Consider the following 57671-nt stretch of genomic DNA (forward strand, 5'->3'; position numbering starts at 1 on the left):
GCTCTGTTTCAAACTACGGGCCTGCCCGCGGCCGATCCCAGCTTTTTCAACACAATCGGGCGTTAGCCGCCATTGGCCGTTAAACGCTGGTATGCCGGCCAGCGTCAGAGTGTCCGCCAGCACACGGTTTTGACGGATAGCCGGACAATCTCGGCGGGTAACGGGTTTGCGGACACGTTCTGTTCGCTCCTAGCGTACGCAAAACTCACTTTCGTGTCGTGACCCCTAGAATGCCAAACAAAGCCCTCAGCGGGGTTGTATAGGGCAGGGCAAGGTTGGATGCGACAGCGATCATCACACCCTCTTCGCCGAACCGGCGCAGCGTACCTAGGGTGTCAGAATAGGGCGCGATCGTCTCTAATTCTCGTTGAGCATCGTCGGCTCGGCGTTTAGGTACGGCAGCCCAACCGGCGTCATAGTCTGCGAAGTCGATCGGCTGGATCATCGGTGAGGGCAGGGGCCATGCCTAGTTCCGTGCTTGTCGGATCAGCCGCTCGAACGGATGCCGCTTGCAGCCGGTATGCACCAGCGTCCCGAACGCATCGAATGCGATTGCGCGGGTAATCGGAGGGGGAGCGTAGAAGAGATCGGTAGCAGGGAGCAGCCGGGCGTACGGTGCGTCGCTGACGCTGCGCGCATTATAGCATCGGCACAATGCTGGAAACGGTCAGCCGTCCAGGGCGCTCCGGTGAAGATGTCGGCGCGGGCCTCGGGGATATCATGTCTCTCTACGTGCCTGATGCAGATGCGGCAATCATGAGGCGCCGCTATAACCTGTCCGGCGTCGTGACGTTTGTCACTTGGTCTACACGGATGGGCCGCGCAGTCACGTTGCTGCTCCTTGCAAGCGCAGTCAGCTTACGCGTGCGGGACAGCCCCGATAATCGAGCTCCAGAAGCCGCATGATCCTGTAGGGAGCATTCGCGCCGACAACGTCGGCGCGTCCAGGGTTTTCCGCGTGTTATTCGTTTGTAAGTACCGGCTGGTTGCTCATGGTGGCTTGACCCGGTCCTTAGACAAAGCGCGTCTGATAGTTACCCATATTAATAGAACCGGTTAGTGGTTCTGAACCATTTTGAGCTTCACGCTCCGAACGATCGATCGCTTCACCCAGCTTAGCAAGAATTTTGCCCAGCTGGCCATCGACGGTAATCTGCGCGAGCTCCCGACAGGACAACGTGTCCAGCATTGCAGCGGTTTGCACCGCATGATCAGCGTGATGCTGGACAACGTCATCCGGCAACGGCGCAGGACGCATCCAGCGGGGGAGATAGGATCGGACGCTGCCAGGCAGCAGAGGCCGATAGGCATTGGATGTCTGAACGTATCGCGGCCCCGGTCCCTCGGTCTTCACGCGATTGAAACGCCGCTGACGCACCAGAAAGCCGATCGCTTCGAGGATCACGAGCGCGCGGCCAACGGTTGCACGACCAAGCCCCGTCGCCTCGGCAAGATAATCGTAGGAAGGATATACACGGCCGCGGTTCAACCGCGCGAGCGTGAGAATTTCCTCAAAGACCCGGACGGCGCTGCCGGTCAGCTTCGCGATACCTCGCTCAACGGCCGTGAGCGTTCGCTCCCCCGATCGCGCATCACGGCGCAAACGTCTTGCAGCATCGAGGGTCTTACGCGCGACATGCAGCAAACGGTCGGTTTCACCCTTTGCCGGCACTGTCCAGAACGCCTCCTCGAAGCTGCCCGCCTCCAAGCTGTCGCGCAGCACAGGCGCGCCCGTCCGGTGCGGCGCACCCGATCGCCCCCCGGATCGCCCTGCCAAACGCTCATGCGTCAGCCGGCCAAACGCCTTAAGCGCGGCGTCGCCTATCGTTATAGTCCCCATCGTCCGTTCCCTTTTTAGGGTGGCGGAAACAGGCAAAAGTCAGCCGTGGCACGAAACGCGCATCCTTGAATTCAATCTGAAAAGCCCGTATTTAGGGATCGTTGTTGAGGCGATCGTTTGTGCTTGCCGGCACGAACCTAGTATGTGCTTTCGGGATGCCCGGCCTTTGTGCCGGGTTTCCTTTTATCCGCTCACAGCCATTCCTTCGTCATCGATGCCAGGGGCAAGATAGGGCAGGGTGCCGATCTGAGCGATGTGTGCATCCTGCACCAGCGTAGGCGCTGCGCACGATGCGACTCAGAAACGTCGGCACTTGTCCTCCCTTGCCAATGATCTTTACGACCACGTCCTCGCTCATCGGATCCGCAAGAAACCGGATTCGACGAACGATGACCGCCGTTAGGCCACCCTTGCGGTTTATGGGGACAGGGCAAAGCGCCAAGGTTCGTGCTTTTACACGGAAAACCCGGGAAATGTTCGTGCTATTACACGGAAAACTCTTGCCGGGTCCGGTAGCTTAGCCGGGCAGGCCGACGGGTATCGAGTTTGCGTTCGTGCTATTACACGGAAAACCTCGTGCTAGCATGCAAACGGATTACGCGTCCGTGTCGTCGTCTAGGATTTCGAGTTCTCTTTTGGGTCGAAAGCCGATGGTCGTGTGCAACCGTGGCCGACCACCACGTCCCGACGGAATTTTTGTTTCAGCCACATCGAGAGTATATTCGGGTAGACTATCCTGTTCGGACACGTCGCGAAGCTGCTTCTTGAAATATTCGAGGCCACGTCGGTCCGAAGCGCAGCCTACGCGCGCCGCAAGCTCGCCAATATCAAGTGTGAATCCGTCGTCCTTGCAGTTGAACTTGGCAAGTTCGTAGAGACGCCGCTCGATGGGACCAAGCTTGAAGAAGTCATGATGGTATGCAGCGATCCTCTGATCCGTCAGGATCGCACGATACAGCCAATCGCACACCATGACTTCGACCCATTTTACCCTGCGCTCGCCCGTCGATGTCTTGATGTACTTGATGTCAGCCTTGAGCAGCCAGGAAAAGGAGCTGTCCGACCCTTCGCCGCCGGTTTCGATATTGGTGATAATCTGCGTCCCTTGCAGCCTATTCAGTGAGGCCTTGAGCGACGTATAGGACCGTGCCGACGCGTTCGTACCGGTGACGCGGAAGAGATCATTGGCGGTAAACGTCATGATCCGGTCGGCTTTTTCGCCTTTTTCGGCCCGCTCCGCCATCAGACTGGCGATATAGAGCAGGATTTCCTTGTCATAGATCGTTGCGACGCCGGTCTTGCTCGGATTGATCTCGATCCGGGCTTCGCCCGATTCAAAGACCATCGGCGTCATATGGGCCTTTTTCGACAGGGCGAAGAACGGAAATTCAGCCACGGTCCGCTCGCCCTGCACATCGCCGTACAGCGGGCTATGCACCGAAAACAGATCGCCCTGAAAAACCGAAACGTCGCTCATGATCCCAAACTCGCCTTTATCAGCGATCAACCTGTGTCGGTGTCTCACGCTTGTCCAACGGAAAGGGGGTTTTCCGTGTGATAGCACGAACATTGGCTGGGTTGGATCGTGGCACTAGACATATGGACAGCCCGCCTCCGGGAAAACGCTCCGATTTCAGGAATATGGTACCGCGACTGGTTTCGCCGTTCGTGATTTTACGAGGAAAACGCCGAGCAACGGCAAGGACCATACGGTGTGAAGATACGGCTTCGTGCTATCACGCGGAAAACCCGAAACCCGCCCTATCACGCGACCGTTTTGCGAGCAGGCGACAAGCGTCTTTAAAATGTCTGCCACGGTTCAATTCGCGATAATTGATCCCTCGGCCAATGTACCGGCATATCGGACCCTAGAAGTCCACCTGTAGACACATCGACCCGCGGAGCTTCGATATCTATGGTTATCGGATCCTTAGAGGAACCGCTGACCTGCATGATCCTTGAAGAGATCCGCATTCCGTACATAGTCAGCAAGAACCTGCACCGATTTATGTCGGCTAACTTCCTGAAGTTTGAAGATCGTCGCGCCTTGCGATGCACCCTCGGTAAGAAATCCCGCGCGTAGGGAATGCCCCGCAAATTGTTTCGGATCATAGCCCGCAGCGGCAGCATGATGCTGGACCAGGCGAGCAATCGCACGATCCGACATGGCGGCAGGGGTAAGCGCATCGAGCCGCGACAGGCGTCGAAAAAGCGGTCCTTCAATATGGCCGGCCGCAGCCATCCAGGCGAGAAGGAGCGCCTTCGGTCGAATACGCGAGCCTTCAGGAATGGCGATAACGATGCCTTGCCGGGTCTGATCAGTCTTCGAATGGGCGATAGTCAGTCTAAGCCCCTCGGGTACGACCCCGACATTTTCGACCTGAAGCGCGACGATTTCGGACCGCCGCAACGCTGCGGCCATCCCGATCGCCAGGATCGCGCGATCGCGCAGGGCCCGCAGACCTTCACCGTCGATCGCGGCCAGCATGTTGCGAAGCGCAGCCGCATCTGCGGGACGTTTCTGTCGTTTGGCACCGCCGTGTTCCGCGCGAATGCCGGCGAGTACTTCAGCCAGACGACCCGCGGTCGGCATCGCAGTCGGTGCCGGATACCCGCCAGCGCGATGATGATGTCCGATGGCTGCCACCCGCCGGTTGATCGTCGACGGATTGAGCCCGGCGGTCGCTTGGTCGCTGGCAAAGACCGCAACGATGTCCGGTGTGGCCGGGAGCGATGGCAGACCATGCCGCGTGCACCAGGCGGTGAAGATCGTCCAATCGGAATCGTAAGCGCGTCGCGTTGCACCGGCGCGGGCCGCTTTCGCATACGCGGCCGCGCGCTCGATCTTTTCATGCAGGATCGTGGGCAACATCGGTTCATCCGAGACCACGGTAACGAACGGTGTTTGCGACGATTTGATGTCCGGATCGCACGGCATCGGTCCAGGAGTGCGGGAAGCGACCATACAAGAGCGTGTGCCACGCTCGATTTCGCCACGCTACCCTCCTGTCCGAGAATGATACTTATCGGACATAGGGGTCGTTTGGAAATGCTATAACTTTGGCCGCCCTGAAGAATGTAGACATGAAATCCAAATCGGCGACGCGACAGCGTTTCAAGTGAAAATTACTCAGGCGTGTACTGTTAGCTGCTTCATAAGAGACGGACAGCACGGTTATTTCCCACCCAAGCGCTTACCGCCGTGACCGCCCAAGCGCTGCTGCTTGCTCACTTGCGACTGCAAATGGTGATGTCGCGTTGGCGCGCGGGTCGTAATACCGATCGATCCGGTTGCGGATACGCGCTTGCACCCGGTTCTGAATGCGCCCGTCGATCCGCCCCATCGGCTCGATGCCAGTGTCAGCTTGCACCTGTTCACGGCTCTGACGTAGCCCAACCTGTCCAGCCCCCGATCGCGCGGTTTCTCCCTGGCGACTTTGAGAGGGAACAGGGGGGGCAACCAGGACTTCGTCGCGATCCTGTGCTACTACAGGGACAGCCCATCCAAACAGGGCGAGCAACAATATTTTTCGCATCCTCACGCCTATAGGCTGACTTGCGCCGTTCGCCTAGCCACGGATGGCTGCAGCCAGCCGGCAATGGAAAGACAGAGAATTTTAAGCGGACGCTACATGGTCAAGAAACCAGCGATAGGTTTCACGTACCCCATCGGCTAGAGAAACTGACGGCTTCCAGCCCATCGCTTCGATTCGGCTTGAATCCATTAACTTACGTATTGTGCCGTCGGGTTTAGTCGTGTCGAACACGATCTCACCACTAAATTTGGTCACCCGCGCCACCAATTTCGCCAACTCGGCGATGGTCACGTCCTTTCCGTAGCCGACGTTGATGTGGCTAAGCATAGGCATGGTATTAGCCTGGTAGCCCTCGAGCGGCAGGTCAAGGACAAACAATGATGCTTCAGCCATATCGTCAACGTGTAAAAACTCGCGGCGCGGCGTGCCCGTGCCCCAGATCGTCACTTGCTTTGCTCCCACCTCGACCGCCTCGTGAAAACGCCGGATCAGCGCCGGCATCACATGACTATTTTCAGGGTGAAAATTATCGCCAGGGCCATAGAGATTGGTCGGCATAACGCTGCGATAGTCGGTGCCGTGCTGACGATTGTAGCTTTCGCACAGCTTGATACCGGCGATCTTTGCAATCGCATAGGGCTCGTTTGTAGGCTCGAGATTTCCTGTCAACAATGCATCCTCGCGCATCGGTTGCGCGACCACGCGCGGGTAGATGCATGATGAGCCAAGAAACAGTAGCCGGCGAACCCCACTCGCGAACGCCTGATGGATGATATTGCATTCGATCATCAGGTTTTCGTAAATAAAGTCAGCGGGATAGATGCTATTAGCATGGATTCCTCCCACTTTTGCCGCGGCCAGCACAACACCATCTATCGGCTCAGCGCTAAAAAATTCGCGCACCGCCCATTGGTCAGTTAAATTGAGCTCGGAGCGGGTGCGCGTTACCACCTGGGCGCCACGTTCCGCCAGCTTGCGCGCAATCGCACTGCCAACCATGCCGCGGTGCCCGGCCACAAAGATTCGCTTACCCGCCAAGCCGTAGCGCTTACCAATCATGTCAGACACCCTTAGCGATTGGAGCGTCGCGCATCAAAACAAGATCAGCCTCCACCATCTCGCGTGCCAAATCGCGCGGGCTAGTCTCGTGTGTCCAACCCAGTTTTACCTTAGCCTTGGTCGGATCGCCGATTAACAACTCCACTTCGGTTGGACGAAAATAGCGCGGATCCACCTCAACCAAGCAGCGTCCGGTATCGCGGCAATAGCCCTTCTCGTTCTCACCTTCGCCTTCCCAGCGCAGCATGATGTTCACATCCTCGAACGCCCATTCAACAAAAGTGCGTACCCGCGTCGTTTCGCCAGTCGCCAGCACATAATCGTCCGGGGTGTCCTGCTGCATCATCATCCACATGCCACGGACATATTCGCGGGCGTGACCCCAGTCTCGCTGCGCATCGAGGTTGCCAAGCCACAATTTGTCCTGCCGCCCAAGTTTGATTGCAGCGGCGGCGCGGGTAATCTTACGGGTGACAAACGTCTCACCTCGCAACGGGCTTTCGTGGTTGAATAGGATACCGTTCGACGCATGCATTCCATAGGCTTCGCGGTAATTTACTACGATCCAATACCCGTAGAGCTTTGCTACGCCATAGGGGGACCGCGGGTAGAAGGGGGTGGTTTCTTTCTGTGGCACTTCCTGCACCAACCCATAAAGCTCCGAGGTAGATGCCTGATAAAAGCGCACCGTCTTTTCCAGACCCAGAATTCGAATTGCTTCGAGCAAACGCAACGTTCCAATCGCATCGGCGTTAGCGGTATATTCCGGGGTTTCAAAGCTCACCTGCACATGGCTTTGCGCCGCAAGATTGTAAATCTCAGTCGGCTGTACTTGCTGTACCAAGCGAATCAGGTTGGTCGAATCGGTCAGGTCGCCATAGTGCAGATGAAAGCGCGCATTCTGTTCGTGTGGATCCTGATATATGTTCTCGATGCGGCCTGTGTTGAAAGATGAAGACCGACGCTTGACACCGTGAACCTCATATCCCTTAGACAGCAGTAGTTCGGCTAGGTACGCACCGTCCTGTCCGGTGATACCGGTGATAAGCGCAACGTTCTTCGTCATAATGGCCCTTCAAGGTTCTGGCGCAGACAGGACGTTTCCGATCAGGTCTGCCATCTCGCCGCGTCGGTTAGCGTAAAATCATACGAATTCGCGAGCATTTTATATGCTGATAGAGTCAGACCTAGTTAGTTCGACTCAGGACCAGGCATTTCCGGCTCTCGATTATCACCTGCTGCTACGGGTCGCGTTCAGGCTCTAAAAAATATCCGTCATCCGCCGATCGGACGCAATCGAACGCGATCGATTTGACCGATTGTGCCCGTCATCTGGTCGGTTGCGCGTGCCATCAGGATTAGATGCTGGACTGCACAATCGGCCGGGACGCGGAAACGGCCTGAAAAGCGGCCATTATCTCGCGTTGATGCGGGTACCACCACACGGCCAAGTTCTCGGCCCTCTCCGCAATGCAGAACCCAGTAAGGCAGTGTCGCATCAGGCTGATCGATCCCAATGCTGTGTCCCTCGAGTATATAACTTCCAGGTGGAAGCCACTGCATCTGTTCGAGCAGCGGCCCGCTCAAGCTCGAAGGAACCGAGAAATCGAATATACCACCCCGCTCACCTCGTTGAATCGTTGCTACGATCCCACTGTCGCTGACCAGGTTCCAATCGAAGGCGGACGGTGTGGCACGATTGGCGACAAATTGTGAATCGCGCGACTGCCGACGATCAACGCCGGGGGTCACAGAAGAATAGTAACGCCAAGCATCGTCGACATGCCCTTCCGTTAGCAGCCGCGTGACCAATGCGGCGGTCGCGCCTTCCGACTGGACGATCTGGCGCTTCTGCAACGCTTCGAACAAGCGGGCAGTGGCACGGGCATCGGGACCGTTACCAGATACATAGGCAATGAACTGATCACCCCATGCCGGCCGCGCTGCTAACGTACGAACGAGCGCCGCACGGATGTTACCGTCTGTAATCGCGTTGATCAGTACTGGAAACAATAGATCTGGCGCAATTCGTGACGTTCGTAGTGCGATATCATAGTTGCGTAATGTGCCTGGGATATCGCCGCGCGCGACCGCGTCTTCAATCGCCCATATTCGCGTGCGCAGGTCACGCCGTGACAGCATTTCTGAATAGGTGAATATTTTCCGTGCGGTCGCGGTATCTCCGCGAATCTCCGCATCAATGACGAGCGTCGCAACTGCAGGTACTGCAGTGGGATCCTGTTGCAGCGCCTGTCTAGCCAAATCATCAGCACGACGACGTTCAGCAACGCTCGCCTCAGGACCGGATAGCTTTGCAGATAGGAGTGCCGTAATCCGTCCATCCCAGGGCGCCAGCAAATGAGCATGCTCAACCGCAGCAATACGCATCATATATGCAAGGGAATGTGAGACTGAGACGGTGCCTAGAACGGCAGCCGCAATGGCCAGCATAATGCGTGCACGCCATTCAGCGGCGGAACGCTGCACGCGCGCGCCACGACGAGACATCAGGCCTTGGCCTTAGACTTATCGCGGCCATAGCCATAGCCATATTCGTAACCGTATCCGTAATGCGCTTTGCTTGCCTCAAACTTTGTCACCACACTTCCAAAGATGTGGGCGTTCGCCGCGGCTAGCCGGGCGAGCGCTGCCTTGACCAGCGTTGAACGAATTCCATGCGATTCCACGGCATAGACCACGCCCTCAACTCGACTTGCGATGAGCGGCGCATCGGCCAAGCCCATGACTGGTGGGCTATCAATCACAACATGGTCAAACTGTTCGTACAGCCTCTCGATAAGCTGTGACAAACGATTGCCCGTCAACAGCTCAGCAGCATTAGGCGGAATCGGCCCTGCTGACATGGCAGTGAAACCCAGATCGGTTATTTGGAAGGTCAGCGACGCGATTTCATCCTGACCGGTAAGGAAGTTACTGAGGCCGCGGTCGTTATCGACTCTGCCCAAGTGATGCACCGACGGCGAGCGCATGTCACCATCGACTAGAATTACCCGTTTGCCGCTACGCGCTAGCATGGTGGCAAGCGCTAATGCGGTTGTCGATTTGCCCTCAGCCGGGCGGGTTGAGGTAACCGAGAACGATCGCGGCACACCATGTTCAGTTGTGAAGGCAAGATTAGTCTGCACCGCCAGATAAGCATCAACCAAATCTGACTTGCGATCAAGTAACGCTTCGCGCGGAGTGACGCCATCGACCTTGGGCACCGAACCCAACAGCGGTAGGCCGAGGCGGCGCTCAACCTCTGCCGGATCAGCTATCGCCTCGTCCATCTGCTCAAGTGCAAAAGCAAGCGCAGCGCCAAGCCCCAGCCCGACAAGCAACGCGATTACAATGTTAACAAGCAGGCGCGGGCTCGACGGCTTCTGCGGCACATCGGCTTGGTCTACGACTGACACATTGTTTACACCAACGCCGCCAGCTATGCCGATTTCCTTGAAGCGCTGGAGCAGCCCATCGTATAATGCTCGGTTTGTATCCACTTCCTGCTGAAAGATATTGTACTGGATCGAACGGCGTCGCAGATCGAGATAGTTGTTCTTTAATTGTTCGACCCGCGCCTGGAGCGCCCTCTCACGCTCGACAGAGCCACGATAATCGGTTTCGAGCGAACCCGACACGCGCCGCTCCTCGTTGCCGATACTTCGGTCGAGCTGGTCAATTTGCGACTTGAGCGCGCGGGCAGCGGGATATCCCGGTTCAAACTGGATCAATAGCTTTTGATAATCGGCTGCATATTCGGCGCGGCGCTGTCGCAGCGAATTTATTGCCTGATTGCGCAGTGCTTCCGACGAGGCGCCCGCACGACCACCTTCTCTGTAGCGTGACTCCGTGGCAATTCGCTCGGCGGTCGCTTGGGACAGAGCGGTGTTGAGCGAGGCGAGGTCATCGGCAACGATCGAACGCTCCGAGGTTGTTCCATCGGCATTCGACTGAGCGGGCAGATTGATGATCCGCTGCTGAGATGCGTAGCCTACTAACTGACGCTGGCTCTCATCGAGCCGCTCCTTCTGTTGAGCTAGCTGCCGCTGAAGCAAGTTCCGGCCATATGACGTCGCCTGGACTTTGCGCTCGAGGTTCGTCTGGATGAACGCATCAGACCACGTATTGGCGACCTTAGCCGAAAGCTCTGAATTGGGGCTGGTGAAACGGATATCGACGAGGCGTGACAAGCGGGTTGGGGCTATATTTAGGTTCTTCAGCAACGTTTCACCCGCAACGCGCTGGCGAATAGCCCTCCCTGACGCCGGATACCGACCGTTGATCTGCTGAAATGCCGGCTCCTTGCGCGAAACACCGAAGCGTTCGTAGAATGAGGGATCATCGACCAGACGCAACTGCGTAGCGACCCGCTCAGACAAAGAGCGCGATTGCAGGAGCCCATATTGCGTCTGATAAAATTCCTGATCAGCAACGCTCGTCTCGCGCTCTACCCCTTGAAAATTGGTAACCTGATTGGCTTCGCGGGAAATCTCTATGGTTGCGGTCGCTGTGAATTTGGGGGTCATCAATAACGTGATGATCAATCCCGCGACGACACAACCAACCGTGACGCCTAGGATGACGTACCGCCAGCGCATGGCAATTCGAATATACTGCCGGATCATAGAAACGTCGTTAGCCGTTGTCGCGGCGAGCGCATCACTGCGATAAGGAGTCGAAAAAGTTGGGGTCATGGACGGCCGACCTTATTGCACGATTGCGATTAGCGGAGCCGCCAAGATTGGAGACAGAGAAACGATATCGCGGAACAGGCGACGCTGCGGAGAATCACCAACAACAATCACGTCGTTTGCGAACACCGCCGGATCGTCATAGGCACCCTGTCGGATGGCCGCTACATTGTAGAGGCCAGCCATGCGCCGGTTACCGACGGTACGCAGGATGACGACATCTTCTTGGCGGGCGAACTCCGCCAACCCCTTGGCCGATGCGATCACCCGCATCAAGGTCATCTCGTTTGTGACCGGGTACAGCCCCGGTTCGATAACCTGCCCATCGATTGTAACGACCTGGCTGACTGAACTCTTGATGTTAACGGTTACGCCAGGGCTGCGAACATATTTTGCACGTAGCGCCGTTTCTATCACCGTCGCCAGTTCCTCAGCGGTCTTACCTCGAGCATCAATAGTGCCTGCCAGCGGCATGGCAATACGCCCACTGGCATCCACCTGCATCTCGCGACTAAGTTCGGGCACATTAAAGACGTCGACCTGGATGGTGTCGAGCGGTCCAATCAGCGCAGGCCGGTCTGCCGCGGTCAGGTCGCCCCGGCCCGGCGGGGGCAGCATGTTGCCTCCCTCGACAACCGTCAATCGTTCTGTGGAGGACAACGGGCGACTGCTCGCGCAACCAGATAGAGCCGCCGCTATTGCAAGGGCGATATAATGCTTACGCATGCGGTTTCGAATTTCCGGAGAAGCAGTGAAAAACATGGGGGCCTATAGTTGGCCTGCCGCAGCGGGTAAAGGCGTACGCGCAATTCTCGTTCGCGGCGTTCCAAGCCAAATGGCGGCGATGACGATAATCGTCATCATTATCGGGGTTCGAGCCGCATAATCGAACGCTGCCGCGACAAAAACTAGAGCAAGCATTGCCGAACCGAGCTTGGCGACATCCGCGCCTCCCCGCCACGCCCTGATACTGGCTACAACCCACCATATTAGTACGGCAACCAACAGAACCAACGCGCCAAAACCGCCATCGAGGGCCACCTCTAAAAAATCATTATGGGCATGGTTAAAATAGGTAAGCTTAAGCATCGCCAACGGCTCGTGAATTCGGAAGACCGGATCAAAACCGCCGAACCCCGAACCTACGGGAAAATAGGTACCGATCATCCTTAGGACCGTTGGCATATTACGTGTGCGCAAATCCTCCCCTGCTTCCATTTGGAACAATCGGTCGACGGATATGGCACGATCAGCGCCGATACTGAGTAGAACGAACAATCCGATGGTCAGGACACTTCCCATTACGATCACGGGAAACACCCAACGTGGCAGATGTCGCCGTTCGCGCTGAATGGCGTTTCGAACTAGCAGCAAAGCCATTACAATAGCTAACACGCCGATTAAAAGGCCTGCCCGCGACCCGCTAGCCAGAATGAGGAGCACAAACAGTACCACCAGTCCCACGGCGACAGGCACTCGCCAACTCAAGCGCTGCCGAACCTGAAATGCCCAGACTGGCGCTACCAAGCATCCGACTGCCAACAGCAGCGCAAAATGATTGCGGTTAGCGAAATTCCCGCTGACCTGTCCTGGAGAGTCGTTTACGAAAGGATTGTTGAACCCGGCGCCCGAGAATTGCAGCAGCCCGAGCAACGCAGTCGCCGCCGCCATTCCTAAAACTATGGCAGGCAGCCATGCAATTTCCCGCTCGTCAAGTCCGGCGACGAGCAGCAGTATCGCAAAAGGAACGACAAGCGATGCAGCGGCATTAACCGCCGCGCCGGGCACGATCGCGATCGGTCGCCACACCTCGGCCATGCCTATCGCTTTGGTTGCGTTGGCCAGTCCAAGTCGGCCTGGCATTACCTGCCATATAGCAGGTGGCAGAGGTATAAGCTGCACCAGCACCAGAACTAGCGCAGCCAAGATAATCCACAATGCCGGACTAACTTTCGACAGCGATGGGCGGGCCCCAAACAACGCGGTAACGACAATCGCGATCCACGCTGCGGTTCGTACTATTGCCTGCCCTAGCTCATCGGCCCGCGACGCACCGCCCGCCACCCAGATCGCCACGAGGAGGCCGAGTACCAGGATGGAGTTCAAGCTCATGCTGGGTCTGTAACTGGATCGTACGGATGCTAACATGCCGATTGCCTGTTGAAAAACTGCGCCTGTTGCGCACCAATCGGACGCAAGATAGCCCCCTTAGCGGATCGATACGTTTCGCATAAGCTTTAGCTTTAAGATCGACAGCGGGCATGCCCGAGCAACCTACCGTTACCCAGATATCCGCCGCCACTCAATTCCTTTTGGAACCTCATCCTTATGCCTGACCGAGACTACCATCTTACCTCCTTGCAGAGCATGTCGCGTCGTGACGTCCTACAGCGGGCGCCCATCGCTGCTGCAATGCTCGGCTTCCCGACGGTCGCCTGCGCTCAGGAATCGGCAAATGCCGGTCTGTTCATCGACATCGCGACGTTGCAATGGCCGGCAAGCGTGACGACGATCGTCACCGAAGGCTGGTCACGAAAGGGGATTGGTGGCGGGCGCTATGTCTTCGATTCACGGATTGATCGCACTTGGGTCCAACGCTATCCACGATCCTCGGCGATCAGCGCCGATGGCCGCGGGTTCCGTCTTTACCAGATCGGCGGCGACGTTAGGCAGTATGGTGCCATCGGGGACGGTCGCCAAGACGATACTGCGGCGATCAACGAAGCCTTGTCGCGCGGCGGCAGTGTCACGCTGCCGGGTCCGGCCACTTACCGCGTCACCGGGCGCCTTCTCGTGCCAATCGACGCAACTCAGCTCCAATTCGACGCATCGGTGACGCTCCATACGACCGCCTGGCGATATCGCGGTGGCCAGATCCCATTCGGCAACGCCATCCACATTACAGGCGACGATTGCGAGATCGTCGGCGCGGGGCCGACCTCGGTGATCCGCAACGAGAGCAGCGATGCGAACGGTATTGGCTTTCTGCATTGTGGCGGAGGACGGGTCGCTGGCCTATCACTTCAAGGTGGTAAGGACCAATTGTCGGCGATCACCGATGATACGTTTCAATCAGCCATATCGATTGTTAATGATCCTGCCAGCAATCGGCACGGTCGACCAAGCCGCACGGTCGTTGAGGACTGCACAATCAGCAACTGGATGCAATACGGCATTAACCTGTACGGCGCGCTGGCGCGTGATATCGTGATTCGCCGAAATGTTATTACGCACTCCGGCGTGACGGATGACAGAGAATCGGTCGGCGGGGGCATTGCCGTAACACGTGGTGTCGGCCCAGTCCTGATCGAGCGCAATGTTATCGCTAGCAACAAGGGATGCGGCGTCTTCATTAGTTCCGCGGGCGTTCAGATTACAGACATCGTCATCTTGGAAAACCAGATTGCTCACAACGGTCGCGAAGGCATTTGCTGTAGCGAAGAACGGCAGTTCGGCGCGATTTCTTCAGTCGGCCAGCGGGGCGTCACGATTCGCAAGAACCGAATAAACAATAATAGTGCCGCAGGGGTCCGTGCCGGAACCTATGATGGCGTGGGCTCAATCGTGGGTCTGTCGATTCTCGATAACGATGTTGCTCGCAATAGGGGGTCGGGCGTCCTGTTGCAGGCCAACACCGACGCGACCCAAAGCGTCGATGCGGTCGTTACCGACAACCGGTTTGTCGCTAACGGAGATTATGGCATCGCGATCGGGCTGAATCGCATTGGTTTGCGCTATGGCGGCAACCGCTTCGATCGCAATCGACAAGGCGATAGTGTCGACCATCGAGGCGGGACGGCGCATCGCTTAATTGAACCCTGATCTTCATCGAATCATTTTCGTGACTGTTCCCCGCCCCCCGGGTTCTTTAAGGGGGCGATCATGACGACGACACAATTGCCTTTCCTCCCCTATGCACTCCCCGATATCGGTGAGGCCGAACAAGCCGCCGTTGGCAAGGCGATGGCTAGCGGGTGGGTCACCACTGGTCCTAATGCCCGGGCATTTGAACAGGAATTTTCGACCTACCTTGGCGGTGACGTCACTGCGCTGGCGGTTAGTTCGGCGACCGCGGGATTGCATCTTGCGGTCGAAGCGATAGGCATCGGCCCGGGCGACGAGGTGATCGTTCCCACGCTCACCTTTACTGCCACCGCTGAGGTTGTGCGCTACATGGGCGCTGATCCAGTCGTTGCTGACATTGATCCAGCAACGCTCAACATAGACCCCGCCGACATTGAGCGCCGCATCACTGAGCGAACCAAAGCGATCATTGTCGTTCATTATGGAGGACTAGCCTGCGACATGGACGCGATCTTCGAGATCGCTCAGCGGCATGGCCTACGCGTGATCGAGGACGCAGCGCACGCATTCCCGACAATGTATCGGGGAGCGCTGGTGGGCACGCTAGCATCCGACATCACCGTGTTCAGTTTTTATGCGAACAAGACGATGACCACAGGCGAGGGTGGCATGGTGGTCACTCGCGATTCTACGTTGGCAGAGCGGATGCGGGTAATGCGCCTCCACGGGATCAACCGCGACGCATTTGAACGGTTCCAGTCCAAGACACCTGCGTGGTATTACGAGGTTGTCGCACCCGGATACAAGTACAACCTCAATGACATGTCTGCCGCGCTTGGTCGAGTCCAACTAACCCGGATCGATGCATTTGCAGAACGCCGCGACACGTTGGCTCGCCGATATCAGGATGCCTTTGCTAAGCTGCCGATCATTGATGCCCCCCGCCCAGTTCAAGGGGATACCCACGCTTGGCACATCTATGCAATTCGACTGACGGTCTTGGATGACGATCTTGATACACGCGCTCGGTTTATAGAGACGCTGAGCGCTGCTGGGATCGGCACCAGCGTACACTACGTCCCGCTGCATCGGCAGCCCTACTGGCGCGATACTTATGGCCTGACGGCGGCGGACTATCCCCAGGGCGATCGCGCCTATCACGGGTTAGTGAGCTTACCGTTGTACACGCTCATGACTGATGCCGATCAAGATCGCGTCATCAATGCCGTCAAGGCCGCGTTGGGATAAACTGTGCTAAGCTTCCTGTTCCTATTTTTGTCGATAACGATCGTCGTTGGACAGGTCAGCCTTGACCGGCGGACAACTGTATTGACGCCGCACATTCTATTTCAGATTTATTTTATCATCCAGTTGCCGCTTAACCTATTCTTGGGGACGACTTACTATCTCCCCCGGTTTACCGCTTTATCTCCGCTGACGCCTATGTCTGACATCGTCTGGCTCGGTGGTTTAATGATCATAGCACAGCTGATCTTCGTTTTTGTAATACATGCGATTGACGCTCGCCCGGTGACTGGCCCTGTAGCAATACCGGTGACTTGGCCACGAACGCGTGTTAATCTGATCTGTGCTGGCATCTTCGTACTAGGTTACCTTGCCTTTCTCGGGCTGGTCTTAATTAATGGTGGCTTCGCGGCATTCGCTGTAACGCGCGAGGCGTGGCGGACCGAAGGAGTTGGGGGGCAGGGATGGGTTCTCTTTCCCGCCACGACGATGTTGGCAATCGGCATGTGCGCGACGATGCTAAATAACGTCAAACAGTTCACCGGACGTGCGGGCGCAGTAAAGCTATTCGTCCTTTACCTAATCGCTGCATTCCCAGCGAGCCAGCTCGGCTTTCGTGCGCTCATTTTCCTTCCGCTACTGCAGGCGGGTTTCTTCTATCACTCGTTCATTCGGCGGATCCCGGGAAAATATATATTGATCGGCTCGGTTGCGCTGATGATGGCCTTTACTCTGTACGGCATTCAGCGTGAGATTCCATATGCGGCGAACTACGGCAGTTATCTTGAATATCTTAACTACGTATATCTCACCCGCCCCGACATAACCTATACCGTCGCACTGCGTTCGATGGGCGCTGATATCGTCCAGCAAACAATCGATCATATGGAGACGTTCGCTGACTATGTTTTATTCTTTCCAATCTTTATCGAGGCGTTGACAATCGCCGTGCCATCTTCGCTATGGCCTGGTAAACCACAACCGCTGTCAGTGAAGTTTTCGCATGATATCTTTGGTATTGAGGGCGGCGTATCTCCAACAATACTTGGTGAGGGATATTGGCACGGCGGCATCTTAGGCATCATCGCTTTGATGACACTTGCCGGTCTTCTGCATGCCTATTTTCGATCACTTCAACGGAATAGTAAAATGAGCGCCTCTAGCGCGCTGCTTATGCTTTCTCTCTATCCATCGCTCATCATGATGGCAGAGGCATTCCAAGGCTATTTTAACGGCATCATCCTGATCTGCATCTCCAATTGGCTGCTTGGCCTTGCGATCGGCGCCAAACGGGTGCCATCGTCCGAGACTGCCGCCGCCATTTCCCATGATGTCACGCCTGATCGGTCGGCTACTGCTTCATCGCTCACCGCGCGGACTATCGTTCGTCCAGGATAAAATTACCATGTCCCCGCTTGTAATTTGCGCCGGCCCCCGCGCATTGCCGACAGCAGCCGTTGCTTCCCGCTATTATGCAGCGAATGGAATTCGGTCGATGGTTGTACGTCCTGCCGCATATGCGGATCACGACGTCCACTTCGCAGCCGGCACGCGCCACATCGACGACGAAGCACTCCCGGGTGTAGAGAAGGTTAGCGTCTATCTTCGAGCGCATTGCGAGCGGCTAGCTAGCTTCGACAGAGCTCCGGGTTGGTACTTACAGCAGTTTATCAAACTAGCTGCTGTAACGATGCTCAACACCGACTATGTCTTCATGGCTGATGGCGACACGATTTTTTCGCACCAGCTATTGCGCGAGGTGCTGGCCCGGCCGACCGTCCTAACCACCGGCGAACAGTTTGAAAACTACGACCGACTGCTTGTAGCCCTAGGACTTACCCCACCCAAACTAAGCTGCGTTGCGAACGGCAACGTCTTTTCGCGCGACCCGATGCTGCAGCAATTGGCGACCCCAGACGGCTTTATTTCTCTCCTTGAGGAGTATGTCTTACCTTCAGGTGGTACGCTCGATTTTTCTGAATATCAGATCACTGGAAGTCTGCTGCAATCGCGCCTAGCCATGCGACGTATCAGGATGTTCCGCCGCTTCGATCTATTGATTGACAGTCTCGAACATGTTTCTGACACGCTTGTTGAGCGTGCGCTTTGTCGGTACGACGCGATCGCAATCGAGGCAAACCATCGACGCTCGCCTGCGCGACGGATCGCAGCTCAGATTTTTTATTTTATCGGGCGCAGTTGGTAATCAAAGCGCACTAATAATCGATCAGGCGACACTATGAACGATAATCGACGCAGCTATCATGTTGTCGTGCGTACACACGGCGGGCTGGGTAACCAGATCTTCCAGATACTCTATGCACGACTCCTAGCAAACGGCCTGGAGCCGGAACTGGTTCACGATGCCAATTATCCACATGCCTTCAGCCTAAACACCGCCTTTGCCGGCCATCCGCAACCCGGATCGATCGCCGGGCTCATCTCACGGATACGCCTGCCTAAGCTACTTGAGCGGGCGCGTTTGTCATCGCATGGCACCGTTACCATCGGCGCTACAATCTTCGCCGACGCCTATTTTCAAGACACGCATTTTTATCGTGCTTTCAGTGTTAATGCGATTTCCCATGAGATTAATCGCATCCGTCGCGAGCTGCAGATCCATCCTAACGTGGTCAATGGTGACGAACTGCATCATATCCGGCTTGGCGACTTCTTTGATGACGAACAGTCGCAGCTTACTTACCTTGCTGAGCGCTTCAAAGAATTACCAGCTGGCGCGTTCATTATTACTAATCGCGAAGATCTCGTTAAGGAAGCGATCCGCAGCCCCTCACTCGTTGGACAAAATCTATCGATCGTACCTAGCGCATCAGCATCCGCCGATGAGACGTTGCGGTTGATGAGCGGGTATCGCACAATCATTTCTAACGATAGCACGCTTGCGTTCTGGGCAGCATGCCTAGCCGGCCGTCGCTTGGTTACACCCAGTCCGCTGCTTAACGCCCTGTTTGACCAACTTTGCGCCACAGACTGAACCGGCATGTGGTTACGAGTCTTCCGCTTGCTGATGGTAACTGGATGCGGCGTTGGCGGAAGCCTCGTCAATTTCGCAGCCCAGGCAATTATTGCATCCCGGTTCGGCGCCGGGCAGAATGTGGACACTTACGTGTTTTCACTGGGCTTGCCGACGTTCCTAGCTGGGTTGTTAGCCACTTGCGTCAGCTACATCGCAGTTCCGGAAATCACGCGTGCCACGGCCGACCCCGAACATGAACGCCGATTGTCGGGGAGATTGCTCCGTGGCATTCTTGTCTTAGCAGCAACGCTGGGACTAGGTGCGTTGCCTGCCTTACTCCTTCAACCTGCACTGCTCCTGCCGACTGGTTCAACCATTCGCGATCAACCGCAATTACCGCTTTTGATAATTCTCGCGTGGACGACTGGCGGGGTACAGCTCGTCAACGCGCTGCTGATCGCACGCCTTAATGCGGTGGGCCGGCAGATCACCGCCGCAATGCTGTCACTACCGCCTGGAATCGTCTCAATCTTAGTACTTCTTACGATTCCCCTCCATGCAATATGGGTCGTCGCGGCCGGCGTGCTGACAGGAACGCTGGCGGTCACGCTTGTTGGCTGGTGGGTACAGCGCGACCGCTTCTGCTGGCGGTCCGGGTCGCAAACCAGTGGGGCAGCTATAGTCGCGATCCGATCCTCGGTTTGGCTGTCAGTCGTGGCACTGACATGCTTCTCCAGCTACGCCGTCATAGACTCCTTCTGGGCACCGCGTACAGGCCAGGGAGCGCTCGCGGCATTGGGCTATGCGCAACGGATCCTCATCGGTGCTGGCAACCTCGTTATCTTGGGCCCATCCGCCATTGCCGTTCCAATCCTCGCACGAATCGCGGTGAACGGCGACGTCGTCCGGTTCCGCCAAACGTTGGCACTGATTGTGTTGAGCGTTGGCGGTGCCGCGGGCTTGATCGCACTAGGCATCCTTGGCTTTTCGGACGAGATCGTCTTCCTGTTGTTCCAACGCGGCGCGTTCGATGCCGCTGCAGCGCAGCAGGTGGCCTCAGCGTTGGCGCATCTGGCACCAGGTATGGCAGCAATGCTAGTGGGGGTCATGCTCATGCGAGCGATCTTTTGCATTCCTGACAGTTTTCGACACGCCGCAATAATCGGGCTGGGCTGGTCAGTTCTGTACTTCGCCTTGTCCGGGGTGTTTGCCAAACGCGGGGTCACCGGCATTGCCGATGCATATAGCCTCGCTTGGATAACGATGGCCGTAGTAGGGTCGGTGATCTTGTGGCAACGGGCCGGAGCGTTACAGAGTGCGGGCGGAGTAGAAACATCATCATGTTAAAGCGGGCAATTGATCTAACAATCAGCGGTATAGTGCTGCTAATCGCCCTACCCTTTTTGGCCGCGGCCGCACTGGCAGTTCGATTTAGTTCGCCGGGCCCAGTACTTTTTCGGCAACGTCGAGTTGGACGCAATGGTGATGTATTTGATATTTTAAAGTTTCGGACAATGCGAGTAGCTCAAGACACGACCAACGCGATTACGATCGGGCGCGATCCGAGAATTACTCAAATCGGCCATTTCCTGCGTCAGAGCAAGATAGACGAACTTCCGCAATTAATTAATGTGCTGCGCGGCGACATGAGCCTCGTAGGTCCGCGCCCTGAGGTGCCACATTATGTCGAACTTTATCCAGATGACCTGCGTCACAAAATCCTGTCGGTCCGACCCGGCATTACCGATCGAGCCTCGATCAAATATCGTAATGAGGCTGAATTGCTGGCCCGTCAATCTGATCCCGATGGCTATTATCGGTCGGTAATCATGCCGGATAAGCTGCGACTTGCGGCACAATATGCTGATCGTGTGTCGATCCCCGAAGATATACGGGTCATATTCGATACCCTAAAGGCGGTTTTTTGGCCGCAACCCTTAAACTGAACGGCCACGACATGGATATCTGGATCGTCAATCCCTACGGCACCTTGCCCAGCGAAGGGTGGCGGGAATATCGCAGCAGCATGCTGGCCCGGGCCTTGGCCGCGCGCGGCCATCATCCTACGTGGTTCCTATCGAACTTCGAACATCGATCAAAATCATTTCGCAAGGAAGTGCAGGCCGATCCGACATTACCAGGCGTGACGATCTACTGCCTTCCTGCACGCCCCTATGCCCGCAATATTTCTATTGGACGCGTTCGATACGAGCGATCTTTTGGTCAAGCGTTCGGCGCGGCGAGCCAAGTTTTGCCTAAGCCGGATGCGATCATACTTGCCGAACCATCAATATTTTTCGGCGGGCCGGTGCGACGTTACGCCCTAAACAATAACATTCCGTTGATCGTCGACATCCTCGATCTCTGGCCAGAAATGTTTGCCGTAGCGGCGCCGAAGCCAGTCCGCCCGCTTGCGACCCTGCTGCTGGCGCCGCTATATGCTCGTCGCCGCAAATTGCTACGCGAGGCAGCCGGCGTCGTCGGCTGTACAGCGGGCTATACCAATGTCGCGCGGGCGGTGACCCACCGCCCAACCGAGACCTTCTATCTCGGCGTTGATGTCACTGAAGTCCGTCGCAGCATGCTGGACATTCCAAATTCCTGGCGCCTGCCCCCTTATAGCGGGTTGACCTGCGTCTATGCCGGCACTCTTGGCGAAGCATACGACATTCCCTGCCTTGCCGCATCGGTCGAAGCATTAGCGCCGCTGGGGCGAGTGCGATTGGTAGTTGCAGGTGATGGCCCCGAGAGTCCCCGGCTTAAGCAATTATCACAGACCTACCCCGAAACCTTGATCTTTCTAGGAAAGATTTCACCGCAAGAACTCGGCGCAATTTATGCTCAGGCGCAAATCGGCTTGTGTTCCTATGCACCAGGGTCGGCGGTCGAGATGCCTGTTAAGCTGTTTGACTATCTAGCGGCAGGACTGGGCTTCGTTACCTCGCTCAACGGCGAGATCCACACCCTGATTGATGCGGGCGCGGGCCTATATTGCCGCCCGGGGGATCCCGCGGCGTTGGTTGAAATATTGAGCGGCCTTGCCGACGTGCCGCAGCGCGTCGCTGAAATGCAAGTGGTTGCGACGGATCATGGGAAGCGCTTCGATCAGCATTACCAGCATGCCGCGTTTACAGCTTTCATCGAAAAGTTGGTTAAGCCGCAATCTATCAGTCGCGACGCCGAATAGACCAGTTCTCAACAATCTGTGGGTCGAAATAGCTCTCGCGTACGTAGGGATTATTAAAGTGTGCCGCATCGCTATCGCGGACATCGCCGACTATCCGTGCAGGGACACCGCGGGCGATTGCAAAATCGGGAATATCGCGGGTTACGATCGCACCGGCATCGATTCGGCTACCGCAGCCTATTTTCACACCGGGCAGCACGATCGCCCCTGCGCCAATGAAGGCGAATGCACCTATTTCTACTCGGCCGAGCGTATAGCCAGGCCGTTTGGCCGCTTCGATTTCAATGTACCTGCGGCCGCACAGGCGGATTGCATCCTGGCTACCGTGCGAGAAGACTCCCGACCAAGTGGCCATCTGCACCCCTTCGCCGATCGTCACGCCGGCACTGCCATCGATATGGCAATAATGACCTATCCACACATTATCAGCAATCTCGATTGATCCGCGGTCGATGAACGTCGCCGATGAGCTAATCCGAGTTCGCTGACGAAACCGACCGCTAACCCGGTCGCGATAACCATAAACGACAAATGGTCGCTGCAGCCCGGCCAGTAGATTCATGACAAGCGATATCAATCGCCCTAGTGGAGAAAGATAGATTCGCCTGAACACCCGGCTTTTGCTCCTTTTATTCCTTGGTTCCGTATTAGGCAGCGTGCGGCACGTCGTTATTGGGCCGCCGCCCAACGAATTCAGGCACCAGAGCTTGTAGCTCAGCAATTAGCCCAGCTTCGTCGTTTTGATCGATCATCTCCTGCAACCGCATCAGGGCAGGTTCTAATTGCTCCCACGGAAGGAATGCTTCGCTTGCCTTCATAATAAGCGGGTGATCCGACGCCTTAGACGCATTCTCGATCAGTAGTTCTTCATACAGTTTTTCACCCGGACGCAGCCCAACTTCGCGAATTTCGATGTCGCCATCGGGATTGGCCTCGTCGCGGACGGTTAGGCCTGAGAGCGCAATGACGCTATACGCCAAGTCAATGATCTTCACCGGTTCGCCCATATCAAGCAGAAACACCTCACCACCGCTCGCCATGGCGCCAGCCTGAATAACCAACTGTGCAGCTTCAGGGATTAGCATGAAATAGCGGGTCATCTCGCGGTGGGTAATGGTCACAGGCCCGCCGGTATGCGCTTGAGCCCGAAACAAGGGAACTACTGATCCGCTCGAGCCCAAGACGTTGCCAAAACGCACCATGCTTAAACATGTATGCGTCTGATGCACGGCTAGCGCCTGCAGCACCTGCTCGGCGAGGCGTTTGGTCGTCCCCATAACGCTAGTTGGACGAACGGCCTTATCGGTTGAGATCAACACGACATGCGACGTCCCATGGCGCAGCGCCGCTTGGGTCAAGCGCAACGTGCCGATTACATTGTTACGAACTGCCTCTACTACATTTTGCTCGACTAGCGGCACATGTTTGTAGGCAGCAGCATGGAACACGAGTTGCGGTTTCCACGTGCTGAATACATGGTCCATCACCCGCACGTCAGCGACTGACCCGAGCAGGGGAACGATGTCAATGTTCAATCCGTCCTGCGCTACCAGCTCCGACAGCTCACGATGGATGGCATAGAGGGCGAATTCACTGTGATCGAGCAGCAGGACGGTTCTGGGCGCATTGTCAATGATCTGCCGGCACAATTCGCTGCCAATCGAACCGCCCGCACCTGTCACGAGCACCATCTTACCTGTCACGTTTCGTCGGAGCAACGTAACGTCGGGCGCCACCCGGTCTCGGCCAAGCAAATCGTCTATGGCTACCTCGTGCAGGTCAGACACCTTTACTCGGCCATGTACCAAGTCGAGCATACCCGGCAATGTACGAACATTGACCGCAAAACGGCGCAAATGGGCAATGATCTCGTCACGACGCTTACGGGTAGCTGAAGGAATAGCGAGTAGCACGTCGGAAATCTGCTTCTGTACGATCACCTGGCTTAATTGTGTTGGGCGATATACACGCAGCCCGTCGAGCGCTTGCCCCGACAATGTGATATCATCATCTACGAAACCGATGACCTTCATTTCCTGACTTTGCCTGAGAGTTATAAGCAATTGCCGCCCGGCTGACCCAGAGCCATAGATCAGTACGCGAGGTCGATCACTGCTGACCCGCTCTGACCCCATCATTTGCAGCAGTTGCGCCAGCAAAACTCGTTCAGTGAGGATAACTAATAGTAATATTGCCGGCTGTAGCAGCCCTAGAGTTCTGGGTACGCCGATGATACCGTAATATGTAAATATACCGGCATACGGCACTACATAAATCAGGATGTTCCGCGCCAACATCCGAACCGTTGATGCGCTAACATAGCGGAATAACGTTCGATAAGCGTGGCCGAGCGAAAAGACCGCAATGCACAACACGACCGACATTGTAATCGAGAATACCAACGGCCGCGTGGGTGATGGCAGATATCCCAAACGTAGATAGATCGCGATAATCGAAGCGATCACGCACGCGAGGGCGTCACTGCCGATAACAAGGGCACGCTTCATTCCGCGCGGCGCACCAATCAGCGACGGCGTGACGCCTTCTCGCACGATCACACCTGCGTTTGTCAGTATCCGTTGCATTATAGCGTCTCAAACTGAATAATATGCCCGACATGGGTTTGATGGATGAGCCGCTACTCTGATCCGTCAAATCGGGCAACCAAGCGGGCGCGCTTGCCCAGGTTAGATGAGAGCCCTTTAGCGTGACACGCGTCGCTCGAGCTGAGCGAGACCGATGTAGTTCGCGCATAGTTTTAGAAACCGTGAATGCAGCTGACAATGTCCTGCACGGCTTGATCACAGGTATAGCAGATGATGTGCGAGAAAATTTTTATAGCCTATAGTATCTAAGCACATCTCAACCATACTTCCTATACAATATTCACTTTCAACCTTGATATCAGTATCCTGTATTATGCATTATCGACTTGTAAGTAAACAATCATATTTTTGATATTACTATTAGTTGCAACTGTTTTACAAGGTTTATTTGGTTTGTTAATACATTATTTGCTAATTATTGTATTTGTCTATGGCATTTAGAATCGTTTTTCCGTAGCTTGTTTCTTTAAATCTTTCTCCCGCTTCTCTAGCCTTTTCAACACTAATAAACTTCTGATGAAGTGCTATTTCTTCTATGCAAGCTATTTGAATACCTTGACGGTGCTGTATTGTACGAACAAATTCCGACGCCTCTAGTAAGCTTTCGTGAGTGCCAGTATCAAGCCAAGCATAGCCACGGCCCATTTGTTGAACGAATAGGTCGCCAGCGTTCAGATACAGGCGGTTAAGATCGGTGATCTCGAACTCGCCACGCGCGGAGGGCTTCAGGTCGCGCGCGAACTGGACGACGCGGTTGTCGTAGAAATACAGGCCGGTAACCGCATGGTGCGACTTGGGCTTTGCGGGCTTTTCCTCGAGGCTGACCGCCTTGCCGCCCTCGCCGAACTCGATGACGCCGTAGCGCTCGGGATCGTCGACGCGGTAGGAGAACACCGTCGCGCCGCCCTTGCGCGCGACCGCGCTCGCCAGCAGATCGGTCAGATGCGCGCCGAAGAAGATGTTGTCGCCGAGCACGAGCGCGACATCGTCGTCGCCGATGAAGTCCGCGCCGATCGTGAAGGCCTGGGCGAGGCCCTCGGGGCGGGGCTGTTCGGCATAGGATATGGCCAGGCCAAACGCCGAGCCGTCCTCGAACAGGCGACGGTAATTGTCGATATATTCGGGGCTCGAGATGATCAGGATGTCGCGGATGCCCGCGAGCATCAGCACCGACAGCGGATAGTAGATCATCGGCTTGTCGTAGACCGGCAGCAGCTGCTTGTTCACGGCGAGCGTTGCCGGATGGAGCCGCGTGCCCGAACCGCCGGCGAGAATGATGCCCTTCATTGGGAGATGTCCTTCTTGGGGGCCCCGAGCAGTTCGTCGAGGATGTTGCCGAGCGCGGTCTGCCACGCGGGCGGATGGATGCCATAGTCGCGCGCGATCGCGTCATGGCTGAGCAGCGAGTTGGCCGGGCGCGTCGCAGGTGTCGGATAGTCGCTGGTCGGGATGCCTTCGACCTCGGCGCTGGCCCCGCCCCGCGCCGCGCTCTGCGCGAAGATCTCGCGTGCGAAGCCGGCCCAGGTGACCGCGCCGACGTTGCTGAAATGATAGACGCCGGTGGGGGCAGCGGGATCTTCGACGAGGCGCATCGCGATCGTCGCGAGCGCCGCGGCGAGATCGGCCGCGGACGTCGGGCTGCCATGCTGGTCGTCGACCACGCGCAGGCGCGGGTTGGTCGCGCCGACGCGCAGCATCGTCTTGACGAAGTTGTTGCCGTGCGCGCTGACCACCCAGGCGGTCCGGACGATCGCGTGACGGGCGCCCGAGGTGCGTACCGCGAGTTCGCCGCCAAGCTTTGATGCGCCATAGACGCCGAGCGGCGCGACCGGATCGGTGACCTCCCACGCGCCCTCGCGCGCGCCGTCGAAGACGTAATCGGTCGAGACCTGGACGATCGGGATGCTGGCCTTGGCGCAGGCCTCTGCGAACGCCGCGGGGGCCATCGCGTTGACCGCCCAGGCGGTGACGATGTCGCTCTCCGCCTTGTCGACCGCAGTATAGGCGCCGGCAGAGATCACCGCGGCCCAGGGCTCGCCGTCATGGCCGCCCGCGACCATCGCGGCGATCGCCGCGGTATCGCGCAGGTCGAGTTCGTCGATGTCGATCGCGGTGACCGCCCAGCCTTCCGGCCAGGCATAACGCTTCAGCTCGGTGCCGAGCTGGCCGTTGCCGCCGGTGACGAGGATCCGCTTCATACCGCCAGCTGCGGAAGCATCGCTCATACCGAAAGCCCGCGACGCTGGTCGGCCTTGTGCTCGGCGACGATCGCCTGCCACCAGTCCTGGTTGTCGAGATACCAGGCGACCGTCTTCTCGATGCCCGTCTCGAACGTCTCGGCGGGCTCCCAGCCGAGCTCGTCCTTGATCCGGGTCGCGTCGATCGCATAGCGCTTGTCGTGGCCGGGGCGGTCGGCGACATAGGTGATCTGCGTCGCGTAAGGCTGGCCATCGGCGCGCGGGCGGAGGCGATCGAGGATCGTGCAGACGGTCTTCACGACCTCGAGATTCTGCTTCTCGTTGTTTCCGCCGACATTGTAGGTCCGGCCGGGCTCGCCCTTTTCGAACACCGCGTGGAGCGCGCGGACATGATCCTCGGCATACAGCCAGTCGCGGACCTGATCGCCTTTGCCGTAGACGGGCAGGTCGGCGCCCGCGAGCGCCTTGACGATCATCAGCGGGATCAGCTTTTCGGGGAAGTGATACGGCCCGTAATTGTTCGAGCAGTTGGTGATCAGCACGGGCAGGCCAAAGGTGTGGCCCCAGGCGCTGACGAGATGGTCCGACCCCGCCTTCGACGCCGAATAGGGCGAACGCGGATCATAGGGCGTCTCTTCGGTGAACAGCCCGGTCTCGCCGAGCGAGCCGTACACCTCGTCGGTCGAGATGTGGTGGAAGCGGAACGCCGCCTTTGCCGCGTCGCCGAGCGACAGCCAATAGGCGCGCGCCTCGCTGAGCATCGTGAAGGTGCCGACGACGTTGGTCTGGACGAACGCGCCGGGGCCGTCGATCGAGCGGTCGACATGGCTTTCGGCGGCGAGATGCGTGATCACATCGGGCTTGAACCCGGCGATCGCGGCGCGGACTGCGTCCGCATCGCAGATGTCGCCCTGGACGAAGCGGTAGCGGTTCGAACTCGCGACGCGCTCCACCGTCGTCAGCGTGCCCGCATAGGTCAGCTTGTCGAAGTTGAGCACTTCATGGTCGGTGTTTTCGATCAGATGACGGACGAGCGCCGACCCGATGAAACCGGCCCCGCCGGTGACGAAAATGCGCATGGGTGTGTCCTTCAGGCGAGCGGCGCGAGCGGGCGGCCGTCATAGGGGAAGGGGCTGTCGAAATCGGCGAGCAGGGGCTGGATCGTGTCCTTGGCGCTTAGTCTGGGGACTGTACTGGCCGAGATAGGCCAATTGATACCGATTAGCGGGTCATCCCAGCGAATGCCGCCATCGCTTTCGGGTGAATAGGTGTCTGAGCACTTGTAGATGACTTCGCAATTATCCTCGAGCGTTACAAAACCGTGCGCAAAACCGATCGGAATAAAAAGGTGCCAGCCGTTCTCAGCAGAAAGCTCGGCGCCAACCCACTGGCCATAGGTAGGCGATCCCTTACGAATATCGACCGCAACATCAAAGATCCGCCCCCGAATGCATCGGACCAACTTGTCCTGCCCGCGCGGTGGTGTCTGGAAATGCAAGCCGCGTAATGTGAATGCTGGTACCGACAGTGAGTGGTTGTCTTGAACGAAGCTGCAATCAATGCCGAACTTTGCGAACGTAGGCTTGGCATAGACCTCCATGAACCACCCGCGATCGTCACTGAAGCGCTTGGGCACAATTAACCGGACTGGAGAATACGCATTAGCCATAGCGAGAACTAACTTGCCTTACGTCATACAACAACGCTGAGTTTCCCCACTTCGGCGGGATCGGCATCGGCAACCGTGACTGGTCGGTCGGTGCATTTGCAGGCTATCTCGACAGCCGCCAGCGGATCACTGCCCTTGGCGCCGCGGCCAGCACCGATGGTGTCGTTGCAGGCGTCCACGGTCGCTATGCGGCAGGCAACGTCCGGATCGGCGCGTCGATCCTTTATGATGGCGGCGATGCCCGCACCACGCGCGCTGCCGGGGCGAGCAGCGCAACCGGGCGTTACGGCCTGCATAGCTGAGCGACCGGCCTGTCGGTCGGCTATGCACTGGCCATGGCAGCCGTGGTGTCGATCGCGGAGAAGGTCGGGTGCGTTCCGCAGACGCTGCATGGATTGGGTGAAGAAGGCTGAGGTCAACAGCGGCAAACGTGCCGGTGTCCCGATCGAGGTTGCCGACAAGGTGAAGGCGCTCGAGCGCGAGGTCCGTGAGTTGCGGCAGGCTAATGAGATTCTGTGTAAGGCGTCCGCATATTTTGCGCAGGCCGAGCTCGACCGCCCGTTCCGACGATGATCGCGTTCATTGACGATCACCGCGATGCCTATGGGGTCGAGCCAATCTGCCGCACCACAAAACGCTCACCGGTCTTAAGCGCCTGATGGAGGTCGTCGCCGATGCTGGCGTGCTGCTTGTTGGCCACCCCCGGTTGCGTAACGACCTTTGTCGCCCACAAATCAAGGAGATCGGCTATCGCACCACCTCCTTCGACTATGAGGGCATCGGTGCCGAGCGTCGCGACTATGTCGCCTGGTTGCTTGGTGCGTACGCGGCCGAGGGGGTGAAGCTCGGCAAACTGATGGAGGAGGACGCGATCGACCTTATCGCCAACCGCCTGCGAACACCGCTCCAGATCGAGATGCATCTGAAGCTCGCCTTCGAGCAGGGGTTCAGGTTCGATACCAAGCCCGTTACAGTCGAGATTGTCGAACAGGTGCTATCGCGGGCTATCGATGATCTGGCACTTACATTGACGCGCAACGGGTACGATGCCGGTTCGCTCGCCAGACAACTTGGTGCCCGCCCTCCGATGTCCGGGCATTCCTCGCCGGCACGCTCGATTCTGAGCATACGCGCGAACTGCCCGAGCAGCTTCGCGCCGCGGGCGTTCAAATATGATCACAACCGCCCTGATCCCCATTGTCACAAAGTGTGAGCAGAAGCGCCGTCTCACTGTCAGATAATTAGAGCCGAATTCGGCTCTAATTGCGAGCAAGGGCGGCTACGATTGCAAGCGCCAACTATTAACTCTCCCTTGATATCGTAGTCGCCTGTGACGCTGACACTGCGTTCCACGTGCAACGCGAAGGTCCGAACTGGCGATTGCGAGGCCTTTGAAGGTTTTGAGCATTTTCGGCACAAATCACTTCATGGACACAGGTGGGGGACGAAGCTAGCGTTCGCCAACAGAAGACGGGGGAATGCATGAAGGTCGGGGAAATCACGTCGCGGAAGCGGCGCGTGCGCATGTGTGCGTTACAGACAAGCGCAATCGTGGCGACGTTTTTTGTGGCAGGCCCAGCATTCGCACAATGCGCGCCGGATCCCACGGTCACCAATGGTACGACGACCTGCACAGGCACTGATGCCGATGGGCTCTCGGTCGCAACCGGCAATAGTCGGATCGTCATTGCAAGCGGTGCGACCGTGCGCCCCGGCAGTGGCGCTGCCGCGATCATCAGTCGGGCCAGTAATGCGTCCTTCGACGTCAATGGTCTGGTCGACGGCGGGGCGGGCAAGGCCGGGCTGTTCGTAACCACCGGCACGCCGTTCACGACGATATGTACGGATCCCTATGCGGGCGCTTCGGTAAATTACTGCGTCATCGGCTCCACCCTGACCAACTATCCGTCGGCCAGTGCGATGGTGACGGTCGCGGCGGGCGGCACGGTGACGGGCGCGCAAGGGATCCTGTTCCAGCGCGATGCCAGCAACACCAATGGCTATATCTCGGCCTCGATCGACAATGCCGGGACGATCAGCGGCACCGCAGGCCCCGCGGTGGTTGCGAACCAGACGGGCTTCGGCTCGCTCTCCATCACCAACCGCGCGACCGGGACGATCGGCGGTATCGCCGGCACGGTCTCCTATGTCACGAACGCCGGAACGATCGACGGAGGCGGCAATGCCGCGCTCGCCTCGACGGTGTCCGGGATGAACGTCGTCAACACCGGCCGGATCGTGTCGAGCGGCTCGGCCGCGACGCTGAGCGATACCGGCAGCTATCTCTACGTCAGCAACGCGACAGGCGCGGTGATCGGAGGCAGCACGACCGCGATCCGGACCAGCGGTGCGCTGTCGCTGACCAATGCGAGCACGATCAACGGATCGGTGGTCTCGACCGCCGGGTCGGGAACGAGCAGCACGATCGATACGCGCCAGGGCGTGATCAATGGCGATCTGGTGCTGGGCGCGGGCAACGACACGCTGCGCGCGCGCTATGACGCCGCGACGGGCCGGATCGCCTCGATTACCGGAACGGTCGACGGCGGAGCGGGGAGCGATACGCTGGCGTTCGGCGTCGATGCCGATGCGGTGTTCACCCGTGCAGTGCTGCCGACCAATTTCGAGCTGTTCGGCTTCGACCTGAGCAACAATGCGGTGGCGACGCTGGCCGCGGGCTTTACGTCTGGCACCGGTATATCGGTCAGCGGCACGGGCGCGCTCGTCAACCAGGCCGCGCTGGTGACCAACGGGCAGGCCGTGATCGCGGCATTCTCGTCCTATGGTCTCGACTTCACCAACCAGGGGTCGATCACCGCATCGCTCAGCGGCACCGGCCTGTTTGCCGTGGGCACGCCCGCGACGGTGACCAATTCGGGCACGATCACCGCCAATGGCGGCTCGGGCGTGCAGGCCTATACGACGCTGACCAACAGTGGCGTGATAACGGCAACGGGGACCGGCGCTGCGGTCGTCTATGGCACGCTGGCCAATAGCGGGACGATTCGTTCGACCGCGGGCATCGGCGCGACGATTTCCGGCGGGGGTTTCAGCGGATCGACCAACGACGGGACAGTCATCGGCGCGACCACCGGCGTGTCGCTGTCGAGCGGGCGACTGGTCAACACGGGTACGATAACAGGCGGCACCACGGGCGTTTTGCTGGGATACGGCACCGCGCTGATCAACGCCGCGTCAGGCACGATCACGGGCGGGACCGCGGCGGTGAGCGGCACCGGATCGTCCGTCGCAATCGTCAACGCCGGCCAGATCGCCGGTACGGTGAACCTCGTTTCGCCCTACAGCTTCGATTCGAGCAACGATGTGTTCGTCGACGCGGGCGGCACCGTGACCGGCGCGATCCGGCTGGGTGGCGGTGACGATATGCTCGTCGTCGACCTGGCGAGCGCAGGCACGCGACCGCTGGCGGGGGCGATCGGCGGGGTCGATGCGGGCGCCGGCTATGATACGCTGCGCTACCGGGTCAATGCCGATGCCAGCGCGGCGCTGGCACTGACCGGCGGGTTCGAGGGTCTCGCCTATGAACTGACCGACGCCGCGGCGCTGACGCTGACCGCCGCGACGCCGTTTGCCACCACGATCGGGCTGACCGGCAACGGATCGGTGACGCTGAACGGGACGATCTCGGCGACCGATCGCACGCTGATCGATACCGGGATCCTGACGGTCGACCAGCTGACCATGGGCACCGCCGGACCGGCACAGGCGCTGACGATCACCAACGCGGGCACGCTGGCGCTGACCACGACCACGCAGACCAACTTCTATTCGACGCTGGCGGCGATCGCCGCAGGCACCGCCGACGTCACCAACAGCGGCACGATCACCGTCGCCAATGCGGCCGGCCGCTATTACCCGGCAGTCGCGATCCGCGGCGGGAACAGTGTTACCAACAGCGGCACGATCACCCTGAGCGGAGGCGGCACGGCGATCAGCGGTGCGCGCGACATCGTCAATTCGGGCACGATCACGGATATTTCCGGCACGGATATTTCCGGCACCGGTGCGGGCGCAATCGGCGTGACGGCCTTCACCACACTGGCCAACAGCGGCACGATCCGGGTCGACGGTACCGCCGTGCAGGGCAGCTATTATTATAGCCCCGTGCAGATCACCAACAGCGGCACGATCGAGAGCCGCAAGGCGACCGCCGTCACGCTGGGCTATGGCAGCGTACTGACCAACGAGACGACCGGGACGATCAGCGGGCTGACCGCGATCGACCTCTCGAGCGGCGGGACAATCATCAACCGCGGCACGATCATCGGCGATGTCGCGGCGACGTCGCCCTACGCCTATTCGAGCGCCGTCTACGTCGCGGATGGCGGCACGGTCACCGGCAACGTGACCTTCGGGTCGAGTACCGACATGTTTCTTCAGACCGGCGCTGCGACCGGGGTGAGCGGGACGATCGATGGCGGCGCCGGCTTCGACATCTTCGGCTGGTCGCGCAACGCCAGCGACAGCATCGCGCTCGACCAGCGGACGGGGATCAATTTCGAAGCCGATTACGTCGAGGCGCTCGGCACCGACACCCGCGTGACGTTGACCGCGGCGAACCCTGTCACAAATGACCTGTACCTTCGGGGCGACGGCACGATCGTCAACGAGGCGACCATCGATGGCGCCGCGTGGACCTATCTTCCGATCATCACGGCCGGGCTGGCCCAGACCAACGGGCTGGCCGCGTTCGTCAACCGGGGCACGATCTCGGGTGGCGTGAGCGGCGCGGTCTACGCCTTCACCAATAGCGGCACGGTCGGCGCAGAATCGCTTGTGTCGAACGCAGTCTACCAGGGCGTTTCGTCGGGAACATTGTCCTTCGACAACAGCGGCGCGATCGCCTCGTCGGGCGACTATTACACCGCAAGCCTGGAAGGCTATGGCCTCGACGGCCTCACCGCAACCAACAGCGGCACGATCACGGGCGGACTCGCGATATCGGCCACCACGGTTCTCGACCAGACCGCCCCCGTCACAATCGCAGTCGCCAATAGCGGCACGATCACGTCCGCCGCTGGCACCGCGCTAGTGATCTCGACCGGCAGCGATTACTATTTCGGCGGCCCGAGCGCGGTCACGCTGACCAATGACTGTACCGTCACCGCCAGCGGAGAAGGCGGCGTTGCCGCGCGGCTGTACATGCAGGGCAGGTTCGGCTCGACGGTGGGCTCGACCTACGCGATCGCCAATACCGGAACGATCGAGGCGACCGGCAACGGCCTGACCCAGACCTATCAGGATTGGGACGGCACGCGCTACACCTATACCATTCCGGCGGCCGGCCTGCTGTTGGATACCGGGACCAATGTGACCGGGACGATCACCAACAGCGGGACGATCCAGGCGACCGGCACGTCCGCAGTTGCGCTGCTGGTATCGGGCACCGCGCTCGACCTGACCAACAGCGGCACGATCCGGGGCGGCACCGGCAGCGTGCTGGCGAACGGCTACCCGCATGACGGCACCAGCCTGGCGGGTGCGATCCAGAGCTGGGCCGGCGGCGACGACCGGATCGTCAACACCGGTGCGATCTTCGGGTCGGTCGATCTCGGCGACGGCAACGACAGCATCGAGAACCGCGGCCGGATCGAGGGCAATGTCCTGCTCGGCGCGGGCGACGACAGCTTCCTCCAGCGCGCGGATGCGGTGCTGGTCGGCACCGTCGATGCGGGCGAGGGCAATGACGGCCTGATCGTCGATGCGACCGTGGGTGGCGCGGTCAATGGCGACCAGTTCGTCAATTTCGAGCGCTTCACACAGGTCGGCAGCGGCAATGTCGCCTATTCGGGGACTTTCCGCTTCGACACGATCGGCGTGTCGGGCGGCGATGTGACGGTCGCGGCCGGACAGGTCCTCAGCAGCGCAGGCACAGTGACGATCACCGGCGGAGAGGCGGCCGAAAGCGTGACCAATGCGGGCACGATCGCCGGCAGCGTCGACCTGGGCGCGGGCGACGACCGCGTCGTCAACACCGGCACGATCCAGGGCGCCGTCTTGCTGGGCGCCGGCAATGACCGCTTCGTCGAAGGCACCGGCAGCAGCGTCGCGGGCGGCGTTGATGGCGGCGCGGGCGACGACCTGTATGGTGTCACGCTCGCCGGCAACCGCAGCGGCATCGGCCAACGCAGCAACTTCGAGCGCTTGAGTGTCGAGGGCAGTGGTACGCTGGCGCTGACACTCGATCAGGGCTTCCAGTCGATCGCACTCGCCGGCACCGGCCTCAACCTCGCGCTGGGTGGCTTCGTCGTCGGCACCGTGACGGGCTCAGACGCGGCCGAGACGCTGGCGGTCGATGGCGATGTCGCCATGGTCTCGCTTGGCGCCGGCAACGACGAACTGGCGCTCGGCGCGACGCGTGCAGGCGGGCTCTACATGGGCGGGGCAGGCTCCGACCTGTTGCGCTTCACCGCAAACGCACCGGTCACGCTGGCGGGCACGGCAACGGGCTTCGAGCGCATCGCGCTTGCAGGTGGCGCGCTGACCGTGACGGGAACGCTCGGGACCGCCGGCACCGCGCTGACCTTCGGCGACGATGCGCAGAGCGTCGTCGTCGCGGCAGGCGGCACGCTGGCCGGGACGATCGATCTCGGTGCAGGCAATGACGGCTTCCGCCTGACGGCAGGCGGTACGCTACTCGGCACCGCCTCGGGTGGAGCCGGGACCGACACGGCGACGCTCGAACTGGCGGGCGACCGCACGCTTGGCGCCGACATGCTGCGCGACTTCGAGATTCTGAACGGCGAAGGCAGTGGCACGCTGACGCTGACGGGCGCTCAGACCTATGAGCGCGTCAATGCTGCGACCAACCTGACGATCGGCTCGGGGGCGTCGCTCACGGCTCCGGTCGTGTTCGGGGCAGCCGATAACCGCTTCACGATCGCAGGTCGGTTCGCAGGGGCGGTCGACGGCGGGGCTGGCACGGACACGATCCTGGTATCGGGCGGCAGCGCCGCGGCACCGGTTGCATTCGGCTCGATCGCGAATGTCGAGGCGTTCGGCATGACCGCAGGCTATGCGACGATCGCCGGCGATGCCTCGCTGAATAGTGTCGACATGTCGGGTGGTCGACTTGTCGGCCTGGCCGGATCGACAATCCGCGCGGCGCAGATCGCGGTACGCTCGGGCGCGACCTTCGGGTCGGCCGGGTCGGTCATCGGCAATATCGCGGTCGCGGGCACGCTCAGCCCTGGGGCTTCGCCGGGTACGATGACGGTGACGGGCAACGTCTCGCTTGCGAGCGGATCGGTGTCGCTGTTCGAGATCACGCCGACCGTGGCCGACAAGCTCGTGATCAACGGTGGGCTTTCGATCGCGTCGGGGTCGACGCTCCGCATCGTCGCGGAAGGTGCGATCCGGCCGGGCACGTCCTACGACCTGATCGTCGCAAGCGGCGGGATCAACGGTAGCTATACGACGATCGACAAGTCGGCGTCGCTGTTCGGCTTCGTCGTGCAGCGTGCCGACCGGATCCAGCTGCTCGGCCAGTTCCTCGGCGATCCCGCGTTCAACCCGCAGGTCGCGCGCAGCATCGACTATGCCAATGCCGCAATCCAGGTGCAGCCGGCGACCAGTACGCTGTTCGCCGCCCTGCCCGCACTGCTGACGGCGAGCGGCGCATCGAACAGCCAGGCGTTCGCGCAATTGACGCCCGAAGCCTATGCATCGGCGACGCAGATGGGCGTCGACCAGACGCTGAGCCTGACCGACGTCGCACGCGGAGCGGGCTTTGCGACCACCGACCGGGAGGACGTCGGCCTCTTCACCTTCGCGCAAGGGATCGCGCAGTGGCACACGCTCGGCGCCGATCGCGACGCGGGTACCGCGAAGGCCCGCAGCAGCGGTTACGGCTTCCTCGGCGGGGTCGGCATCGGCAACCGTGACTGGTCGGTCGGCGCATTTGCGGGCTATCTCGACAGCCGCCAGCGGATCACTGCCCTTGGCGCTGCGACCCGCACCGATGGTGTCGTCGCAGGCGTCCACGGCCGCTATGCGGCAGGCAATATCCGGATCGGCGCGTCGATCCTGTATGATGGCGGCGATGCCCGCACCACGCGCGCGCTGCCGGGGGCGAGCAGCGTAACCGGGCGCTATGGTCTACACAGCTGGGCGACCGACCTGTCGGTCGGCTATGCGCTGACCATGGCGAATGACTGGACGCTGACCCCCAAGGTCGGCGTGACCTATCTGCGCACCACCCGAGACCGGGTGGGCGAGGCCGGCGGGCCGTTCGCCCTGACCGTGGCGCGTGACCGCCATGTCACGGGCTTTGCCGATGCCGGCGTGACGTTCGCGCGCAGCGAGGCGTCCGACGCCGCATTCCGTCCCTATGTCGGGTTCGGCGCCCGCACCCGGATCGAAGGGAAGCGGGCCGATGCGGTCGCAGGCTATGCCGGTGCACCGCTGACGCTGACCGCGCTGGGCGCCCCGCGCGCGAAGGTGACCGGTACGGCGTCGGCCGGCGTCGCATACCGCCTGCCGAGCGGCATCGAGCTGTTCTCGACGGTCGAAGCGCAGACCGGCCAGGACGACCACCGCGAGAGCATCGCAACGGGCGTGCGGTTGCGGTTCTGAAGCAGAGGATGAGCTACATGTCGATGTGTCGACATGTAGCCATTTGCCTGCCGCTGCCCGCCGGGATCCAGCCTCAACTCTATAGTGGGCCTCAGGCATGGCGGACGGACTACAACACCGTGCGTCTGCACAGCAGCCTCGGCGGGCTTGCAACCGCTGAGTTTACTAACCGCCTCCGCCAAGGGCATATGGACATCGAAGCTAAAGTTATTAGCAGCATGAAAATGGGGAGCACGTCAGCAAGCCTCAGACCTACCGGCCGAGCTGCTGCACGGCAAAGGACGCGTCAGAGAGGTTACCGATAATCGCTGCGGCTCATTGGCCGCAGGCGAACGGCAAGGCTGATGACGAATGGCCAGAAGAACGTGTTGCCCAAGTCAGAAACCGTATCTGCCCAGCGCATACCGTAATTCAGGTAATCCATCATCTCATTGGCCAACTCGGCCACGATGACAAATGCGAACGGAATGAAGGTACCCAGCGATCGTCGGCTAATGAGCCTGACGACCATGAGGATCGTCAGACCAGCGTGAATGTGAAGTATCGCATCCGGAAGCCCGGTTCCGTCTCCAATCCATAGGATCATCGAGTGGTATAGCTGTGGTAAGTTCATACAGGTCGAATGCGTGAACGAGCCGTTTGGCACAAGGCATGGTTGCCTTAGATTACCCGCTCTCAGCTTCGAACTGTGATCGGATCGGATCGTACCGCTGCATCGGATCGTACCGCTGCATCGGATCATACCGCTGCATTGGCCGCGGTCCACGCATCCGACGCAATGGGTTGAAACCCGGAAATAGCCACAAAATCAATCGCCGCATCACCGAACCTCCCATCTCTCTGTCATATCATCGAAATATAGGAGCGTTTGATCAAGTTCGGGAGCAAAGTCCTAAAGAGGCACACAGATCGGTGTTCATTTATGGGTGCGCGGCGTCAAACTTAGCGGATTGCGACATGGGCAGCGTTCCGTTGGCCGCGGTCAAGACCATCGCCCCGCACCGCAAGGGCATGGCGGTCAAGCGTTCGATCGGCACGCCAGCGCACGACTTCCACGCTCTGTTCGGCGCGCTTACACAATAGCGATGCGCGCGGGCGAGAAGCTTTAGTCGAACGTTATTGAAGGGGCGTCAACGCTGGCGGTACTGGTGCGAGTAACATGGTGCACATCAAGCTTGAGCAATCGCCTGCCTGATACGCCATACTAACGATGGCGCGCGATCTGCTCGGTTTTTTATCTACATTCTTAGGCTGAACTCGGAAGAAATTGCTAATCTGAAAGCAATGCCACGCGTCTCTACCGAACCAATCGTGTCGTTAGCGCTTTGTCGCGGAAGTGCTGATTTTCGGACGTCGCGTATGTCGCTGCTTTTACGACAGAGAGGGCCGACGTGCCGTTACCTAGCGTCCCCAGCTTGCCCGGAGAGAAACGTGTTTTGGTAGGGCCGGCTTTCTTGGTCAGCAGCGCGGCCGCTTCCAGGCCATATCGCATTTAGCTGCTCTTCGGCCGTCTGCTCATTGTTTGCCAACTGCCTTCGTGACAAGCTGGGAACGGCCATTTGGGGGGTGATGATGAACCGGGTCCGGTTGTTCGGGGCAGCTTACTGCATCGGTTTCATGCTGGTGGTAGCCGTTGGCTATGTGCCGCAGTTTAACGATGCCAACGGCAACCTGTTCGGGCTGTTCAAGCTCGATCTTTATGACGACAGCCTTCACTTCTTCTCCGGCCTCTGGGCGGGGATCGCCGCTTGGTGGTCATACGGCGCGGCCCGCCGTTATTTTCGGCTATTCGGGCCGCTCTACTTCGCCGACGGAGTGATGGGGCTGTTCCTCGGCAGCGGTTATCTGGATGGCGGCATCTTTCTGTACGGACCGATCCAACAGTCGCTTTATGCGCATGTCTTCGCCAACTTGCCGCACCTGTTGATTGGCGGCGTCGCGATCTGGGTGGGTTATCGTTTGGCGCAAGCTCCGACGGGGGCAGCGCAGCGCGCTGTGGCGTGAAGCGCCGTTGGCGTCTGGCGGCCGTTGCCGGCGGGCTGATCGCCGCCATAGTGCTCGTGCCAATGGCGTATATAGAGGCAAGCTGCCGCACGCCGCTGCCCGGCCTTTCGGATGCGAGCGGCCGACGTCCCCTGCTTCCCGCAGCCGATCGGCGACCGGAGGCGCAAACCTTTCTAACCTATCCCGAATGGCACATCGTCTACGAAGCGGAAGCCTTTGCCCGCCACCTGGCCTCCGGTAAGCCGCCTAGCAGCTTTGCCTATGGCCAGCAGATCGGACAGTTCTGGACCAGCTACTGCACCGTCAACCGCATCACTCAGGCCAGTCCGGAAGCGGGCGCGGCCAAGGTGACGATCTACACGATCGGCATCAGCTACACCGTCGAGCTGGCAGTCAAATCGGCCTATGAGCGCACGGTCGGGCGGCTGTTCGAAGCGACAAGCGGGTGGAGGAGCGCCGACGATCGCCATGCCGCGCACGTCCAGCAACGTTATGGCGCCTTTTTGCACGAGACACCCTGGTATCGTTTCCCGTTCGGCGAGGCCCTGAGTGGCGTGTGGCGGACGCGGGAGCCAGCGCTGAATGCCCGGCATTGGGAACGCCGGTTCGCACTGGCTGCAGAATATGGCGTCAAGGCCGTCTACGCCCAGGCGATCGATGCAGCGACCGGGGCGACCGTCGGGCGTGACCAGCCGATGCTGCGGCTGGTGGCGTACGGCGATCCTGCCACTCTCCGCGCGGTCGATCCGCGGCTAAACGCGCTAGCCTCGTTGCCGGGCGGGCTGACGCTGGTCGAGGCGCCGCGTTACCAGCAGTTCAACGATCTGCTCGCAAAGCTGTCAGCAACCCGGGTCGGGTTGGTGGAGATCGCCGGCAACACGACGATCTTTGCCACCCTGCTCCTGCCAGACAGGGTACCGGCGCCAGGAAAGGCGGTGCTGGCGATGCCGCTCGACCAGCCCGGGTGGCGGCGCGTCGGCATTGCCGTACCGGTCGCCAAACTGCTCGCAACGATGCGCCGCGTTCAGGCAATCGGCGGCGTGGTCGAGCATGTCTACGACTATTAAGCGGATCACCCGCACCGCCGCTCAGCTGCTGATGGTGCTTGGCGCATGGATCGCCATCCTGCTCGCCATGCCGTTCGTTGGCCCCGCGGGGCGGCAAGTAGCGGTCATCGGTAACGGCTCGGCCGCCGTGCGCATTATCGCAGCGGCTGGCGGTCGCATCATCGAAGTGCGCCGCGGCGCCACGCTCACCCAAAGCGACGACCCTCGTTTCGTCCAGCGGCTCTACGCCAACGGCGCCCGCGCCGTAGTTGAGGGTCGCATCGGCGCCGGCTGCTTCGCAACGAACGGCGCGTAGCGGGCATACCAGGTGTTGCTGAACAGGCCCTGGGGATCCCAGTCGCGCTTGGCGGCGAAGAAGGCGCCGATCTCGGGATAGGCGCGCTCGAGTTGCGCCGGCGTATAATGCAACTGATAGGGGAGGAAGAAGCGGCCGCCATGGCTGGCGGTGAGGTCGATCAACTCACCGGTCAGTCGCCGCATTGCCGCCGTTCCCTCAGGCGTGGTCGGCTGGTTGATATAGAGCACCACTGAGAAGGCGGGCGCCGGCGCATAGCTCAGGGCGTTGTCCTCCGTGCCCACCGCGCGGATCGACGCGTTGACGAGGTTGGTGCGCTCCCGCTCGAAGATCGTGCGCATGCCGTCGATGAACGGCACGATCTGGACGCGCGGGATGAAATATTCGTGGAGGATGTCGGTTTCGCCCGGCAAGTTGTTGAACAGGTAGGCGACCGAGTCGTGCATGGGGTCGTTGCGCGCGACCAGGCACGCCTCGCCCGAGCCTTGGGCCTGTGCGCGGGTGATCGTGCACGTCTCGAAGCGGTGCTCGAGGTTCTTCTCGCTCCACCACTTGATCCGCTTGAACGTGTCGTTGCGCTTGGCGAGGTTTACCGTCAGGCGGCGGATCTTGGTGGACGTGACCTCCGACAGTGCGGCGCGGTTCAGCACCTGATCTTCAGAATGCTTGGTGTATGTGTAGACCAATGCCTCCCGGAGCAGGCTGTCAGGTGAGGTCGAGAGGTGGACATAGCTGAGCCCGACCGTCGGGTCCGCCGCGATCCGCTCGAAGGTCGCCGGGAAGTCGCGATAATCGATGATCTCGCGACCCGATCGGTAGACGTCGTTAGGGACCACATCCAGTGTCGCCGAGAGGATCGTGCCAAACAGCCCGTAACCGCCGACCACATGGCGGAACAGCTCCGGGTTTTCGGTTCGCGACGCGGTGACCACCTGCCCGTCGGCGAGCATCATCCGGACGCTTTGCAACGAATTCATCACCGCGCCCGCCTGATGATCCATGCCATGGGCGTTAACGCTGATCGATCCACCAACGGAGAAGATGTCGGTGGACTGCATCGCCTTGACCGCGAAGCGCGGATGCACGGCGAGCTGGATTGCGTGCCAGGTCGCGCCGCTGCCAACCGTCACGGTGCGGGCTTCAGGATCGAGCCGGATCGCGTCCATGCCGCGCATGTCGAGCACCACGCCACCGGCCCGGAACGCCTGGCCACCCATCGAGTGCTTGACGCCCGCCGCGGACACGGTGAGGCTGTGTGCACTCGCGTAGCGTAGCGCGGTTGCGACATCGGCTTCACCGCGCACGCGCACCACGCCGGCCACTGGCGTACGGCTTAGGCAGCTCGCGTCGTTGATGTGACCGCCGCGCTGCGCCCAGTTGGGCTCGCGCACGGCGGCCGGGCGAGGTTTCTCCTCGGCCAATGGTGGTAGGACGGAGGCGCAATCCTTCGGCCCGACCGGATCGGCGGCAAAGGGCAAGACATAGGCGGTTGCGCCACCGGCGGTGAGCGCCAGGACGGATGCTCCAAGCAGCAGGCGTTGACGTTTCATCGGACTGGCTCCGTGATGGCAGCGTCGAGCGCCGACAGGAAGTGAACGGGATCCTCAATATGAGGAACGTGACCGACACCCGGCAGCCGTGTGATCGGCGCACGGAACAGCTTGGCAAGCCGAAGGCCCTGGGCGATCGGAGTGACGGTATCGGCTTCACCCCAGATCAGCCGCACCGGCGGTTGCATTCGGCGCAGTTCATCTGCACGGCGACTCAACGCGCCGTCATCGGCCGCAAGCAGCGAGGGGAGCCAGGCTGCATAGGCGGCAGTGGTGCCGGGGCGGCGCATAGGCGCCCGCAGTGTCTCCTGCCACCGCGCCGCGGCCTCCTTGCGGGCCAGCATGGAGCGCGACATGGCGCCGATTCCATGCGGGTTGGTAAGCGTCGCCGCGATCAGCGGCTGCGCAAGCAACGATGACCGGAGCAAAGGGACGCCGCCAGCAGACTTGGGATCAAGCTCGCCTAGCGCACCGTCGATTAGCACCAGCCGTGCGACCTGATCCGAATGCGTCAGGGCGAGTTCGGTGGCCGGCCCACCACCGAAGCTGTGCGCGACTACCATTGCTGGGTTGCGTGTCGTTGCTGCCACCACCGCCGCCAGGCGGGTCGCCTGTGAACGTCGATCGTAGCGCGCGGCGGCATCGCGCTCGGAATACCCGAACGGCGGCAGATCCACCGCGACTACATGATAGCCGCGCACTGCCAGGTGGTTTGATACCTCCTGCCAAAATCCGCTCCAGCCTGCGGTGCCTGGTACGATTAAAACGGTTCGGCCGGTTGCCGGGCCGCGTTCGTCTACCATCACTTGGCCGAGCGGGGTGACTACTGCATGGAGATGCGCAGGAACTCGCCCATCACGTTCGCGCATCCCTGCCGCCACGCGGATCACAGCAAGCGCCGTTACTGCCACCAGCAGCATAACCAAAAACCAGCGGGAGGCGGCGCGAAGAAGCATGCCTCGCGTGTTAGCTCAAAGATCTTACCGAGCCGCTATCGATCTGATTGTCACGTCAGCGAGGTTTGGTGAACATGCTGCTTGGGTAGAAGGCAGCTTTTCGGCTTCGCCGGTGGAAATCTGCCCTTCGTCCGCACCCCCTATCACTGAGAGGCGGGCGTTGACGGACATCCAAGTGTCGCGGATGTGCTAAGTTTTGCAACAGAGCCCTCAGCGCTCGTGTTCTCTTGTGTGCTAATATCGCAAAAGTTTGTTGCAAAATACTTTTATTCTGATACAATTTTGCGACATGCTAATCGGCTATGCCCGTGTGTCCACCGATGACCAAGATCTCCGGCTGCAACGCGCCGCGTTGAAGGAGGCCGGATGCACGCGAACGTTTGAGGAAAAGATCTCGGGCGCAAAGCGTGATCGGCCCCAGCTGACCAAGATGATCGAGCAGCTGCGTGATGATGACACGGTGGTGGTGACCAGGCTCGACCGACTGGCACGTTCCACCCGCGATTTACTCGACATTGCCGAGAAGCTGAAAGAAGCCGGCGCCGGCCTGCGCTCACTGGCTGAGCCTTGGGCGGATACGACCTCGCCAGCGGGGCGCATGGTACTGACCGTGTTCGCCGGCATCGCCGAATTCGAGCGCGAGCTGATTCACCAACGCACCAGCACCGGGCGGGTAGCGGCCAAAGCGAGGGGAGTACGCTTCGGGCGCCCGCCCAAGCTCACCCCCGATCAAATCGCGCTAGGCGAGCGGCTGGTAAGCGAGGGTACGTCCGTGCGTGAAGCTGCCAAGCTGCTTAAATGCCATCATGCGACGCTCTACCGTGCGCTGGCAGCCGCGACGTCGGGAATGGACGTCTGATGCCGATCCGTCCCGAACATGTGTTCCTATATCCGATCGATTGGCCGCAGCTGTCGCAGCTCGTGCGCTTTGTCAGAGCGAAGGGACGATGCGAGCATTGCGCGCGTCCCCATGGGCAAAGGGTTTTTCACTTGGGGGATGGACGGTGGTGGGACAGGAATCGTCGATGCTGGCGCGATGGCAGGGGACGGCGCGTGCGACGACCGATGGAGAACATCCTGATCCAAGGCAGGTGGACACCGGTGGTGCTGGCCTGCGCTCACCTCAACCATGATCCTAGCGATAGCGCGCTTCACCAGCTGGCCGCACTCTGCCAGCGCTGCCACATGATTTACGACGGCCCCGAACATCGTCGTCGGCGCTGGATGAACGCGCATTACCGGCGCGCGCTCGGTGACTTGTTCCACGGACCATACCCAATGCATGGTGCCGACTGGATCACGCCCACCCCGATCAGCATGCTCGACGACAGCCGTTCGTTGTACGCTCAGATTCGATAGAGCCAGATCTTACCCCCGTACCCGGATTACGCCTTGGCCAGCGCACACTCCTGAACCAACACCTTCTCCGGCACGCGCCAGGCCCCGGGGATCTTGCGGATCATGGGAAGGGTGAGGGCACGGTGACGCGCCAGTATTTCGGTTGCCCGTGACTGGCCAATCAGCGCCGCCAGTTCCGCGCGCGTGTAACCGTTCATCTCCATTGCTGCCTCGATTGCGCGCACCGGATCTAGCGGCGCGATAGGCCAGCGACGGCTTTCATACGTTTCGACCAACGTGGCGAGCACGTCGAGCCGATCGCCGGCATCCGTACCTTCGTCTGCCCCCCATAGCGCCTCGATCGCCGCGATCGATCATATGCCCATGTCCATGTCGCGTGCCCGCGTTATGCCTGAGAGATCGATCTCGAGCTGGCGCTCAGGAATCTGCCTGTCCAGTGCGCGTTCGAGTGCTGGCTGCTCGTCCATGCGCTCGATCAGCCGCTCCAGCTTGCGTTCGGCCCGCCAGGTCGCGTCCTCGCCGGTCGCCGCGGCGCGCTCTCCCGACGCAGCACGCCAGTCGGCGACGAACCGGTCGGCATAGTCAGGTCCGCTGCTGGCGCGCGCACGGCCCTCGTCGGCCCAGGCCCGCCATGCCTGATCCACCCTGCCGGCCGCGATCTCGCGCGCCAGCTCGGGCGTGCGGTCTAGCACGGTCCTGAGATCCTCGGCCCCGCTTGGCTGTAGCTGGTCGAGCCTGTCGGCGCCGGCATGCATGGCGCGAACATCGTCGCGCTCCGGCCACTCGCGCTGCCGGCTCGCATCCTCCACCGCCGCGAATGCCCGAGCGTAGCGACCGATCGCATCAGCCTCGACTGGCGGCGAACCAGGCAAGCGGATCTGAGGGGTATCCGGGCTCCGGGGTGGTAGAGCCCCCTGCCCTGCGACCTCGTTCGCCGCTGTCTTCTCACCGCTTTGCCGTTCCGCCACCTTCTCCAGCCGCCTACCATCATCGACGACGAGCGTGACGCCTTCACGCACGCGTGTCGCCAGCACCCGCAGCAGGCTGGTGGTGATGAGCTTGCCCTCGCGGCTGTCGGCCGCGACGATGCCGTGATCGCTGGTCGCACCTTGCGCCGCATGCGTGCTGGTCGCGTAGGCGAGATCGAGCCGCTTGAGCATCGGGTCGCCGCGCTCGAGCCGCAGCGCGCGACCATCGGCGGTGGTAACGGTAAGCGCATCGGCGGCGATGTGCGTGAGCTGCGCGCGGTCGGCGTTGATCAGACCGCGCTCATGGTCGGTGCCGGTCCAGCGCAGAGCGTCGCCGACATGGAGCGTCAGGTTCTGCCGTTCGTAAACGCGCACAAAATCGTCGACGCGGTTGGCGGCTAGCCTGGCCGGGCGGAACCGCTCCTGCACGCCGCCCTGCCGGCGTAAGGTAACAACGCCGTCCTGCACGCCCACCACTTCCGCGAAGCCCGAACGGACCCCTTGCGTCGGCACACCGCGGCTGAACTCGACGATGCGGTTGCGGGTGTAATGCTCAGGGAGACGTTGCTCCTCGCGGGTCAGGTGGACCGGCGACAGTACGGTCATGTTCGCCGGCGCTCGGCCAAGTTCACCCGCCGCCATGCGCCGCTGCTGCACCGCCTCGTTGATTTCGCCGCGCAGCTGGCGGCCCGACGCGTAGATGCCGGTGCGGGAACGGTCCTGCGACGAAAGCGCCATCCAGCGATCGGCTACCACTGCTGCGGCAGTACCGGGGGCTTCGATGGTGTCGGCCTTGAGCAGCCGCATCAGCTCGGGCACATCGCCCTTCTGCGCCGCAGCATGGACGTCGCGCATTTGCGGCGTGGTCGCGCGAACATTCTCGTCCATGACCGCGGTGCGGCTACCGGCGCGCAGGATGACGTCGAACGGCTTGCCCGCCTCGACCGCGCCCAGCTGACGGCGATCGCCGACCAGCACCAGCCGGTCGACGCCGTGCGCGCTGGCGACATCGACCAGCCGCTCCATCGTGCGGTTGTCGATCATCGAAGCCTCGTCAACGACGAGCATCGCACCGCGTAGCGACGTGCCCGGGCGGTACTCATGCTCGTTAAGGAAAGACGCGATCGTGCGCGCCTCGACGCCGGTGTCGGCACCGAGCCGGCGTACAACGCTGTTCTGGATAGCGAGGCCGATGACCTGCCGCCCTTCGCCTTGCGCGATGCGAACAACGGGCTTGAGCATCGACGACTTGCCGGCACCCGCCACGCCCTGGACGACAACGACGCGGTCGCGCGTGGTGAGGATCGTGGTGGCGGCTGCCAGCTGGCCCTTGTTAAGTTTGCGGCCCATCGCCTCCACCGCCATCTGCTGGACACGCGTCTCGGCATCACCGGGGGCGACGATGGCGGGCACGGCGTCGCGACCAGCTAAAACGCTCGCGACGATGCGCTGCTCGATCTCGAGCGCCTGGGTGGTGGTCATCATCACGCCATCGGCGCCGGCAATCAGCAGTCCGCGCTCGGCGAGCATGGCGATGCGCTGCTCGACCGCCGCCACATTCACGGGAGCGCCCATGTCGAGCGCGGTCTTGAGCACGTCGCGCGCCGGAAACGCTGCTTCGCGTTCGGCGAGGTGGCGGACGGCGGAAGCAACTGCGTGCGCGGCGACGAAGGCGTCGGGACGCAGCCGCCCAGTGCGTTCCGGCACCAGCGGATCCGGCCTGGGACCGATTTGGAGCCCGAGCTTATCCGCGAGCGCCGCGCCTTGCGCGGCGATGCCGCTGATCCCCTTCACCAGCCGCCGCCATGCCGTTGGCTGACTGACCGCTTTCTCCTGCGCGATTGCCACCATCGCGGGTAGATCGACCCCCGCCCCTCGCGCCTTCTCACCCCATTCCGCGCGCAGCACGTCGCGGTCGATCTCGGCCGGCTTGGCGGCGCGCGTGCTCAGCGTTACCGCCGAGCGCGCTTCGGGGGTACGATGCTTCATCGCCGCCATGCCGGCATCGATCTCGGCCGAGCGCGTCGAGAACAATTCAATCACGTCACGGGGCACGCCGGCGATCTCGAACTGGCCGTGCTTGGCAACACGCTCGGTCGTGTAACCGAGCTGCTCAACCGCAGCCCTAAGCGTCGCGTTGTATACGGAGGCAGCCGCGGTGTAGCCCTCCCATAGCTTGTCGTTGTGGAGCGCACGCCAACTGCCGTCAGGCGCCTTGGTTGCATTGGCGATGATCGCGTGAATATGCGCCTGCGGGTCGAGCGCGCGGCTGGTGTCGTGCTGGAACAGGGCGACGACGAGGTTGCCACTCTTCACCGGCTCCTGCCTGCCGTGACGAGTGACCCGCGCCTCAGCGAGGTTGGCCTCGATCCACCCAATCGTCGTTTTGACCGCCGCCATGTGCGCCGTCAGCAGGCGAGCATCGCCGCCAACATAGGCGAGCAGCGACAGCGACTTTGGCGCGGAGAAGGTGAAGTCGAGCCCGGCGCGGTGCTTGCCACCCGGACCGGTCGGGATGGTGTCGCCATTCGGCAGCGAGCCCGCCAGCACCGCCTCGAAGGCGTCGTGGCTGACCGGACCGTTAAGCCCAAGCGCCTTGGCCCCCTGCCCCACCCACAGGCTTGCCTCGGTCGCCTGCCCATCGGTGTAGTAGTTGTCAGCAGCATAGTAGCTGGCGGCACCGGACGCAGACCGCACGACCGCCGGAGTCAGCATGGCACTTGGGCCATTGGCATCAGTCGACGATGCCCTGTCCGACCTCGATCGCGCGCCTGCGGCTGGAGACATGGATCTCGCATGGCGCAAGCCGGCGATAGTCGCTGAACCGGTCGGCGCGGTCCGCGCACGCCTTCACCCGCGCCTGGTTATCGGCGAGCCGCGTGGTTGCCTCCCAGTGGCGCAGCGGCCCTGCCCGGTGGCTGTAGTGTTCGAACAGCCGGTTGGACGCGGCGATACCATCGCCCGGCTCGCCGAGTACTGTCTGGCTGACCGCCGCGGCAACCATGCCGTTGCCGGGGACGACCATCAGCGCCAGCGCTGCTGATAGCACGCCGACCGCCGACCAGCGGGCCTTGTCTGATCCGACAGGTGCCTCACCAACAGGTGTCGGCGTCCACCGGGACTTCTGCCGCCGTTCAAAAAAGGAAATGGGAGCGTCCGTGGGAGTAGGCTTGATCACGGTCCGTGGCGCGGGGACCGGCGCAGGAGCAGACGCGATGACGCTCGTGGCCGCAGCTTGAACGGGCACGATGCCCGTGGAGGTGGGCACGGTCGCAGTTGCAGCGGGGTCAGCCGTCAGCAGCCCCACGGGCTCATCACGTGAGACCGCCTTGATAAGCGTTACCTTGCCGCTCTCGGCAGCAGCTTCGGCCTGCGTCTGATGTTCGAGGCCGAGCTTCGCCAGACGGATCATCATTACGTTGAGAGGCTCGTCGGTACGCGCGGCTTCCGCACGAAAAAGGTCATTCTCGTCTTCGGTCATCGATACCGAAATTGTTGGACGCCTGGCTTTCATATGGCTGCTCCCGGTGGCGACGCCCGTCCCCCATTGGACTGCGCGGACGCGATGCAGAGCTGCAACAAGACCCAAGGCGGCACGGAGTGCAAGGTCGTTTTTGCGTCACACGGCCATCATATCTCGTGTGACGTCATGCAAACAGAGCTTACAGCCGTATGACGCTATCATATCCTATGAATATCAATGCTTTATACCTGCTGTACACAGCGTGATGTGTGCCTCCTGAACCCCTGAAATCCCAGGTTTTGCTACACTGGCCTGTCCAGATTCGTCGGTTCATTTCGGGACGTCCAGGGGGGCATCCGAGCCCTTGGGCGATTGAACCTAATCACCCCTGTTGGCCAGAGATCCATCGCAAGTTGTCCCGGCGACTTTTCAACTTTGGTCCGCTTGCCCGGTGACGAAGCGGATGCATTTTCAGAGCGTCGGGTGCTACTCTCACCGGTGCTGTGCTAACGCGATCGCGCCGCTGCGATGAGCTCTCTTTGCTCCTCGTCGGTCGTATATCGGTCGGATTTGATGCCGATAATGTCATCCGCTGTACCGTGTCCGGCCGTCACGAGTGCCGCCCGGATGATGTTGCCAATTTTCGGGGATTGCGCTTCCGCCTCAAGGCTGGCGAGCATCGCATAAGGTAGATCGACGATGACCGGAATCATCCATTCTCCCGAGGTCGTGCGCGTCGGATAACCTGGCTTCGATCCATTCCACTCGCTGCCGATCATCCATAGGCGATAATCAGTCGTGGGGTCGGCTGATGGGTAAGATGGCTGATCGGACGGGGCAGTTGTAATCGGCTTACTGGGGTCTAGAGGCAACGACACAAGCGTCTCCTTTGGATGACGGGGATGACACGATATCGGGAGATAAAATCAAAGACCGTAGGTACAGGGGGCTATCCCGGGTAGCGCCAGAATATCGCGCTTTGACCAGAAGGTTGACTGGCCATTGGGTGGCAGCCGGACCGGCGGCACGGCGATCTCGACCATCGGTCCGCGGATCTGGATCACGATGCCACAGTTGGTTTCCGTGCCGACGACAAGGTCGTGGCGGAACGCTTCTTGGGTCCGCTGCTCAGCAACATTATCGGCACGCCGGGCGGCCTGCTGCGCTTGGAACGACGCGGCCGACCGAATGCGGTCTGGTCGATAGGCATAGACGGCGGTGCGGGTGGGCATGAGCGAGATCCGGCTGAACAACCGTGCACCGATATCGCCCTTGGTCGCCAGCTCGGTATTGTCGAAGGTGATGGCAACAAAGCCGCCCATGACCTCGGAGGGGCTGCGGACACACACTGCCGACACTCCGGACCAGAAATGCTTGAAACTTCCCCGTGGCGGCAGTCTGCGGCCCAGCACGCGGTCACGGAAGCTGCGGGCGACCTCGCCGTCTTCCGGCTCGATGCGGCCGCCCTTGGCGGCGCATTCTAGCGCGAAAACTCCCCGGACCCGTTCTGCAGTGGCGGAGCCGTTGGCGGTAAGCTTCTCGGCAAAGAAACGATAGCCAATAATCTCGCTCTCATCGCGCACCAACGGATAGATCTGCGGGAGCGGATCGGATGACATCGACCCGCTGGTCTTCATTGCGGTGTCCCCGCCTATGCTGGTCAGGAAGTTGGCGATTGCAGGCGCCGACGTCACATCGCCAGGCGACGCAACCAGCAAAGCTGTGACGATCATAGTGACCGTGGCTACAGAAATTAACATCATATCCACCTCCTCCTGTCGTCTGGAGGCGGTTCCCGGCCCGTGGAGCCGGGTGTTAGGAACCCTGCATTGCACAAGGCGCCGCCACCTTTAGGCGAGCCTTGGACATGCGTGACGGCCACCCGGCCGACATCTGTTGTCGACCGGCTGCAATGACCTGAGGTTCCTACGCCTCACCCCCCGGGACTGACCAGACGGCAAAGCTCGATTAACACGGCCGATCACCTGTGAGAATGGCAGTTCCTGAAATCCTGATGCTGACGGGTGAGTTTCGGACCATCCCCTCACCTGAGGGGGCTCGGGTGGGTCTGATCAGCTACCAGTGGGGCTTCGCGCTACGGTCGGACGATTCCTGCTTCGCCAACTCCAACCTGTCTCTAGGTCCGATCCATTCCCGATCGTCAGGCTGCGGGGGTTGCCTGAGCCTATCAACGGGGCACGAACGGCGTCGACGCATTCACGAACAGCTGGATTGCGGGTAGTGGCTACACGGAGAGTTACCCGACCTTAGGCGCTGACTGGATCACGCCCATGCCGATAAGCATGCTCGATGGTAATCCCCTCCTCATACGTCGTGGCGGTAGAAAGCGGCGATCGCAACTGCCGGACACGGCCACCTCAAAGCAGCAGCGAATTATTGAAATGTACGCCACTAAGGCGTACATAGGACCAAGAGCTAGAGGAGGTGTGCCATGCTAGGCTTCCAGGATCAGGTCGGCGCCGTTGACGAGCGCAGCAGCGAACGGATGAACTTCCGCACCAAGCCGCGCATCAAGCAGGCCATTCAGCAGGCTGCCGCGCTCTCGGGCGTGGACGACTCCGTCTTCACCATGAACGCGGCCTATCGTTCGGCAATGGAGACGATCGCGGCGCATGAACGCACCAGCTTGCAGCCGATCGACCATGCCGGCTTCTTCGCCGCGCTCGACATACCGCCGGCCCCCACCGAGCGACTGCTAACCGCCTTTGCGCGCCATCGCGAGATGATCATCAGTCGGTGACCGCAGCCGAGACTGCAAAACGCATTGTTATCGAGCCGCTCGATCCTGCCAGGCATGATCGAGCGGCTTTCTCGTGTGGTATCGACCAGGTCGACAACTTCTTCCGTCGTACCGCCAACAAACTCACCAAGGCGGGCAACATCCGCACCTTTGTAATGACGGGCCCCGAGAACGAGCTGATTGGCTTCTACGCCACCAATGCCCACGCCATCGACTATACCAAATTGCCCGAGCGGTTCGCCCGCACCCGCCCTGCCCATGGCAGCATTCCGGCAGCCTATATCTCGATGATCGGCGTCGACAGCCGGTTCCAGGGACAGGGTTATGGCGGCGATCTGTTGGTCGATTGCCTCAAGCGACTGGTCGTGGCGGCTGATGTGCTGGGTATCGCCGTCGTCATGCTCGACGTGCTGGACTGTGGCGACCCCGACACGGTGGCGAAGCGCGTGGCGCTCTATACCGGGTATGGTTTTGAGCCACTGGCGTCCAATGGCTTGCGACTCTTCCTTCCGATCGCGACGGTTCGAACGCTTACGCAGTCATGAGCATGAGGGGTCGACAGGCGGTGCAGGGGGCGTTGTTTATGGGTTTCGGCTCGACGACCATGTGCCTGCTGATCATCTGTTGCGTTTTTGGCGAGCAGCCGAAGCCTGATTTGCGTTCGCGGACCAGGGCTGGAAGCGCAGGCGCCTTCCCCTGAAACGCTTGCAGTTGGGGCGAGTAACTGCCTCCCCGAAATCCGCCTCCTATTAAGCTGGCATCTTCTGCCTCTTTGACGATGCCATTTGAAATCGTTCTGTGATGAACGTGATGCCAAGAAATCTGATCACAACACATGCTGCTCGGTAACGCACGCTGGTTGCGGGGGGCAAACTCGAAATAAGTCTTTTAGTGAACGCGCTCTTTCATTTGAAGCTTTTTACCTATAAAGACCTTATCAAAAGATTCAAATTAGCGATTGGACCGGTTTATGAATGCCCTCGTCAATCATATCGGCGAACTTGCGGACGCAGGCGAACGAATGATCGAACGCCTACGGCGTAAGGCGTTCCTGCCCGAAAGCCGGAAGGGACTTAACGTCCGCTTTGGAATCGCAGAGGCAGCGCAATTGCTCCACTGTTCGACCAACCGGATCCGTATGGCCGAGGACGACGGTCGCCTCCCCCCCGCCCCGGCGGGTGAAAACGGGCGCAGACTCGGCTATTCGGTGGAGAACTTGCTGCAGATGCGCGAGGTACTTGGCGCCTCTCCTGCCCGCGCGCCGCTTGATATTCCCGCAATCATCGCGGTGCAGAATTTTAAGGGCGGAGTCGGCAAGTCGACCGTAACCTGCCACCTCGCACATTATTTTGCGGTGCAGGGCTATCGTGTGCTGGTAGTCGATTGCGACAGCCAAGCGACAACGACGACGCTGTTCGGGTTCAATCCCCATTTCAATATTACACGAGAAGAGACGCTATACCCGTATCTGTCGATCGATCCGACCCAGGCCGATTTGCTTTATGCAGTCAAATCAACGCCGTGGCCCAACGTTGACCTGATCCCGTCGAACCTCGAGTTATTCGACGTTGAGTATGAGCTCGCCGCGGCGGGATCGGATGGGCAGTCGGTACTCGCCGCACGCTTCCGCAAACTTAAGCAGGGGCTGGCCGACCTCGCGCGCAATTATGATGTGGTACTGCTGGATCCTCCCCCCGCGCTCGGGACGATCAGCCTTGCCGTGATGCAGGCGGCGAATGCGCTGCTCGTCCCGCTGGCCGCAACAACGCCGGATTTCTGTTCGACAGTGCAGTTCCTGTCGATGATGGACCAGGTGCTGCAGCAGCTCGCGCATGCCGGTATCGAGGTGGAATACGGCTTCCTACGGTTGATATGTTCAAAGTTCGACTCCAACGACCCGAGCCACGCAATGGTCCGCACGATCATGGAACAGAGCTTCGGCCCTGCCCTGCTTCCGGTACCCATCCTAGAATCCGCCGAGATCAGCCACGCCGCGATGCGTATGATGACGATCTATGAACTCGAACGCCCGATCGGCACGCCCAAGACGCACAAGCGTTGCCGCGCCAACCTCGATGAGGCGATGGGACAGATTGAGCAGCTCGTCCGCCAAGGCTGGGGCCGAGTGGAGCCCGCACGTGAGGAAGATCTACTCCATGTCGCGTGAACCAGAATTGTCGCTGTCCGACACATCAGCGTTCCAAATATGTCTAATGCGGGAGGTGCCGCATGGCGCGTAAGCAATCCGATTATCTCGCGGCCTTGCTAGCGGATGAGCCAGCCGAAACCGACGCGGGCGCCCCCCCTGCCCCGCCCATACCCGAACGGTCGCGCGGCACCACGCTGCTCAACCGAGAGACCGCGCTCGCGCGCGTGACGAGCGGCGAAGTGCGGCAAGTGACGCAGCTGCTGCTGGATCCCACGCGCGTGCGGATCTGGCCCGGCAATGCACGCAGCTACAAGCATTTGACTGAAGATGGCTGCCGCGAGCTGATCGATTCCATCATCGCCGAAGGCGGACAGAAAGTCCCAGCGGTGGTACGCCGTGTTGACGGCGATCCGGCTCATGACTTCGAAGTGATCGCGGGCACGCGACGCCACTGGTCGATCAGCTGGCTGCGTGCGCATTCCTATCCCGAAATGCAGTTTGTGGCGCAAGTTGCCAGCCTCGACGACGAAGCAGCGTTCCGGCTCGCGGACCTCGAGAACCGGGCACGCAAGGACGTGTCCGATCTCGAACGCGCGCGCAATTATGCCGACGCGCTCAAGACGCATTACGGCAACCATCTGACGCGGATGGCGGACCGGCTCAAGGTGTCGAAGGGCTGGCTGTCGAAGATGGTCAAGGTTGCACAGATCCCCGATGCGGTGATCGCAGCCTTCGCTTCCCCGGCCGATGTCCAGCTCAAGCCCGCTTATGCACTGGCGCAGGCGCTCGACGACAAGGCTGCAACCAAGGCGATCCAGGGCGCGGCGCGCGAGCTCGCGCGCGAACAGGCCGCGCGGCGCGATCGGGGTGCGGCCCCCTACCCTGCCGCGGACGTATTTCGGCGGTTGCTCGACGCGCCGAACGATCCCGTCGACAGCGCTCCCCCGTTTACTTGGACCACGCCGCACGGCCGCCCCGGGCTCAGCGTCCAGTCGAGCAACCGCCAAGGCGTCACGATCCGGCTCCACGCCGGGTCGGGTGCGGAGACCGACGAGCTGGTCGACGCGCTGCGCCAAGCGCTCGCGCATCTGGAGGCCGAAGGCCGCGGGCTGAAACGGTGAACATGTTTCCCCGGGGAAACAGGCCGCGCTGCACCCCGGTGCCGACGGTTGCCCGCACCGGCCCGACGGTGTTTCCCCGGGGAAACACCCGGAGTCTGACCGCATGACCCGTGCCGATCGCCAGAACGTGTCCGAGCAGTTCGACCTGTTCCTCCCCTATCTCGCCGACATGCCGCTGCGCGACCAGCGCGAGATGATGGAACGCCCGTTCTTCAGCCTCGCCAAGTCGAAGCGCGTCAAGCCGATCGATTACAAGAGCCCCGACGGCAAGCTGTGGGTGCATGTCTCGGGCAATCCCGATTACGGCATGGCGACAATCTGGGATGCCGATATCCTGATCTATTGCGCGAGCGTGCTCGCCGACATGGCCCGACGCGGCGTCAACGACGTGCCGCGCAAGCTCCATCTGATGCCCTACGACCTGCTCCGCGCGATCGGGCGACCGACGACGGGGCGCGCCTATGAGCTACTTGGGCAGGCACTCGACCGGTTGGTGTCGACCACGATCAAGACGAACATTCGCGCCGAGAACCGCCGCGAGGCGACCTTCAGCTGGCTCGACGGCTGGACCCAGCTGGTCGACGAAAGGACCGAGCGATCGCGCGGCATGACGATCGAGTTATCGAACTGGTTCTGGGAAGGCGTGATGATGCAGGGCGGGGTGCTGTCGATCGACCGCGCCTATTTCGACCTGACCGGCGGGCGCGAGCGCTGGCTGTACCGCGTAGCGCGTAAGCACGCTGGCGGGGCAGGGGAGGTCGGCTTCGCGATCGCCATGCCAACACTGTTCGAGAAATCGGGCGCAGAAGGGCAGTATCGTCGTTTCAAATTTGAGATCGCCAAGATCGTGGAGCGCGACGAGCTTCCTGGCTATGCGCTCGCCTTGGAGACGCCGGCTGGCAGGCGCGAACCATCGCTGCGGATGCAACGTCGCAGTGATGCCGAGCGCCCGGTGAAAACCGTGGCGGCGCACAAGGTGCACGGCGCTAAACCTGCACCAAGGCCAGCGTCAACCAATCCCGCTGCCACGGCTGACGATGCGACTGAAACGATTGACGTGACAGCGTTGCTGCGACGGTCGCGCACCAGTCTGGCGACACGCGCGACCGCCGGCGAAATCACAGATGCGACGATGGCAACGTTGCGCGCAGAGTGCCCAGGCTGGGATTATCAGACGTTGCACCATGAGTTTCGCACGTGGGTTGAGGCGGACAACGCTCGCACGCCGGTGAGTTATCAGGCGGCGTTCATCGGCTTTGTCCGCCGCTATCATGAAAAGCACCGCCACGAACTAGGGCGCTAGAAGCTTTTTCGTCTTACGAACGGCCTTTGCCTCAGGAGGGCAGGGGACCCACACGTAAATCGAAACCGCTAAACTGGCGCCACCGTTCCCGAAGTGTCGTGCTCACAGATGTCTTTCCCGCTCAACGCTTGGGTATCTATCCCAATTGAACGTCCCTTCAGACAAACCCCGGCGAACTGATTCAATTGCTCTCAAAAAATTATCCGATCGGCCGGGGCTTCGACACTCCAGGAACAGCGTTCGGTCCTTCAGGAACGCAAGGTCGATCCTTCAGGAACTTAGTCGTCGACACTCCAGGAACGGATCGACGACACATCCGGAACGGCGGTGCCGATCTAACTCACGGAGAACAAGGCGTTTAAGCCCGGTAAAGAGCCGCCTAACTCTTTAACATCAGTTATAAACCCTCTAACCAAGGAGTTTCTATATCTTTGAGAAATGGATTAGGTCGTGCGTGTGTCCGCGCATGCACCATGCGACGTAGGTCACTCTCAGACCTGCTTCTGGATCAATAGCGAATGGTGTGAACTCGTCGTCGACAGCAAGAATCGTCCGATTGCAGCGTACGCAATTTCTAGCGGATGGAAGGCACCCGCGATTCAGAAGGTGATGCCCAACCGGCGAGGACATACCCGCCCCGTGAGCCATTTATGGCCGTCACGCATGCATCGTGCGGCGATAGTCGCAACCGCGTTTCACATTAGGGCAGCACGGTCGGTTTCGGGCTGTTCGCAACTATCGTAATGATCGTCCCGCCCTAGGTTGGTAGCCGCTCTTTCTGCATCCGGTGCATTCTTGAGCGTCTACCCTAATCGTGTCGCATGGCGCGCCACCCTTGGGCCTTAAGGTATTCGAGATTCCCATCGATAGAGTTGCAGGCGAGTTCCGTTCCCGTCATTTGCGGAGCTCTCCGCCAATAGGGACAAGCGTCACCGAGTTCGCGAACAGCGATAAACTGGCGGGCATGAGAAGCACGGCCCCAGCGATCGACCCGCTGAGCGCGATCTAGCCTCCACGGCGCCGTAAATATCATCGCGCCAGACATCTAACAGCATCAGCAGTACACTGGCGTCGCATCCTAAAAGAGCCTTCAGGCCGGCATAGAACGCTCTTTCAGGCTTGATCGCCCCTGCATCGAACGAGAATATCAGACGGCCATTAGAAGGGGTCACGACACGAAAGTGAGTTTTGCGTACGCTAGGCGCGAACGAATGCTGAACGACCGGGTTTGGTGGATTGCGGACCGTCCGCTATTGGGAAGCAGATGG

The 57671-nt window shown here is 60.3% G+C and carries 46 protein-coding genes, 1 pseudogene and 1 other annotated feature; of the genes and pseudogenes, 22 read left to right on the forward strand and 25 right to left on the reverse strand.

Features of this window, described 5'->3' with window-relative positions; translation table 11 throughout:
- Positions 1–205 precede the first annotated feature (205 nt).
- The 10 genes from IFS44_RS19010 to IFS44_RS19055 form a co-directional block, all read right to left on the reverse strand.
- On the reverse strand, positions 206–445 hold the full coding sequence (locus IFS44_RS19010) for a hypothetical protein (RefSeq protein ID WP_192099643.1): 240 nt from the start codon (positions 443–445) through the stop codon (positions 206–208).
- A gap of 567 nt (positions 446–1012) precedes the next feature.
- Positions 1013–1840 (reverse strand): helix-turn-helix domain-containing protein, encoded by an 828-nt coding sequence (locus tag IFS44_RS19015; protein ID WP_192099644.1) that lies wholly within the window; start codon positions 1838–1840, stop codon positions 1013–1015.
- Positions 1841–2435: 595 nt separating this feature from the next.
- A complete protein-coding gene (locus IFS44_RS19020) occupies positions 2436–3317 on the reverse strand; it encodes a replication initiator protein A (RefSeq protein ID WP_192099645.1) in 882 nt (293 codons plus the stop codon).
- A 453-nt stretch (positions 3318–3770) separates the two neighbouring features.
- Positions 3771–4778 (reverse strand): site-specific integrase, encoded by a 1008-nt coding sequence (locus tag IFS44_RS19025; protein WP_192099683.1) that lies wholly within the window; start codon positions 4776–4778, stop codon positions 3771–3773.
- 679 nt (positions 4779–5457) lie between these two features.
- Entirely contained in the window at positions 5458–6435 is a 978-nt protein-coding gene (fcl, locus tag IFS44_RS19030) for a GDP-L-fucose synthase (RefSeq protein ID WP_274604250.1), read from the reverse strand.
- A gap of 1 nt (position 6436) precedes the next feature.
- Positions 6437–7501, reverse strand: coding sequence for a GDP-mannose 4,6-dehydratase (gmd, locus tag IFS44_RS19035; RefSeq protein WP_192099646.1), 1065 nt, complete (start codon positions 7499–7501; stop codon positions 6437–6439).
- Between the two features lie 209 nt (positions 7502–7710).
- The gene (locus tag IFS44_RS19040) at positions 7711–8823 is read right to left on the reverse strand and encodes a hypothetical protein (RefSeq protein ID WP_206757869.1); all 1113 of its coding nucleotides are present in this window, start codon (positions 8821–8823) and stop codon (positions 7711–7713) included.
- Between the two features lie 119 nt (positions 8824–8942).
- Positions 8943–11129: a GumC family protein gene (locus IFS44_RS19045; protein ID WP_192099648.1), complete on the reverse strand. Its 2187-nt coding sequence runs from the start codon at positions 11127–11129 to the stop codon at positions 8943–8945.
- A gap of 12 nt (positions 11130–11141) precedes the next feature.
- Positions 11142–11852, reverse strand: coding sequence for a polysaccharide biosynthesis/export family protein (locus IFS44_RS19050; RefSeq protein ID WP_192099649.1), 711 nt, complete (start codon positions 11850–11852; stop codon positions 11142–11144).
- Positions 11853–11894: 42 nt separating this feature from the next.
- Complete coding sequence (locus tag IFS44_RS19055) at positions 11895–13238, reverse strand: O-antigen ligase family protein (RefSeq protein WP_192099650.1); 1344 nt, start codon at positions 13236–13238, stop codon at positions 11895–11897.
- Between the two features lie 255 nt (positions 13239–13493).
- On the opposite strand from IFS44_RS19055, the gene IFS44_RS19060 reads away from it, so the two are divergent.
- The 8 genes from IFS44_RS19060 (at position 13494) to IFS44_RS19095 (ending at position 22339) form a co-directional block, all read left to right on the forward strand.
- A complete protein-coding gene (locus tag IFS44_RS19060) occupies positions 13494–14948 on the forward strand; it encodes a right-handed parallel beta-helix repeat-containing protein (RefSeq protein ID WP_206757870.1) in 1455 nt (484 codons plus the stop codon).
- 60 nt (positions 14949–15008) lie between these two features.
- A complete protein-coding gene (locus IFS44_RS19065; RefSeq protein WP_192099652.1) occupies positions 15009–16178 on the forward strand; it encodes a DegT/DnrJ/EryC1/StrS family aminotransferase in 1170 nt (389 codons plus the stop codon).
- Between the two features lie 3 nt (positions 16179–16181).
- On the forward strand, positions 16182–17573 hold the full coding sequence (locus IFS44_RS19070) for an oligosaccharide repeat unit polymerase (RefSeq protein WP_192099653.1): 1392 nt from the start codon (positions 16182–16184) through the stop codon (positions 17571–17573).
- A gap of 97 nt (positions 17574–17670) precedes the next feature.
- Positions 17671–18381, forward strand: coding sequence for a DUF6492 family protein (locus tag IFS44_RS19075; protein WP_206757871.1), 711 nt, complete (start codon positions 17671–17673; stop codon positions 18379–18381).
- A gap of 33 nt (positions 18382–18414) precedes the next feature.
- On the forward strand, positions 18415–19170 hold the full coding sequence (locus tag IFS44_RS19080; RefSeq protein WP_192099655.1) for a hypothetical protein: 756 nt from the start codon (positions 18415–18417) through the stop codon (positions 19168–19170).
- 33 nt (positions 19171–19203) lie between these two features.
- Positions 19204–20499 carry a lipid II flippase MurJ gene (locus IFS44_RS19085; RefSeq protein ID WP_244650450.1) on the forward strand — a complete coding sequence of 432 codons (1296 nt, stop codon included), beginning with the start codon at positions 19204–19206 and terminating at the stop codon, positions 20497–20499.
- Positions 20500–20531: 32 nt separating this feature from the next.
- A complete protein-coding gene (locus IFS44_RS19090) occupies positions 20532–21098 on the forward strand; it encodes a sugar transferase (protein ID WP_342366498.1) in 567 nt (188 codons plus the stop codon).
- Positions 21077–22339 (forward strand): glycosyltransferase family 4 protein, encoded by a 1263-nt coding sequence (locus IFS44_RS19095; protein WP_192099658.1) that lies wholly within the window; start codon positions 21077–21079, stop codon positions 22337–22339. The genes IFS44_RS19090 and IFS44_RS19095 overlap by 22 nt, the downstream gene beginning before the upstream one ends.
- Here the strand turns inward: IFS44_RS19095 and IFS44_RS19100 are convergent.
- The 7 genes from IFS44_RS19100 to IFS44_RS22415 all read right to left on the reverse strand — a co-directional run bounded on the left by IFS44_RS19100 (position 22320) and on the right by IFS44_RS22415 (position 29108).
- The gene (locus IFS44_RS19100) at positions 22320–22901 is read right to left on the reverse strand and encodes an acyltransferase (protein ID WP_192099659.1); all 582 of its coding nucleotides are present in this window, start codon (positions 22899–22901) and stop codon (positions 22320–22322) included. The two genes, IFS44_RS19095 and IFS44_RS19100, sit on opposite strands and share 20 nt — an antisense overlap.
- An 85-nt stretch (positions 22902–22986) precedes the next feature.
- Complete coding sequence (locus IFS44_RS19105; RefSeq protein ID WP_192099660.1) at positions 22987–24924, reverse strand: polysaccharide biosynthesis protein; 1938 nt, start codon at positions 24922–24924, stop codon at positions 22987–22989.
- A gap of 432 nt (positions 24925–25356) precedes the next feature.
- Positions 25357–26232: a glucose-1-phosphate thymidylyltransferase RfbA gene (gene rfbA, locus IFS44_RS19110; protein WP_192099661.1), complete on the reverse strand. Its 876-nt coding sequence runs from the start codon at positions 26230–26232 to the stop codon at positions 25357–25359.
- Positions 26229–27170 carry a dTDP-4-dehydrorhamnose reductase gene (rfbD, locus tag IFS44_RS19115; RefSeq protein WP_244650440.1) on the reverse strand — a complete coding sequence of 314 codons (942 nt, stop codon included), beginning with the start codon at positions 27168–27170 and terminating at the stop codon, positions 26229–26231. Before rfbD ends, rfbA begins: the two co-directional genes overlap by 4 nt.
- Positions 27167–28222, reverse strand: a complete 1056-nt coding sequence (gene rfbB / locus IFS44_RS19120; RefSeq protein ID WP_192099662.1) for a dTDP-glucose 4,6-dehydratase — start codon at positions 28220–28222, stop codon at positions 27167–27169. The genes rfbD and rfbB overlap by 4 nt, the downstream gene beginning before the upstream one ends.
- A gap of 11 nt (positions 28223–28233) precedes the next feature.
- Entirely contained in the window at positions 28234–28812 is a 579-nt protein-coding gene (gene rfbC, locus IFS44_RS19125; RefSeq protein WP_192099663.1) for a dTDP-4-dehydrorhamnose 3,5-epimerase, read from the reverse strand.
- Between the two features lie 23 nt (positions 28813–28835).
- Positions 28836–29108, reverse strand: a complete 273-nt coding sequence (locus tag IFS44_RS22415) for a hypothetical protein (protein ID WP_244650442.1) — start codon at positions 29106–29108, stop codon at positions 28836–28838.
- A 42-nt stretch (positions 29109–29150) separates the two neighbouring features.
- Between IFS44_RS22415 and IFS44_RS19135 the strand changes: the two are divergent.
- The 3 genes and pseudogenes from IFS44_RS19135 to IFS44_RS19145 form a co-directional block, all read left to right on the forward strand.
- A pseudogene (locus IFS44_RS19135) lies at positions 29151–29456 on the forward strand (transposase); the annotation flags it as partial.
- Positions 29340–29439 (forward strand) — a sequence feature (AL1L pseudoknot). It overlaps the preceding pseudogene by 100 nt.
- 14 nt (positions 29457–29470) lie before the next feature.
- The gene (locus IFS44_RS19140; RefSeq protein WP_244650443.1) at positions 29471–30025 is read left to right on the forward strand and encodes a hypothetical protein; all 555 of its coding nucleotides are present in this window, start codon (positions 29471–29473) and stop codon (positions 30023–30025) included.
- 338 nt (positions 30026–30363) lie between these two features.
- Positions 30364–37407 carry an autotransporter outer membrane beta-barrel domain-containing protein gene (locus IFS44_RS19145; protein WP_342366499.1) on the forward strand — a complete coding sequence of 2348 codons (7044 nt, stop codon included), beginning with the start codon at positions 30364–30366 and terminating at the stop codon, positions 37405–37407.
- Between the two features lie 295 nt (positions 37408–37702).
- On the opposite strand, the gene IFS44_RS19150 is transcribed toward IFS44_RS19145, so the two are convergent.
- On the reverse strand, positions 37703–37993 hold the full coding sequence (locus IFS44_RS19150) for a hypothetical protein (protein WP_244650445.1): 291 nt from the start codon (positions 37991–37993) through the stop codon (positions 37703–37705).
- Between the two features lie 371 nt (positions 37994–38364).
- Here IFS44_RS19150 and IFS44_RS22655 point away from each other — a divergent pair, with 371 nt between their 5' ends.
- From IFS44_RS22655 to IFS44_RS21945, 4 genes are all read left to right on the forward strand, one after another.
- Positions 38365–38490: a hypothetical protein gene (locus tag IFS44_RS22655; protein WP_274604251.1), complete on the forward strand. Its 126-nt coding sequence runs from the start codon at positions 38365–38367 to the stop codon at positions 38488–38490.
- A gap of 486 nt (positions 38491–38976) precedes the next feature.
- Positions 38977–39411 carry a DUF4383 domain-containing protein gene (locus tag IFS44_RS19155; protein ID WP_244650446.1) on the forward strand — a complete coding sequence of 145 codons (435 nt, stop codon included), beginning with the start codon at positions 38977–38979 and terminating at the stop codon, positions 39409–39411.
- Positions 39408–40478: a hypothetical protein gene (locus IFS44_RS19160; RefSeq protein WP_192099666.1), complete on the forward strand. Its 1071-nt coding sequence runs from the start codon at positions 39408–39410 to the stop codon at positions 40476–40478. The genes IFS44_RS19155 and IFS44_RS19160 overlap by 4 nt, the downstream gene beginning before the upstream one ends.
- A 31-nt stretch (positions 40479–40509) precedes the next feature.
- Positions 40510–40773 (forward strand): hypothetical protein, encoded by a 264-nt coding sequence (locus IFS44_RS21945; RefSeq protein ID WP_206757872.1) that lies wholly within the window; start codon positions 40510–40512, stop codon positions 40771–40773.
- On the opposite strand, the gene IFS44_RS19165 is transcribed toward IFS44_RS21945, so the two are convergent.
- Complete coding sequence (locus IFS44_RS19165) at positions 40701–42323, reverse strand: FAD-binding oxidoreductase (protein ID WP_192099667.1); 1623 nt, start codon at positions 42321–42323, stop codon at positions 40701–40703. The genes IFS44_RS21945 and IFS44_RS19165 overlap by 73 nt on opposite strands.
- Positions 42320–43279, reverse strand: a complete 960-nt coding sequence (locus IFS44_RS19170) for an alpha/beta fold hydrolase (protein WP_192099668.1) — start codon at positions 43277–43279, stop codon at positions 42320–42322. Before IFS44_RS19170 ends, IFS44_RS19165 begins: the two co-directional genes overlap by 4 nt.
- 289 nt (positions 43280–43568) lie before the next feature.
- On the opposite strand from IFS44_RS19170, the gene IFS44_RS19175 reads away from it, so the two are divergent.
- Positions 43569–44138 carry a recombinase family protein gene (locus IFS44_RS19175; RefSeq protein ID WP_192099669.1) on the forward strand — a complete coding sequence of 190 codons (570 nt, stop codon included), beginning with the start codon at positions 43569–43571 and terminating at the stop codon, positions 44136–44138.
- Between the two features lie 206 nt (positions 44139–44344).
- On the forward strand, positions 44345–44638 hold the full coding sequence (locus IFS44_RS22420) for a hypothetical protein (protein WP_244650447.1): 294 nt from the start codon (positions 44345–44347) through the stop codon (positions 44636–44638).
- 26 nt (positions 44639–44664) lie between these two features.
- Here IFS44_RS22420 and IFS44_RS19185 read toward each other — a convergent pair whose 3' ends face one another.
- The 5 genes from IFS44_RS19185 to IFS44_RS19205 form a co-directional block, all read right to left on the reverse strand.
- On the reverse strand, positions 44665–44925 hold the full coding sequence (locus IFS44_RS19185) for a helix-turn-helix domain-containing protein (protein WP_244650448.1): 261 nt from the start codon (positions 44923–44925) through the stop codon (positions 44665–44667).
- 66 nt (positions 44926–44991) lie between these two features.
- Positions 44992–48321 (reverse strand): MobF family relaxase, encoded by a 3330-nt coding sequence (mobF, locus tag IFS44_RS19190; protein WP_192099670.1) that lies wholly within the window; start codon positions 48319–48321, stop codon positions 44992–44994.
- A gap of 19 nt (positions 48322–48340) precedes the next feature.
- Positions 48341–49087, reverse strand: a complete 747-nt coding sequence (locus IFS44_RS19195; protein ID WP_192099671.1) for a hypothetical protein — start codon at positions 49085–49087, stop codon at positions 48341–48343.
- 488 nt (positions 49088–49575) lie between these two features.
- On the reverse strand, positions 49576–49848 hold the full coding sequence (locus tag IFS44_RS19200; RefSeq protein WP_206757873.1) for a hypothetical protein: 273 nt from the start codon (positions 49846–49848) through the stop codon (positions 49576–49578).
- A 147-nt stretch (positions 49849–49995) separates the two neighbouring features.
- A complete protein-coding gene (locus IFS44_RS19205) occupies positions 49996–50802 on the reverse strand; it encodes a hypothetical protein (protein ID WP_206757874.1) in 807 nt (268 codons plus the stop codon).
- 719 nt (positions 50803–51521) lie between these two features.
- On the opposite strand from IFS44_RS19205, the gene IFS44_RS19210 reads away from it, so the two are divergent.
- The 5 genes from IFS44_RS19210 to IFS44_RS19230 all read left to right on the forward strand — a co-directional run bounded on the left by IFS44_RS19210 (position 51522) and on the right by IFS44_RS19230 (position 56403).
- Positions 51522–51830 carry a type II toxin-antitoxin system TacA family antitoxin gene (locus tag IFS44_RS19210; RefSeq protein ID WP_192099674.1) on the forward strand — a complete coding sequence of 103 codons (309 nt, stop codon included), beginning with the start codon at positions 51522–51524 and terminating at the stop codon, positions 51828–51830.
- Positions 51827–52375: a GNAT family N-acetyltransferase gene (locus tag IFS44_RS19215; protein ID WP_192099675.1), complete on the forward strand. Its 549-nt coding sequence runs from the start codon at positions 51827–51829 to the stop codon at positions 52373–52375. Before IFS44_RS19210 ends, IFS44_RS19215 begins: the two co-directional genes overlap by 4 nt.
- 425 nt (positions 52376–52800) lie before the next feature.
- The gene (locus tag IFS44_RS19220; RefSeq protein WP_192099676.1) at positions 52801–53997 is read left to right on the forward strand and encodes an AAA family ATPase; all 1197 of its coding nucleotides are present in this window, start codon (positions 52801–52803) and stop codon (positions 53995–53997) included.
- Between the two features lie 62 nt (positions 53998–54059).
- Positions 54060–55100 carry a ParB/RepB/Spo0J family partition protein gene (locus IFS44_RS19225; protein ID WP_192099677.1) on the forward strand — a complete coding sequence of 347 codons (1041 nt, stop codon included), beginning with the start codon at positions 54060–54062 and terminating at the stop codon, positions 55098–55100.
- A 103-nt stretch (positions 55101–55203) separates the two neighbouring features.
- Positions 55204–56403, forward strand: coding sequence for a replication initiator protein A (locus IFS44_RS19230; protein WP_192099678.1), 1200 nt, complete (start codon positions 55204–55206; stop codon positions 56401–56403).
- The last annotated feature ends 1268 nt before the right edge of the window (positions 56404–57671 follow it).

This window comes from Sphingomonas sp. CFBP 13706 (assembly GCF_014842355.1).
In the GTDB taxonomy this organism is placed as follows: domain Bacteria; phylum Pseudomonadota; class Alphaproteobacteria; order Sphingomonadales; family Sphingomonadaceae; genus Sphingomonas; species Sphingomonas aerolata.

Excerpts from the sequence above, each read along its gene's own strand:
- IFS44_RS19085 (WP_244650450.1), top strand. The coding sequence starts at position 19,204 with ATGGTAACTGGATGCGGCGTTGGCGGAAGCCTCGTCAATTTCGCAGCC.
- IFS44_RS19055 (WP_192099650.1), bottom strand. The coding sequence starts at position 13,238 with ATGAGCTTGAACTCCATCCTGGTACTCGGCCTCCTCGTGGCGATCTGG.
- IFS44_RS19075 (WP_206757871.1), top strand. The coding sequence starts at position 17,671 with ATGGTTGTACGTCCTGCCGCATATGCGGATCACGACGTCCACTTCGCA.
- IFS44_RS19045 (WP_192099648.1), bottom strand. The coding sequence starts at position 11,129 with ATGACCCCAACTTTTTCGACTCCTTATCGCAGTGATGCGCTCGCCGCG.
- IFS44_RS19170 (WP_192099668.1), bottom strand. The coding sequence starts at position 43,279 with ATGCTTCTTCGCGCCGCCTCCCGCTGGTTTTTGGTTATGCTGCTGGTG.
- IFS44_RS19205 (WP_206757874.1), bottom strand. The coding sequence starts at position 50,802 with ATGATCGTCACAGCTTTGCTGGTTGCGTCGCCTGGCGATGTGACGTCG.
- gmd (WP_192099646.1), bottom strand. The coding sequence starts at position 7,501 with ATGACGAAGAACGTTGCGCTTATCACCGGTATCACCGGACAGGACGGT.
- IFS44_RS22415 (WP_244650442.1), bottom strand. The coding sequence starts at position 29,108 with ATGCAGGCCGTAACGCCCGGTTGCGCTGCTCGCCCCGGCAGCGCGCGT.
- IFS44_RS19165 (WP_192099667.1), bottom strand. The coding sequence starts at position 42,323 with ATGAAACGTCAACGCCTGCTGCTTGGAGCATCCGTCCTGGCGCTCACC.
- IFS44_RS19020 (WP_192099645.1), bottom strand. The coding sequence starts at position 3,317 with ATGAGCGACGTTTCGGTTTTTCAGGGCGATCTGTTTTCGGTGCATAGC.
- IFS44_RS19230 (WP_192099678.1), top strand. The coding sequence starts at position 55,204 with ATGACCCGTGCCGATCGCCAGAACGTGTCCGAGCAGTTCGACCTGTTC.
- rfbA (WP_192099661.1), bottom strand. The coding sequence starts at position 26,232 with ATGAAGGGCATCATTCTCGCCGGCGGTTCGGGCACGCGGCTCCATCCG.
- IFS44_RS22655 (WP_274604251.1), top strand. The coding sequence starts at position 38,365 with ATGGGCAGCGTTCCGTTGGCCGCGGTCAAGACCATCGCCCCGCACCGC.
- IFS44_RS19060 (WP_206757870.1), top strand. The coding sequence starts at position 13,494 with ATGTCGCGTCGTGACGTCCTACAGCGGGCGCCCATCGCTGCTGCAATG.
- IFS44_RS19065 (WP_192099652.1), top strand. The coding sequence starts at position 15,009 with ATGACGACGACACAATTGCCTTTCCTCCCCTATGCACTCCCCGATATC.
- IFS44_RS22420 (WP_244650447.1), top strand. The coding sequence starts at position 44,345 with ATGGAGAACATCCTGATCCAAGGCAGGTGGACACCGGTGGTGCTGGCC.
- IFS44_RS19080 (WP_192099655.1), top strand. The coding sequence starts at position 18,415 with ATGAACGATAATCGACGCAGCTATCATGTTGTCGTGCGTACACACGGC.
- IFS44_RS19040 (WP_206757869.1), bottom strand. The coding sequence starts at position 8,823 with ATGCGTATTGCTGCGGTTGAGCATGCTCATTTGCTGGCGCCCTGGGAT.
- IFS44_RS19225 (WP_192099677.1), top strand. The coding sequence starts at position 54,060 with ATGGCGCGTAAGCAATCCGATTATCTCGCGGCCTTGCTAGCGGATGAG.
- IFS44_RS19105 (WP_192099660.1), bottom strand. The coding sequence starts at position 24,924 with ATGCAACGGATACTGACAAACGCAGGTGTGATCGTGCGAGAAGGCGTC.
- IFS44_RS19100 (WP_192099659.1), bottom strand. The coding sequence starts at position 22,901 with ATGAATCTACTGGCCGGGCTGCAGCGACCATTTGTCGTTTATGGTTAT.
- rfbD (WP_244650440.1), bottom strand. The coding sequence starts at position 27,170 with ATGAGCGATGCTTCCGCAGCTGGCGGTATGAAGCGGATCCTCGTCACC.
- IFS44_RS19015 (WP_192099644.1), bottom strand. The coding sequence starts at position 1,840 with ATGGGGACTATAACGATAGGCGACGCCGCGCTTAAGGCGTTTGGCCGG.
- IFS44_RS19010 (WP_192099643.1), bottom strand. The coding sequence starts at position 445 with ATGATCCAGCCGATCGACTTCGCAGACTATGACGCCGGTTGGGCTGCC.
- IFS44_RS19155 (WP_244650446.1), top strand. The coding sequence starts at position 38,977 with ATGATGAACCGGGTCCGGTTGTTCGGGGCAGCTTACTGCATCGGTTTC.
- IFS44_RS19175 (WP_192099669.1), top strand. The coding sequence starts at position 43,569 with ATGCTAATCGGCTATGCCCGTGTGTCCACCGATGACCAAGATCTCCGG.
- rfbB (WP_192099662.1), bottom strand. The coding sequence starts at position 28,222 with ATGCGCATTTTCGTCACCGGCGGGGCCGGTTTCATCGGGTCGGCGCTC.
- IFS44_RS19195 (WP_192099671.1), bottom strand. The coding sequence starts at position 49,087 with ATGACCGAAGACGAGAATGACCTTTTTCGTGCGGAAGCCGCGCGTACC.
- mobF (WP_192099670.1), bottom strand. The coding sequence starts at position 48,321 with ATGCTGACTCCGGCGGTCGTGCGGTCTGCGTCCGGTGCCGCCAGCTAC.
- IFS44_RS19025 (WP_192099683.1), bottom strand. The coding sequence starts at position 4,778 with ATGCCGTGCGATCCGGACATCAAATCGTCGCAAACACCGTTCGTTACC.
- IFS44_RS19220 (WP_192099676.1), top strand. The coding sequence starts at position 52,801 with ATGAATGCCCTCGTCAATCATATCGGCGAACTTGCGGACGCAGGCGAA.
- IFS44_RS19150 (WP_244650445.1), bottom strand. The coding sequence starts at position 37,993 with ATGATCCTATGGATTGGAGACGGAACCGGGCTTCCGGATGCGATACTT.
- IFS44_RS19210 (WP_192099674.1), top strand. The coding sequence starts at position 51,522 with ATGCTAGGCTTCCAGGATCAGGTCGGCGCCGTTGACGAGCGCAGCAGC.
- fcl (WP_274604250.1), bottom strand. The coding sequence starts at position 6,435 with ATGATTGGTAAGCGCTACGGCTTGGCGGGTAAGCGAATCTTTGTGGCC.
- IFS44_RS19140 (WP_244650443.1), top strand. The coding sequence starts at position 29,471 with ATGGAGGTCGTCGCCGATGCTGGCGTGCTGCTTGTTGGCCACCCCCGG.
- IFS44_RS21945 (WP_206757872.1), top strand. The coding sequence starts at position 40,510 with ATGGTGCTTGGCGCATGGATCGCCATCCTGCTCGCCATGCCGTTCGTT.
- rfbC (WP_192099663.1), bottom strand. The coding sequence starts at position 28,812 with ATGGCTAATGCGTATTCTCCAGTCCGGTTAATTGTGCCCAAGCGCTTC.
- IFS44_RS19050 (WP_192099649.1), bottom strand. The coding sequence starts at position 11,852 with ATGCGTAAGCATTATATCGCCCTTGCAATAGCGGCGGCTCTATCTGGT.
- IFS44_RS19200 (WP_206757873.1), bottom strand. The coding sequence starts at position 49,848 with ATGATCGGCAGCGAGTGGAATGGATCGAAGCCAGGTTATCCGACGCGC.